This window comes from Streptomyces sp. CBMA29 (genome assembly GCF_014596445.1).
Lineage (GTDB): Bacteria > Actinomycetota > Actinomycetes > Streptomycetales > Streptomycetaceae > Actinacidiphila.
Genome location: NZ_MECL01000193.1, coordinates 1 through 57,671 on the forward strand (window position 1 = coordinate 1; position 57,671 = coordinate 57,671).

Consider the following 57,671-nt stretch of genomic DNA (forward strand, 5'->3'; position numbering starts at 1 on the left):
GATCCGCGGCGGCTCGGCGCCGGGCGCCTGCCCGGTGGGCCGGGGCCACGCCGGAGCGGGTTCCGGGGCGGGCTGCGCGGCAGGCGCGGGAACGGGCGCCGACGTACCGAAGTCGGCGTGCGGCGCCCCCGGGTCCTCATCGAGGAACATTGGCCCGGACTCGTCCATCGCCGGGGCGGGCTGTGGGGAAGAAGAAGGGGACGGGGACGGAACCGGCGCCTCACCCGCGGCGGGCGCGGGCCGGCTCGTACCCGGCACCCAGGTGGAGCCGTTCCAGTAACGGATGTAGTTCGGGACCGAGGGGTCAGGGTAGTAGCCCGGGGCCGGGGACGCGGAGGAGGAACCGGAGGAGCCAGAAGTGGGAGCGCTCATGGTTCACGGAATCCGTATCTGCTCGGTCTGGGGGGTTTGTGACGTCCACATCTACCAGACGCGCGGGCCCGGCGTGACCGCCGTTCCCCGCGCCGCCCGGCATCGGAGGGCGTACTTGTCTTTACCCGTACGCGCCCCCTCGTGCCCGTGCTTCAGGAAATTTGAACCGAATCCCGTGAACCCGCGTAATGGTTGGAGTGGTACGCGCTCTCTCCTGGTGCAGGCCCCGGCGCAGCACCCGCTGCGCGTCACCGAAGACACCGCGGAACACGCGGAACGCGAACTGGGGCTGCCGCGCCGAGGAAAGGATGTCGAGTCGATGCACACCGTGGTGGAACGCGAACTGGAAATGCAGCTAGTGCTGTCGCCGGAGCGGAGCATCCCCGTACCCGCCAGGCTGGCCTATCGCACAGATGATCCCTTTGCCGTGCACATCACTTTCCACGTGGGCTCCGACACCCCCGTGAACTGGACCTTCGCCCGCGAGCTGATCGTGGAGGGGGTGTTCAGGCCGTGCGGTCACGGCGACGTACGGATCTGGCCGACGAAGGTCAACGGCCGCAGTGTGATCTGTCTGGCCCTCAGCTCCCCCGACGGCAACGCGCTGCTGGAGGCGCCCTCGTCGCCGGTCGCGGCCTGGCTGGAGCGGACCCTGCGGGTGGTGCCGCCGGGCACCGAGCACGAGCAGCTCGGCATGGACGACGGCCTCAGCCGGTTGCTCGCCCCGACCACGCGGGACGAGCTGTGGCTGAGCGATCCGTGGTCGGGGAAGGACGAGACGCCGGACGCGGGGGCGTGAGGGCCGGGCACGCCCGTCTCGGCCGTCTCGGCCCTCAGAACAGCTTGCCCGGATTCAGCAGCCCGAGCGGGTCGAAGACGGCCTTCACGCCGCGCTGCAACTCGACGCCGGTGGGCCCGAGTTCGCGGGCCAGCCAGTCCTTCTTGAGCAGGCCGACGCCGTGCTCGCCGGTGATGGTGCCGCCGAGCACGAGACCGAGCGCCATGATCTCGTCGAAGGACTCGCGGGCCCGCCGGGTCTCGTCGGGGTCGTGCGCGTCGAAGCAGACCACGGGGTGGGTGTTGCCGTCGCCCGCGTGCGCGCACACCCCGATCGTCAGGCCGAACTTGGCCGAGACGTCCGCGACGCCGTCCAGCATCTCACCGAGCTTCGCGCGCGGTACGCACACGTCGTCGATCATCATGGCCGTCGAGATCGTCTCCAGCGCCGTCAGCGACAGGCGGCGCGCCTGGAGCAGCATCTCGGACTCGGCGCTGTCCTCCGCGGGCACCACGTCGGTGGCGCCCGCCGCCGTGCACAGCTCGCCGACCGCGGCGAGGTCGGCGGCCGGGTCGGCGGTGTCGAAGGCGGCGAGCAGCATCGCCTCCGTGGTCTCGGGCAGGCCCATGTTCGCCATCGCGTTGACCGCGCGGACGGTCGTGCCGTCCATCAGCTCCAGCAGCGACGGCACATGGCCGCTCTCCATGATCGAGCAGACGGCGGCGCAGGCCGCGGCGGCCGAAGGGAATTCGGCGACCATGGCGAGCTGGCGCGGCGGCGCGGGCCGCAGCGCGAGGACCGCCTTCACGACGATGCCGAGGGTGCCCTCGGAGCCGACGAAGAGCCGCGTCAGGTCGTATCCCGCCACTCCCTTGGCGGTGCGCCGCCCGGTGGTCAGCAGCCGCCCGTCGGCCAGCACCACGTCGAGGCCGAGGACGTATTCGGCCGTGACCCCGTACTTCACGCAGCACAGGCCGCCCGCGCCGGTGCCGATGTTGCCGCCGATCGTGCACTGTTCCCAACTCGACGGGTCCGGCGGGTAGGACAGGCCGTGCTCGCCGACCGCCCTGGACAGCACGGCGTTGACGACGCCCGGCTCGACCACGGCGATCCGGTCGACCGTGTCGATCTCCAGGATGCGGTCCATCTTCACCAGCGAGAGCACGATGCAGCCGTCCATCGCGTTGGCGCCGCCGGACAGCCCGGTCCGCGCCCCCTGCGGTACGACCGGCGCCCGGTGCGCGGTCGCGGTCCGCATGACGTGCTGCACGTCCTCGGTGCTGCGGGCCAGCACGACCGCCGCCGGGGCGCCGACGGCGGAGAAGCTCGCCATGTCCTGGGAGTAGGCCGCGACGACGTCGGGGTCGGTCAGTACCGCCTCCGGCGGCAGGCCGCCGCGCAGTGCGGTGATCAGTTCATCGTGCATGTGTTCACCCTGACAGGCCGGGGTCCCGCCCTCAAGGGCGGGGCCCCGCAAGATCACAGGTTGAGATCACCGGGTGGGATCAGAGGTTGCCGCGCAGTTCCTGCTCCCGCTCGATCGCCTCGAACAGCGCCTTGAAGTTGCCCTTGCCGAAGCCCATGGAGCCGTGGCGCTCGATCATCTCGAAGAAGACGGTCGGGCGGTCCTGGACCGGCTTGGTGAAGATCTGGAGCAGGTAGCCGTCCTCGTCGCGGTCCACGAGGAGCTTGAGTTCGCGCAGCGTCTCGACGGGGACGCGGGTCTCGCCCGCCCATTCGCCAAGGGTGTCGTAGTACGAGTCGGGGGTGTCGAGGAATTCGACGCCGGCGGCGCGCATGGCGCGCACGGAGGCGACGATGTCGTTGGTGGCCAGCGCGATGTGCTGGACGCCGGGGCCGCCGTAGAACTCCAGGTACTCGTCGATCTGGGACTTCTTCTTGGCGACGGCCGGCTCGTTGAGCGGGAACTTCACCTTGAGGGTGCCGTCGGCCACGACCTTGGACATCAGCGCCGAGTACTCGGTGGCGATGTCGTCGCCGACGAATTCCTTCATGTTGGTGAAGCCCATGACCCGGTTGTAGAAGGCCACCCACTCGTTCATCCGGCCGAGTTCGACATTGCCGACGCAGTGGTCGATGGCCTGGAAGAAGCGCCGCTCCGGGGGCTCGACGACCGGCCCGGCGGCGACGAAGCCGGGCATGTAGGGGCCGTCGTAGCCGGTGCGGTCGACCAGGGTGTGCCGGGTCTGGCCGTACGTGGCGATGGCGGCGAGCACGACGGTGCCGTGGTCGTCCTTCAGCTCGTACGGCTCGGTGAGGCCGGTGGCGCCGTGCTCGACGGCGTACGCGTACGCGGCGCGCGCGTCCGGGACCTCCAGGGCGAGGTCGACGACGCCGTCGCCGTGGGCGGCGACGTGGTCGGCCAGGAAGCGGCCGTTGTCGGTGGCGGCCTTGATGACGGAGGTGAACACGAAGCGCGCGCCGCCCGACTCCAGGACGTAGGAGGCGGTCTCGCGGCTGCCGTTCTCGGGTCCCGAGTAGGCGACGCGGCGCATGCCGAAAGCGGTGGAGTAGTAGTGCGCGGCCTGTTTGGCGTTGCCCACGGCGAAGACGACGGCGTCCATGCCCTTTACCGGGAAAGCATCCTGGGTCTCAGTCATGACAAAAGCCTCCCGCCGCTTGTCAGGGTGCGCAATAGTTCCGGATTTGAGTGGACAGTCTGCACAGCGGAAGCGAGGATCGACGGGTCAATCTGTGCAGCATGACCACGGAAGGCGGCGGGGTGTGGGGATCGACGCGCTGGACGGGCGGCTGATCACGCTGCTGGACCGGGAGCCGCGGATCGGCGTCCTGGAGGCGTCCCGGCGGCTGGGGGTGGCGCGCGGCACGGTGCAGGCGCGGCTCGACCGGCTGAGGGCCAATGGGGTGATCCGCGGTTTCGGCCCGCAGGTGGACCCGGCGGCGCTCGGCTATCCGGTGACGGCGTTCGCCACCCTGGAGATCAAACAGGGCCAAGGGGCCGACGTACGGGCGCACTTGACCACCGTGCCGGAGGTGCTGGAACTGCACACCACGACCGGTCAGGGCGACATGCTCTGCCGTCTGGTGGCGCGTTCCAACGCCGATCTCCAGCGGGTGATCGACCGGGTTGTCGGCTTTGATGGGATCGTCCGGGCCGCCACGGCCATCGTCATGGAGAACCCGGTCCCGCTGCGGATCATCCCGCTGGTGGAGCAGGCGGCGCGCGACACGTAGACGCGCCACGCGGTCGAAGGAGACGGGGAGGTGGCGGCGCGGTGAGTTTCTGGCAGTACCTCTCCAACCGGCACCAGCAACTGCTCACCGACGCGTTCCAGCACGCCAGCGCCGTGTTCCAGTGCATGGTGCTCGCCACCGTGATCGGCGTCCTGATCGGTGTCCTGACCTACCGCAGCGACTGGGCGGGCAATCTCGCGGTCACCTCGACCGCGACCATCCTCACCATCCCGTCGCTGGCCCTGATCGGTCTGCTGATCCCGGTCCTGGGCCTCGGCGTGCCGCCGACGGTGACCGCGCTGACCCTGTACGGGCTGCTGCCGGTCGTCCGCAACTCCATCGTCGGGCTGCGGGGCGTGGACCCGGCGCTGGTGGACGCGGCCAAGGGCATCGGCATGTCACGGGTGTCCCGGCTGCTGCGGGTGGAGCTGCCGCTGGCCTGGCCGCCGATCCTGACCGGTATCCGGGTCGCCACCCAGATGCTGATGGGTATCGCGGCGGTGGCCGCGTACGCCTCGGGGCCGGGCCTGGGCAACGAGATCTTCCGCGGCATCGCGTCGCTGGGCAGCGCCAACGCGCTCAACGAGGTGCTGTCCGGCACGCTCGGCATCATCGTCCTCGCGCTGCTCTTCGACGCCGCGTACGTGGGGCTCGGCCGTCTGACCATTCCGAGGGGGATCCGTGTCTGAGCAGTGGTCACCGCATGACCAGGAGCAGGGCCAGGAGCAGGGCCGGGAGCAGGGCCGGGAGCAGGAGCAGGGCCGGGACCGGCCGGCGCCCACCGGGGTGGCGGGCGCCACCATCGAGCTGGAGAACCTGACCAAGCGCTATCCGGGCAGCCAGGACCCGGCCGTGGACAGCGTCAGCATGGAGATCAAGGCCGGTGAGACGGTGATCTTCGTGGGACCTTCGGGCTGCGGCAAGTCCACCACGCTGAAGATGATCAACCGGCTGATCGAGCCGTCGTCCGGGCGGATCAGGATCAACGACGAGGACGTCACCGCGATCGACCCGGTCAAGCTGCGCCGCAAGGTCGGGTACGCGATCCAGTCGTCCGGCCTCTTCCCGCACATGACGGTCGCGGAGAACATCGCGCTGGTGCCGAAGATGGTCGGCTGGAGCAAGTCGCGGGTCAAGGACCGGGTCGAGGAGATGCTCGACCTGGTGGGCCTGGACCCGCGGGAGTTCCACGGCCGCTACCCGCGCCAGCTCTCCGGCGGACAGCAGCAACGCGTGGGCGTCGCGCGGGCGTTGGCGGCCGACCCGCCGGTGCTGCTGATGGACGAGCCGTTCGGCGCGGTCGACCCGATCACCCGCGACCACCTCCAGGACGAACTGATCAGGCTCCAGCACGAGTTGCACAAGACGATCGTCTTCGTCACCCACGACTTCGACGAGGCGATCAAGCTCGGCGACCGGATCGCGGTGCTGCGCGATCACTCGCACATCGCCCAGTTCGACACGCCGGAGGCCATTCTCACCAATCCGGCCGACGACTTCGTGTCCGGTTTCGTCGGCGCCGGCGCGGCGCTCAAGCGGCTCAACCTCACCCGCGTGCGCGATGTCGGCATCGCCGAATTCCCCGCGGTGGGCGTCGACGAGCCGTTGCAGTCGATCTTCGAACGGCTGCGCACCAGCCAGCACAACGAACTGCTGCTGCTCGACCGGCGGCGGCGCCCGTACAAGTGGCTGCGGCGCGGCGATCTGATGCGCGCCAAGGGGTCGTTGGCGCGGGCGGGCACGATCGTGCACGACACGGTGACCCGGGACGCGACGCTGCGGGACGCGCTGGAGGCGGTGCTGACCGACAGCGGCGGGCGGGTGGCGGTGACCGGGCGGCGCGGCGAGTTCGTGGGCGTGGTCGACATGGAGACGCTGATGAATTCGGTGCAGGAGATGCTGGAGGCCGACCGGCTCACCGCGATGGAGCACCAGCACGAACTGGCGGAGTCGCTGGCCGGGCAGGGGCACGAGGAGGAGCGGGCACGCGCCGAGCAGGAGGGCGCGGCGGGCGCGGAGCCGGCGTCATGAGCCCGGACAGGCCGGACCGCGCGACGGGGGCGAGCCGCGCCGACGGCGACCGGTCCCACCCGTCGGGCCGGGACACCCGCGACGCCGGGGAGCGCCGTCCGCCCGGCGAGCACGAGGTGCGCGGCCTCGCCTTCCGCGACGACGACGGCGGCGAGGAACACGCGGAGCGCGAGGAGCACGAGAGCGGTCCCGCGCCCGCCGCGACCAAACCGAAGCCCAAACTGACCTGGCAGAAGCTGGTGTTCACCCCGGCGGTGCTGGCCGCCGTGCTGCTCGCCACGTATCTGTGGATCACCAACATCCACCTGGACGCGATCGAGCACAATTCGCTCGACGACGGCAATGTGCAGCTCCGGCTCTGGCAGCACGTGAAGCTGACCGCGATCTCCACCTTCTGGGTGCTGGTGATCGCGATCCCGGTCGGCATCGCGCTGACCCGGCGGCGGCTGCGCAGGGTCGCGCCGTTCGTGACCGCGCTGGCCAACATCGGCCAGGCCACCCCGGCGATCGGCCTGCTGGCGCTGCTGGTGATCTGGCTGGGCATCGGCGCCCGCACCGCGATCATCGGCATCGTGGCGTACGCGGTGCTGCCGGTGCTCTCCAACACCGTCGCGGGGCTCAAGGCCATCGACCCGACGCTGGTGGAGGCCGCGCGCGGCATCGGCATGTCGGCGCCCGGCGTGCTCGCCAAGGTCGAGCTGCCGCTCGCCGTACCGCTGATCCTCGCGGGCGTGCGGACCGCGCTGGTGCTCAACGTCGGCACCGCCACGCTGGCCACCTTCGGCGGGGGCGGCGGCCTCGGCGACCTGATCACCTCCGGCATCGTCAACCAGCGGATGCCGGTGCTGATCCTCGGCTCTGTCCTGACGGTGGTGCTCGCCCTGTTCGTGGACTGGCTGGCCTCGGTCGCCGAGCAGTTGATGCGGCCCCGCGGCCTGGAGGTGACGGCATGAGGCGGCGCGGCGGCCGTACGGTGGCGGCCGGACGTACGGCGTCGGTCGCTCGTACGGGGCTCGTGGCGCTCTGCGGTGCCGCGCTGCTGGCGTCCTGCGGGCTGACCAGCGGCAGCCCGCTGGTGGACAACGTCAAACCGGGCTCGATCGGGCAGGGCGAACCCCTCAAGGGCGCCCATCTGGTGATCACGTCCAAGAACTTCAGCGAGAACATCATCCTGGGCGAGATGATCGGCCTCGCCTTCAAGGCGGCGGGCGCGAGCGTGCTGGACCGGACGAACATCACCGGCTCGATCGGCGCCCGCGAGGCGGTCAAGTCCGGTCAGGCGGACGCGATGTACGAGTACACCGGCACCGCCTGGATCACGTATCTGGGGCACACGGAACCGATCAAGAACCCGCGCGCGCAGTGGCAGGCCGTGCACGACGCGGACCTGAAGAACGGCCTCACCTGGCTGCCGCCGTCCACGCTGAACAACACGTACTCGCTCGCCGTCAGCCAGCGCAACAACGCGAAGTACCACCTCAAGACGCTCTCCGACGTGGCCGCGCTGGCGAAGAAGGACCCCAAGGCCGTGACGCTGTGCGTGGAGAACGAGTTCGCCTCCCGGCAGGACGGGCTGCCCGGCATGATGAAGGCGTACGGCATGGACATCCCCAGCTCGCGCATCCAGAAGATGGACGCGGGGATCATCTACACCCAGGTGAACAAGAGCGGTTCCTGCCTGCTGGGCGAGGTGTACACCACCGACGGCCGCATCCAGTCGATGCACCTGACCGTCATGGCGGACGACAAGCACTTCTTCCCCAACTACAACGCGGCGCCGGTCATCTACAGCAAGGCGTTCAAGAAGTACCCGGCCATCGCGGGGCTCCTCGACCCGATCAGCGCCAAGCTGGACACGGCGGTCGCGCAGAAGCTCAACGCCCAGGTGGACGTGGACGGGCAGGACCCGCACGACGTGGCGAAGAAATGGCTGATCGCGGAGGGCTTCATCAAGAACGGGTGAGGGGCCCTGCGGGGCTCCCCCGGTACAGCTGGGGCTCCGGCTCACGAGTGGATGCAAAGCTGTTTTGCAAAAGAGCGTTGCAAAGGTGCTTTGCACGCGCTTAGGGTGGTGTCCATGACGGACAAGAAGGACGCGGTGCCGATCGGCCCGATCTCGGACGAGGATCTGCTGACCCTCGACGCCAGGTCGCTGCGCGGCCTCGCCCACCCGCTGCGGATGCGGCTGCTGGCCGCGCTGCGCGACCGCGGCCCCGCCACGGCCTCCCAACTCGCCGACCGGCTCGGCGAGTCCAGCGGCGCGACCAGCTACCACCTGCGCCAGCTCGCCTCGTTCGGCCTGGTCGAGGACGATCCAGGGCGCGGCACCGCGCGCGAGCGCTGGTGGAAGGCGGTGCACCGGGGCCAACGCTTCGACAGCATCGGGGAGTTCGTCCGGCACCCCGACCCCGAGGTGCGCGCCGCGATGAGCACCTTCCTCGTCGAGCACGCCACCAGCAGCGCCGAGCAGGTGGCGACCTGGATGAGCACGATGCACACCTGGCCGAAGGTCTGGCAGGAGGCGTGGGACTCCAGCCGCTTCACGCTGCGCCTCACGCCGCAGGACGCGGTGGAGCTGAGCGAGCGGGTGCACGCGCTCGTGGAGTCCTTCCGCGAGCGGGAGACGGACGGGCCGGAGGGTGAGCGGGTCCGGGTGCAGTTCCACGAGTTCCCGATCGCGTCCGACTGACCCCGCTCCCCCGTACCGCGCGCGCCGACACCGCGGCCGCAGCCGTATCGGTATCCGTATCCGTATCCGTACCGGCTCCGTGAATCCGTCGCTGCGTAGCTCCGTAACTGCGTAGCTCCGTCACTCCGTCACTCCGTCACTCCGTCTCAACGCCCAATCGTCACGGGGGAATTCGCCATGCCCGCACGCACCGCGATACCGCACGTCCACCAACGGCCCGACGGGTCGGGACCGGCCCGCGACCGGCGCCCGCTGGGGGTGCTGCTGGCCGCCAACGTGGTCTCGATCGCCGGGAACATGCTCACCGTCGTCGCCGTCCCGTGGTTCGTGCTGGAGACCACCGGGAGCCCGGCGCGGGCCGGTCTGGTCGCCTTCGCGGCCACCTTGCCTGTGGTCCTCGCCGCGATCCTGGGCGGCCCGCTGATCGACCGGCTCGGCTACGCGGTCACCAGCGTCGTGTCGGACGCGGTGTGCGCGGTGGCCATGGCGGCCGTACCGCTGCTGCATCTGACCGTCGGGCTGCGCTACTGGGAACTGCTCGCGCTCGTCGGCGTCAGCGGCCTGTTCCACGCACCCGGCGAGACCGCCCGCGAGGTGCTGATGCCCCGGCTCGCCGAACGCGCCGACACCACCGTGGCGCGGGCGTCGAGCGCGTACGAGGGCGCGTCGCGCGGCGCCCGTATGCTCGGCGCCCCGCTGGCGGGCGTGCTCATCTCGGTGCTGGGCGCCACCAATACGCTGCTGGTCGACGCGGTGACCTTCGCGGTGTCCGCGGTGCTGATCGGGATCGGGGTACGGGACCGGACGCCGACGCCGTCCGAGGGGTCCGTTGCCGAGGGGTCCGGCGGCTACCGGGCCGAACTGCGCGAGGGATTCGCCTACTTGGTGGCCGCGCGGCTGCTGTTCGCCATCGTGCTCATGGTGATGGTGACCAACGCGCTCGACCAGGCGTGGTCGGCGGTCCTGCTGCCGGTCAACGCCCGCGAGCACCTGGGCGGCTCGGTGAGCATCGGCCTGGTCGCCGGGACCTTCGGCGGCGGCGCGCTGATCGGCTCACTGACGTACGGCGTCGTCGGCCACCGGTTGCCGCAGCGCGGCCTCTACATCGGCGCGTTCCTCGTCTGCGGCTTCCCCCGGACGGCCGTCGCCGCCTTCGTGCCCGGTCTGACCCCGCTCCTGGTCACCTGCGCGGTGTGCGGGCTGGCCGCCGGTGTCCTCAACCCGATGATCGGGACCGAGATGGTCCGCCTGGTCCCCGAGCGGCTGCGCAGCCGCGTCTTCGGCGCCGTCACCTCCGGCGTCCTGGTCGCCGTCCCGCTGGGCGGCCTACTCGGCGGCTTCCTCGTCCAGTACGCGGGCCTGCGGACGGCCATGGCCACCGTCAGCGCCGTCTATCTGCTCACCACGCTGAGCCCGCTCGCCCTGCCCGCCTTCCGGCACTGGACCGACGAACCCGCCGACACGCCCTAGCAGGTCGGCAGCTTTCCGCCCTTGTCCAGGGCGGCCAGGGCCGCCAGCGCGCCGTCCAGGTCGTTGACCGGGACCAGCCGGAGCCCGTCGGGCAGCTCCGCCTTGGCGTCGGAGCACTCGCCGCGCGGTACGAGGAAGACGGTCGCGCCGTCGCGGCGCGCGGCCTGCTCCTTCAGCGGCACCCCGCCGACCGCGCCGACCTTGCCCGAGGCGTCGATGGTCCCGGTGCCCGCGATGGTCCGGCCGCCGGTGAGGTCGCCGCCGTGGCCGTCGCCGTTGATCTTGTCGATGATGCCGAGTGCGAAGAGCAGCCCGGCGCTGGGGCCGCCGACGTCGGCGAGCTGGAGGTCGACCTTCACCTTGGACGGTGAGAGCCCGAGGTGCGTGAGCGCGGCCGTCGTCGCCGCGTCCTGCGAGTCGGTCATCTCCTTGCGGTTCGCCTTCTCGATCTCCTTCACCGAGCCGCCGCTGGGATAGACCGAGTCGCGCGGCATCGCCGCCTGGTCTTTCTTGAACCACGCCTTCAGCACGTCGGTGACGTGCACCGACGCGTCCGGTGACGTCGCCTGGATCGTCACCATCCGCAGTTGCCCGCTCGTCTTGCGCACCGGTGTCCCGCTCACCGTGATCACCTGCGTCCCCTGGTCCGCCCCCAGCACGTTCGCCGTCAGCCCCGGCTCCACGATCGAGATCGGGAGCGGGGCCAGGGCCGCGACGGCCAGCAGCCCGGCCGTGACTGCTCCGCAGACGGCCAGAGTCACGGTCCGCCGGGAGACGCTGCTTCTACGCATGCCGCCGACCCTATTTCACGCCCCTCGGCCATGCGGCCACGCCCCCGCACGACCAGTCCCCCCTCAGAGGCGCGAGAACCCGCCCGACCAGCCCCCACCGGCCCGGTGGTAACCCGCAGAACCGTCGTAGCCGAGCACGCAGGCTCCGCACACACCCAAGACCAGCACCCCGCCAGGGGCGCGGGGAACCGCGCGACCAGCCCCCACCTGCCCGGTGGCCCGAAAACAACCGAACCGCCCCACCCCGACCAGCGGTGACCCACAGAAACACCCCGGCCAAGCACGCAGGCCCCCGCGCCCCCGAAAAGACCGGCCCGCCGCCCCCGGCGAAGGAACCCCTCAGGGGCGGCGGGCCCCAAGAAAACGCGTGGCAGGCACGCCGGCGAAGGAACCGCCCCAGGGCCGCGCCCGTGAAGATGCGTGGCCGGCGCCACCGGCGAAGGACCCGGCACGGGCCCGGGGGCCTGGCGGGGGCGCCCTTGTGGGGAGGCTCAGCGCCGTAGCGTAAGGCGTCCTAGCGCAAGGCGTCGGCGACCTCCGTGGCGGCCTCCACGACGCGCGCGCCAACCCTCTCGGGGACCGAGTCGGCGAGCATGACGACGCCGACGCTCCCCTCGATGCCGGGGACGCCCAGGAGGGGCGCGGCGGCCCCGCTGGCGCCGGCCTCCAGCTCGCCGTGGGTGAGGACGTACCGGACCGGCTCGGTGGCGGTGACGGTGTGGGCGGCGGGCGGCCCCTCGGCGGGCCGGCTGCCCAGGGACTCCTCGTCGACGAAGCGCTCCCAGCGCGACCCGTCGGGCGTCGGCTGCATGCCACGCCCGGCGAGGATGGCGCGCCCGGCGGCCCCGCGGTCCAGCGGGTGCCGGAAGCCGGTGCGATAGGCCACGTGGTAGTCGGTCCAGGTCGGCTCCACGACGGCGACGGCGAGCGCCTCGCTGCCGTCGACGAGGGTCAGGTGGGCGGTCGCCCCGATCTCCTCGGCGAGCGAGCGCAACGCGGGCAGTGCGGCCTCGCGCAGCAGCGGGTGCACCTGGTGGGCCAGACCGAGCACGCCCAGTCCGACGCGCGCCCGGCCGCCGAGGTCACGGCGGACCAGCGAATGCTGCTCCAGCGTGGCCAGCAAGCGGTAGACCACCGTCCGGTTCACACCGAGTTTGGCGGCCAGCTCGGTCACCGTCAGGCCGTGGTCGGTGTCGGCGAGCAGCTTGAGAACCCGCAGGCCCCGGTCAAGCGTTTGAGACGTCTCCGCGGTCACGACGCCCCCTCCTCGTAGGCGGCGGCCATCTCCACGGCGGTAACGCACTGCCGGTCCCGCGGCAGTGCGCGGAGAGGCCGCCGGTAGTCGTCATACCGGCTGCGCTCCGCGGCTGCACTGCCACGGCGCGTGCGTGACCGGCACCGTAGCGAGCGGGTACCGCTCAGCGGAAGGGGTCGTCCACAATCCGGGCGCTTGCTTGACCCGACCTTGGAGATCCACCCTCTACAATACGGCCGACATCATCGCATTCGGGTCGCCCACTCCTGCACCTTCTTGATCCGCTCGCCGAGCTGCCCCGCCGTCGCCTCGGCGCTCGGCGGCCCGCCGCACGCGCGGCGCAATTCGGTGTGAATCACCCCGTGCGGCTTACCGCTCTGATGGTTGTACGCGGCCACGAGCGTGTTCAACTGCTTGCGCAGTTCGAGCAGTTGGCGGTGGGTGACGATCGGGCGCCGCTCGGCGGGGAGTTCGAGCAGATCGGCCTCTTCGTCCGGCTTCTTCCGGCTGTGGGCGATCTGCCGGGCCTGCCGCTTCTGGAGCAGTATCTGGACCTGGTCCGGTTCGAGGAGGCCGGGGATGCCGAGGTAGTCCTGCTCCTCCTCGCTGCCCGGATGCGCCTGCATGCCGAACTCGGCCCCGTCGTACAGCACCCGGTCGAAGACCGCGTCGGACTCCAGCGCCTCGAAGGGCAGCATGTCCTCCTCGGTGTCCTCGTCCTCGGCCTTCTCCGCGTCCGCGAGGAGCTTGTCCTCCTCCGCGAAGGGGTCCGCCCCCTCCTCGTCACCTCGCTTCTTTGGATTGTCGAGCACGTGGTCGCGCTCGACCTCCATCTCGTTGGCGAATTCCAGCAGCATCGGGATGGTCGGTACGAACACCGACGCCGTCTCGCCGCGCCGCCGCGACCGTACGAAACGGCCCACGGCCTGCGCGAAGAACAGCGGCGTCGAGATCGTCGTGGCGTACACGCCGACCGCGAGGCGGGGGACGTCGACGCCCTCCGACACCATCCGGACCGCGACCATCCAGCGGTCCTCGGACTCGCCGAACTTCTCGATCCGCTTGGAGGAGCCGGGGTCGTCGGAGAGCACGACGGTCGGCTTGTGCCCGGAGATCTCCTTGAGGATCTTGGCGTACGCGCGGGCCGACTCCTGGTCGGTGGCGATCACCAGGCCGCCCGCGTCCGGGATGCCCTTGCGGACCTCGGTCAGCCGCTGGTCCGCGGCCTTCAGCACGTTCGGGATCCAGTCGCCGGTCGGCGCGAGCGCGGTCCGCCACGCCTGCCCGATCGCGTCCCTCGTCATCGGCTCGCCCAGCCGCGCCGCGATCTCGTCGCCCGCCTTGGTGCGCCAGCGCATGTTGCCGCTGTAGCTGAGGAAGATCACCGGGCGGACGACGCCGTCGTTGAGCGCGTTGCCGTACCCGTACGTGTAGTCGGCGGCGCTGCGGCGGATGCCGTCGTTGCCCTCCTCGTACACCACGAACGGAATCGGATTCGTGTCCGACCTGAACGGCGTCCCGGTCAGCGCCAGCCGCCGCGTCGCCGGGTCGAACGCCTCCAGGCACGCCTCGCCCCACGACTTGCTGTCGCCCGCGTGGTGGATCTCGTCCAGGATCACCAGCGTCTTGCGCTGCTCGCAGCGGTTGCGGTGCAGCATCGGCCGCACCCCGACGCCCGCGTACGTCACCGCGACGCCGTGGTACTCCTTGCCGACGGGGCCCGCGCTGTACTCCGGGTCCAGCTTGATCCCTATCCGCGCCGCCGCGTCCGCCCACTGCGTCTTCAGGTGCTCGGTGGGCGCCACCACCGTGATCTGCTGCACCAGGTGGTTGTGGAGCAGATACGACGCCAGCGACAGCGCGAAGGTGGTCTTCCCCGCGCCGGGTGTCGCCACCGCGAGGAAGTCCCGCGGCTGCTTGGCGACATACGCGTCGATGGCCCCCTGCTGCCAGGCCCGAAGCTTGTTCGCCGTCCCCCAGGGCGCGCGCCCGGGGAAGGCGGGAGACAGGTGGTGCGGGTGCGATGCGGCGGTGGTAGTCACGGTCTCCGTTGAGGTTCGTCTCGCGGCGGGTCGATAACGGGGCGGCGGCCGATCTGCGGCGGGCCGGCGGGTCGGCGGGTCGGTACGAAAACCGCCTCAGCCTACCGGCCGCGGGCCGCCGTTCCCGGGTTGACGCCGCCGCGCCGGGACGGGTGCGACTCAGGTCACAGTCCGCCCGGTGCCGCGGGGTCCGCCTGCGGTCGTACGGCGTCCGGTGTGGCGTCCCGTACGCCGTCGTGCGGGGTTCGCGGCTCCCCGCCAGGCCCTTCGCCGAGCCTGCACAGGACGTCCGCGTGCCGCGCGGCAACGGACTTCCCGACCTCGCCCATTCGCGCGTTTCTGTCCCCCAGCCAGGCCAGAACCGCCTCGCGCGCGAGCTCTTCCGGAGATGTACCGAGCCCGTGGGCGAGGCTGGTCAAGGCGCGCAGCTCCACCGCGGTGAGGTCGATCGTCAGTTGAGGCACCCCGTCAGCGTAACGATCACGCGCTGCCCGCTCCGACCTTTTTCGGGCGCAGCCGGCCCGCCACCACCGCGCCCACCAGGGCCAAGGCGGCGGCCGGGAGGAAGACGGCGGCGAAGGCGGCGGGGTGGGACGTGGCGGCGGCCGTATGGGTGCCCGCGTCGGCCGCGGCGCCGACGGTGCCGCCGCCCAGCGCCGCGAAGACGGTGCCGGCGGCGGCGACCAGGAGGACGTTGGACAGGGCATCGGAGACCTGGAGGGCGGCGGAGTTGGCGCCGGCCTCCGCGGGGGCGGACTGCTCCAGCATCAGGACGCTGAGGGTGGAGATGACCAGGCCCATGCCGAGGCCGCCCGCGCACCAGGCGACGGCCACGATCCAGACCGGTACGGACTGGACGAGGGCGAGGGAGGCGCCGCAGATGGCGGCGGCGGACAGCACCATGCCGCACTGCGCGAGGCGTTCGCGGATCGGGGCCAGACGCGGGCGGGCCTGGACGTACGAGCCGAGCGCCCACGTGAGCCCCGCGCCCGCCAGCGACAGGCCCGCCATGGTGGCGGACAGGCCGCGCTGGGTGACCAGCATCAGCGGGATGAAGCTCTCGGCGGCGATGAAGGTGCCCGCCGCGATCCCGCGCATCAGGATAACCGTGGGCAGCCCGCGCACCGCGCGGAAGGTGCCGGGCGGCAGCAGCCGCAGCGCGGACGGTACGAGCAGCACGATGCCCGCGACGGCCGGTATCACCGAGAGCGGACTGATGTCCTGGCCCGCGTACTGCAACAGCGCCGCGCCCGTCGCGAGCGCCACCGCGTACCAGATCCGCCGCCCGTCACGTACGGGCGGCGCGACCGGCTCGGGGGCCTCGGGCAGCGTCCCGGGGGCCGGGTCAGGGGCGTGCGCGGCCCGCCGCAGGGGCGGGAGCATGACGGCGAGCGGCAGCGCCACCAGGACCGGGATGGCCAGGAACACCCAGCGCCAGCCGAGTTGTTCCGTGACCGTCCCCGACACCAGCGGCCCGACGATCGAGGGCACCACCCACGAGGCCGCGAAGGCCGCCATCACCGAGGGCCGCAGCCGTTCCGGATACGCCCGGCCGACCACCACGTACAGCGCGACGATCACCAGCCCGCCGCCGAGCCCCTGCACGGCCCGGCCGAGCACGAACGGCCACATCGACTGCGCGGTCCCGCTGATCACCAGCCCCGCCGCGAAGCCGCCGATGCCCGCCGCCAGCGGCGGCAGCGGCCCCGACCGGTCGCACCACTGCCCGCTGACCACCATCGCGAGCAGCGACGTCGTGAAATACCCCGAGAACGCGAACGCGTACAGTCCGAGACCGTCCAGCTCCCGCGCCGCGATCGGCATCGCCGTCCCCACCGCGGTCGCCTCGAACGCGATCATCAGCACCACCGACACGATGCCCAGGGTCAGCGCGCGGTACGACCGCCCCATCACGCCTTCCAGGGCGTCCGGGGCGGTCTCGGGGTCGATTCCAGAAAGCCGCTGGTCACGGCGAGTGTCGGAGGCAGTCACCAGCCAAGAGTAAGGGGCATCAGCCCCTTTCACCCCTGCCCTGCGACCGCCTTTCCCTCCGCCTTTCGCCCTACGCCCCGCCCCCGTCCCGCCCCCGTCCCACCCCCGTTCCCGCCCCCGTTCCCGCCCCGGCCCGCACCCCGTTCGTGAACGCCGTATGGCAGTCCCGTTGCACCCCCTCCCCCACCCTTGACCCACCCCCGCCCCACCCGCGAAGGTCGAACCACACCGCACACACACCTGGCCGTGTGCCCGAGTGGTTGAGGGACTCGCCTGCAAAGCGAGTTACGCCGGTTCGATTCCGGTCACGGCCTCCATGTAGACGCCTGACCTGCACGTTCTAGGTCAGACAAGCTCTCTCCATCGGTGATGGCACCCACCGAAACTGGGCTAGGCAAGTCGCTTGGACTCCTTGGACTTGCTTAGGCCCTGACACCAGGGAGCCTCCCGTGCCAGCCAGGAAGACACCTCTCCGCAGTGCCGTCAGAGCCACTGAGAGCCAGACAGAGCAGACGACCACAGCCGTACCCGCACCTCTCAGGGTCGTACAGGGACAGTCAGGCTCAGACCTCCGTACAGCGATGCTGGATGAACTGGACCTGCACCTCAGCACGACCAACAACCGGTATGGCAGGCCGTACCAGCGGAAGACCATCAACGCCTACCGGTTCGCTGGTGTGGCTCTCCATAACTGGATGACGGAGACCTCTATAGAAGGGGGCTTCACGGCCGTAAGTACGGCCGATCTGAACCGCTTCTTCCGGTGGCACTACCAGACTCACGACCTGCCCAAGAGCCAAGACGGCAAGGGTGGATACACCGGAGGAACGAACACCCTGCAACGCAACCTCCGTCCCCTCTTCCGGTACCTGGCAGAGGAGTACGACCAGTCGAACCCGTACGACAGTCCCAAGCTCCACCGGTACGCCACTCCCCCTCTGGGCAAACCCAAGACCCTCAGTGCCGAGTTCGTTGAGGACGTGCTCAAGGTGACCGGCAACGGTTCCTCGAAGGTGCGCGACTTCGAGACTGTCAGGGATCACGCGATGATCCGGGTTCTTACGGAGGGACTGAGAGCCGAGGAACTTTTGAATCTCCGTGTCCAGGATCTAGACCTGACCAATCACACGGCACTCGTTGTGCCGCTCAAGGGCAACAGGAATAGTGCGGACGGCAGGACCATTCCTCTGCAGCCCAAGACGGTGAAGGCCCTGACACGGTATCTCAGAGTGCGTTCCACTCATGCTCTATCTGAGTCGAGCGGTTGGCTGTGGCTGGGCACACGGTCACGCAAGGAGATGCGGTACATGGGTCTCTACCGGATGGTGAAGAAGAGGGCGGAAGAAGCTGGGTACGAACCTGCCGCCGTGACCCCTCACTCTTTCTGCCACACGTGGGCAGATGACCTCATGACAGCAGGGGTCTCCGGGGAGAACATTATGGCCATTCGAGGGTGGAAGAGTCCGAGCATGCTCCGTAGATACGGGGCTGACATGGCTTCCGCACGTGCCGTGAATGCCGTTCAGCGACTCGGCGACAGGTACTAGCTCTCATCCGGAGAGGGGCCTCTATTGAGGCCCCTACTCCTTCAAGGCGATGAGCCAAGAAGCACAACCCGTGAGGCACCTTGAGGGGAAACTGATTTGATAAAATGGGGCATCGTGCTATTCTTAGAGGTGAGGAAGTGTGCCCAAAAGTAAGGGGCATGCTTCCTCTTCTCATGTGGTGTTGTGTTCCGGTAATGCTCGGCACTAGCTGAGCTAGCCAAGCAGTCTCGAACTGGTTCGAGACTCACAGTAGTGCCTCGGTCGCCCTGCTCAGTAGGGGGGATCGGGGCACTACTCATTTGCAGACAGGACGTACAACACCACCCACCCCGTTCTGGGGGATTTCTTTAACCACAGCACGTACCACATCAAGGAGTATTGAGATGGCCCGACGCCACTACGCAAAGACCGACACCGGCTATCGCTGCGTCTCTTGCCGACAGGAGTTCGCCGAGAAGGAAGATCTAGGCAGGCACTACACGCTACTAGGGAAGTGCATCAGTCCTGTCGTCCTAGGACTCACTATCGATCTCAACGTGAACCACCGCTATTGGACTAAGGCAGCGTGAGACATGGCTCTACACACCAGTCAGGCACTAGCGCCAGGCATGGGCTATATGACTCCCTAAGGGTCTCTCGCGGCACGGCCTAACAACTATATAGACCTACGGCACGCAGGCTTTGAGGCAGGCTCTCAGAGCCTTTTCTCATATCTGTCTGCCGGTAGGGATGCAACACCGATTATGGGCAGGGTGCTCGTCGGCCCCGCTCATCCCTGTAAGCGAGCACAACACCATGAATGCAGGAGTTCTCAATGAAGCACTGAACAAGTGCGTAGCCCTATCCGATGACGGTATTCAGTGTGGACAGGTCGGCAGTAGCAGGACAGGGATTCCATTCCCCATGCCTCTCTGCGAACGACATGGAGCCATGCGCTACACGTACGACACAAAGAGATACCGCAACAAACTCATGCAAAGGATCGAGGAAGCTGGATCTTTCACACACGTCCCCGGTTTCACTTACGTGGCTGAGCTACCCGATGGATTGCTGAAGATTGGATCTAGTGGAAACAGAGTTGGCAACCACGGTAAGCCAACCTTATCCAACCGATGGAAGGCTATCTCTGGGGAGTTCAAGCTGAGCCACCCAGAGAACTACATGATTCGACCTATCGCAGTTCTAGATGGAGGAATCTCCCAAGAAGCACTACTCCATGAGAAGTGGGCGGACCTGAGAATCGATGACAAGTACGGAGAGAGGTTCAAGCCGGACCCCGAACTAATCTCTTGGGCTAAAGATCAAGGTTACACGCCCAATGCAGCCGATGCCATCAACGATTACAGGGGTTGGCACACGTTACAGACCGGAAAGATTGAAAAGAAAAAACGAGAGGACCAGTTGTGGCTACCAGGATTAGCGGGACCGAGCTAAGGAACGAGATGGCGGATGTCCTGAGGAAGGTGACGCAAGCTGACGAAGTAATAGAGATCACTAGGTACGGGAAGACCGAAGCCTACGTGATCTCTTCCAGCAGGTATGAGCGTCTGACCCGGAACCTTTTCACCAACGACTAACGCCAGTGCTTAAAGCTACCGTACCAAAGGAATATCGATATGAAGAACGCGTGTGCAGGACCGGCGTGCACTAAGGACGCATGGAGTAAGGATCTCTGCTCCACTCACTATCAGCAGCAGCGTAGGGGCAAGGAACTGAGCCCGGTTGTGAAACAGCGGAACCGGTGGGAGAACGGGGAGAAGATTTGCCCTGCCTGTGGAGACAAGAAAATTGAGACCGAATACGGCAACCTACCTAATGGCCGCAGGCAGTCTCATTGTCTTGAGTGCGAACGACACAGGGACGCTGATAGGCGTGCATCGAAGAAGAGGCAGGATCTAGCAACACAGCTTCGCCTGTTTGGAATCAGGTACAGCAGGTACAGCGAGGATGGAGTAACTGTCGTCACGATTGCCGAGAGGGATAGGGAGCTAGCAGAGACCCGAGGCATTCAGCTTCCCTGATATCCACTCTTCGACTCAGAACTAACAATCACACATGAGATATAGGGGCCGCTATAGCGGCCCTCTCTCATACCCAGACAAGGAGAAGAAACATGAGCAACACCTTCGGCATCAAGCGACTAGCCGACGTAACACCATCAAGTGAGACTCCATTCCTCATTGAAGGACTGATCCACCGAACCGCAACCATGATCTATGGACGTCCTAAGGCCGGTAAGTCGTTCGTCGCCCTGTCCGCAGCAATGGCGCTCGGAGAGGGAACACCATGGCTAGGCAGGAAGGTCGAAGCTAGGAACACGCTTCTATGGGCCCTCGATCCAGGACAGGAAGACGAGACCTGGCAACGATTCAATACAGCCAATGGAGCTAAGGACTCTCGACTCTTCATCACCGACGTGAGGCCGGAAGACACTGACGACTGGTGGGAAGAGTTCTCCGATGTACTTGTGTCGTCTGGCGTGGAAGTCCTGATCGTTGACAACCTGTCCGCCCTACTAGGACGCGGTAGCTATAACAACGATGCAGATGTGAGGCCAGCACTCGGACGGCTACAGGCTCTCCTAGACGAGGGTATTGCCATCGTGCTTGTTCATCACTCTGGCAAGTTCAATGAGGAGACCGGCTCACAGAAGAGCCCCATGGGTTCCACTGCTATTGAGGCATGGGGAAGGCAGTTCATTCAAGTGACCGACGACCAAGAGCTCAGGGTTCTCAGGGTCTACGGAAACAACACTCCCGAGAGGGAACTAGGCGTTGCCCTGGACTTCACAGGAGAGGGAGACGACGGAGCATTCGTCACGTTGATTGGCGAGGAAGAGACGGTAGCAACGTCGGCCGAGCATGACGAACTGGTGAGCAGGGCTAAGGCCCGTTGGGACAACCGCAAGGACAGGCAGAAGAAGCAAGGACGTTCTCCACAGCAGAAGGGGAGTAAGCCACAAGAGAACACGCCTCAGCAGGCACCACGACCACACGGGATTCCGGAGCGCATCAAGGATGCCCTTAAGGACAGGCCAGAGGGTATGAACTGGTCTCAGCTCAAGAACTGTGTCCAGGGGGCAGCACAGGCCAAGTCTGATGCAGCCAAGAGGATGGTAGAGAAGGGAGAGCTGACCCTAGAGAAGCGAGGCAACCAGTCCATCTACTGCCTGGCTAGCTGACCGTTCTCCGGAACTGTTCCTGTTCTTCTGTTCCCCCCTTGCATATATAGAACGGAAGAACAGAACACTTCCGCTCTCTATCTGCTACCCCCGAATGAAGACTCTCTCGCAGTGACGGCAGGGACCTCCCGCTAGGGCGGGTCCCTCCTGCCTTGAGACCGGAGGAAAAAGAAGGGAGGGGCAGTCTCAGGTCTGCGAAGAAGCACGGCGGGCTAGTGCAATTGGTACAGGGGCCTACGGCCCGACGTACTACTAGCACGGTCAGCGCCAGGGTCTAGGTGCTCAACCAGTCTTCACGAGCGGGCCTTGTAAGGCCCGCTACCTAGACAGAGAGAAGTAGACCAGCCTTGTTCCCCTCCGATGATCGGTCGCTTAAGCGACCGATTTCAGCATTCCAACACTTTTAGGAGCACACTTACATGAACATCACCGCAGAACTGAAATCCGTTACTCGCACTCGGAAGGTTCTTAACTCTATGCTCTGGCTCATCGTTGCTGGAGCAGTCTTCTATTCACTGATGACCAGCACTCCCCTTGTCTCGGCCCACTCCCAATGGCCGTGGTCCGGATGGGTTCTAGGGTTACTTACTGACGCTGCATTCATCCTGACTATCTCTGCTGATGCGGTCCTATCTAGGCACGGGATGAACGGAGGAGGGTGGGCAGTTACCTTCCGATGGGTTACGGGCCTAGCTTCCCTGTTCCTGAACACTTGGGACTCTGTAGCTAGCCGGGATTGGGTTGGGGTAGCCATCCACTCCATTGCTCCGTCTGTCCTTGTGTGTGCCGCCGAGGTAGCGCCAAGCTACCGAAGGAGGTTCAGGGACCTTGAACTAGAACTATCAGATTCACAGGTTCGAGGTTCAGAGCCGGTGGTTCAGAGTTCCAAGGTTCACCCTGGCGCAGGTTCACACGTTCCAACTGATCTGACAGGTTCAAAGGTTCAGTCGGCTCGTGGTTCTAGTTCACAGGCTCAGGCTGGTTCACCTCTGAGTTCAGGTTCACTGGTTCAGGTTCAGACTGGTTCTTCCTCCGGTGAAAGTTCAGGTTCAAACGGCGAGGTAATCCGAGCCGGGTTCATGAACAAGAGGAGTGCCAGTGAAGTAGCTCGGGAGATCAACGTCAGCGCTTCTTACGTCTCTAGGAAGTACAAGGAATTGCGAGAGGGGCTAGCTCTCACTGCATGAGAAAGGGGCTGCCTTATGGCAGCCCTACTCTCAGCACGATACAAACAGCGTGCGCTAGTACAACTCGCTCAGTGCCGCTTCCGGACCTTCTGGGTTCCCATCGCTCTTGATGCGTGCAACGTAGTAGCCAGTCTCAACGGCTAGCGCCAAACTGTCGGTGTACTCGTTCTTCGCAGATGCGATATAGGAGATGATCCCGTTATTCACAATGGGATGCGTCTGCCCCTTGCGGTGCCACTTCGGCTCACGAATCTCCAGTTGTGCAATAGTCCAGCCAACCACAGCCTCAAACAGCATGTTCTTACCTGCCGCTATACCGATAGGATCTGGCGCCTTAGTCAATCTTTCGAGAAGCAGCAGGACGTAAGGCGATGTCTCATCTACTGCAACCTGTGACAGCCCCGGACTCTGTTCAAGCAATTGCTGTGCCGTAGAACCTAGGTTCATTGCTTGTTGCCACTCCTTGCTTTTGAGATTACGTGCCCATGCGGCAAGGAACATCCGGTTACGCTTCATCTGAGGTCGAACGACCGGCGTATAGGGGGTCTCTGATTCGGTCGATCTTCTGCGGCTGAACAGGCCCATGTTCCCTCTCCTGCGACGTGTGAACGCACGGAGTATGGCAGGCAGCTCACGGGTAGGGGCCCAGTTTCCCGTTCCTGCAACTACCAGTCCTTGACGGGCTGCACATGCAGCCCGGAGCATCGAACCGGACACCAACGGAGAGGGGAAGCTGATGCAGGTCACCATGCTCGCCAAGACGTGCGACAAGAAGGACTGCCCCACGCTGTACGCAACAGACAGGGGAACGCTGCTGGTTCAGGGCTACACCGGAGATGAGCACGGGCTCACGGTGCCCCAAGGTGAGGGAGTCGTTGAGATCCCTGTCGAGCTGTTGAAGAAAGCCATTGCCGATGGGGTCATCTAAGACGCTCGGGGATCTCTTCGACACCTTCGAGCATGAGGCGTTCAGACTTGAGACCCTGGACGACTACAGCAAGTCCGGGAGCGTAGACGCCTACCAATCGTTTCTGGCAGGCGAAGCTCAGCCGGACGACTACAACGCCGACTGGGTGAAAGAGGTTCGGGAGGCAACAGCCGCCGGTAAGCGGATCTACCGGGTACATGTGCTGAGCCGTCCTCTGACTCCTTATCTCCGGTTCGAGCTCGGCTGGGGCTACCGGAAGAACATGACCGGAGGAGAAGAGTTCTTCATCCTGGACACCACGGAGCAAGCCAACCCCCTCATAGGAGTTGATGACTTCTGGTTGTTCGACAGTGAAGACGTGGCCGCTATGAGCTACGACACCGAGGGCAAGTTCCTGGGTTCTGACGTTCTTCCTCCGGTCAGGACAGCAGAGTTCATCAGGTACAGAGACACGGCTCTCGCTATAGCGGAGCCGTTCATTGAGTGGTGGGAGCGGCACGGAGAAGAGTGAGGAAGACCGAGCTTGGTGAAGCGCTGCGGGAGCTACGGAAGGCATCTGGTAAAGAGGCCAAGACCGTTGCCCGCAGTGCTGTCATGTCTGCAAGCAAGCTCAGCAAGATTGAGACGGGCAAGCTAGCTCCGAGTGTCGTGGACGTAGAGAGCATCCTCACTGCCGTTGGTGTCTCCGAGGAAGTCAAAGCGGAGTACATGGAGGCAGCTCGTGCTGCCTCTACTGAGGTAATGGCTTGGCGTCTGCTAGCTCGCATGGGCTATCACAAAGGACAACAGCAGGCTCAAGCTCTCGAAGCTCAGATGTCTCTGCTCCGACTTTTTCAGCCTGCTCTGATTCCTGGGCTTCTCCAGACTCCCGAGTACATCAGGGCTGTGATTGCAAGGCATGGGCTGACAGAAGACTCCCAAGCTCGGACCATGGCTGCGCGACTCGAACGGCAGAAGGTTCTCTATGACAGCAGTAAGCAGCTCCGGTTCATCATCACTGAGTCTGTCCTCCGTTGGAGGATTACCTCCTCGCCCATCATGGCCGGACAGATAGATAGACTGATCTCCCTATCTCGGTTGCCTAACATAGACGTTCGCATCGTTGCTCAGTCGGCACCGCAGAACGACTTTCCTTCTCACTCCTTTGTGATCAGAGATGACAGGCTTGTAACTGTCGAGACCGTTCATGCTGAGGTAGTTGTTACGGACCCTCGGGACGTCAAGGAGTACGCAGACAAGTTCGAAGGATTCTCCTTGGTTTCAGTTTCCGGAGATGAGATGCGGGTCATGCTGGGAGCCATCAGGGATGAGTTCTTGCGCGAACAGGAAACTGGCTAAGCGCTGCATCTGTGCACCCTGACAATCAATGCATGGAAAGTGAAGAGACAGGCCCCGCACTGACCATCACCGTGTATCGGATCGACCCTGAGACCGGAGAGAAGGTTGTCATCAGACCTCGGCGTCTGGTCAAGTCAACCGGTCCCCTTGTGTGCTCGACGTTCCCACCGTGCTCCTGCCCCAAGTGCTTAAAGGAACGAAGGTAGACTGAATGGGCATGCTCAACGCATGCCCTCATGCAATAACCGGGGGAAAGTAGATGCTAGTCAGGCTTAGGTGTCGGTTCTTCCGGATTTTCGCTGAGGAGTGCTTCATATGCCCATGATATTACCGACGGGTAACTAGCCCCACCCCCTGCCCTCAACGCCCCCGCACTCGCTGTGACTACGGCAGAACCATGAGTGTAGATATTTATGGTGGAATTTTTTGGGGACTCAGAGCTACAGCTACTGCCGGATTTAATAACCCTGGGGTACAAATGTCCGGGTTGGCTTCTGCTGGTGTGAGGGCCGGGCTTCATTCTCTCCTCGGTATCCGTGAGTCGTCGTTGACTTGCTCGGAGGAAAGCAGCAGGCAGGGTGACTTTGCTCTGTGTAGTGAATAGAGACGGCTCTCTTGATTGATAGGCATTGAGTACCGAGAGGGAATGTCCCTGCCTCCCCTTCGTCTACCCGTGTATGTGGGCTTGTGTGGAGACGGCAGGGCAGGGCTGGACACGGAGACCAGGGACCACCTGAGAGGGGCACGCAGAGGGTCAGAGGGCTTCTGTGCCCAGGGGCTATGGCCCTGCTCAGTCGAGTGTCAGGAGTCCTCAACGGATGCCCTGCTAGCGCTAGGCAAGTCGCCTCATCACCTCCGATCCACTTGACCTGTGCTGTCGTGCCTGGTCAACTGAGGTTCCGCCACATCGCTTGTGAGAGCTACCTGCAAAGCGAGTTACGCCGGTTCGATTCCGGTCACGGCCTCCAACGCCTTTGACCAGGCAAATCAAAAGGGCGGCGCCCGATGAGGGTGCCGCCCCCTTGGGTCGTCCGTCTCCATTGCCGTCTCAGTCCCGGACCCACCGAACGTCTCAGCCTCTCGGCCACGTCTGCCGGTCGTCAGCTCGCGAGTGCTTCGCCGAGCCTGGCGTGGGCGGCGCCGGGAAGCACTTGGTGCAAGGTCTCGGCGCGGGCTCGGACGAGGCCGTCGCGGTACGCCTCGGGGAGCCGTTCCCAGATGGCGACCGCCTTGTCGGCTGCCGCGGTCGGGTCGCCGTCGGTGTGGGCGCAGATGGCCGCGTCCATCTCCAGCAGGGCGCGGGTCATGACGGACGGCGAGCGGGTGAGGGCGAGCGCGGCCTCCTGCTCGGCGTACGCCTCGCGGGTGCGGCCGAGGAGCGTGAACGCCTGGGAGAGGTGAACGTGGTGCTTCTGAAGGGGGTAGCCGAACCAGGTGTCGGCGGCCTGGGTGCCGTCCAGGTGCTCGGCGATGAGGCGGGCGTCGGCGACCGAGCGGAGAGCGCCCCGTTGGTCTCCGATCGCGGCGAGCGCGCGGGCGTTGACGGCCGCCGCGAGGGCGGCAGCGGCGGACGGGTTCGGCCCGGCTTCGGCTCGGGCACGACCCGCGAGGTCGGCGGCGGCCTTCGGGGCACCGTAGTTGAGGGGGACCATCGCGTGCCGTGCCAGCGCCCAGGCGAGCATCTGCCGGTCGCCGGACTCGCGGGCTGCCTGCTCGGCGGTGGTGAACCAGCCGTGGGAGTCGCGCTGATCGCTGCGGTCGTGCTGGATGATCGCCACAAGCCCGGTGATGCCAGCGGCCGTTCGGGCAAGGTCGGCTCGCGCGGCAGCCGCGTGCGGACGGCTGAGGACATCGCGCAGCAGGTCGAGGTCGTCGCGCATCTGCGTCAGGACGACGGTGGGAGGACGGCCGCGGTAACCGCCGCGGTGCCGCCCGAAGGCACCGTCGAGGTAGGCGAGGTCGCCAGCATCGGAGCCGGTCAGCGCCGCGTTGATGCCCTGGCGCGCTTCCGCGATGCCGGGCAGAGCCACCGCACCCGTTGCCGCCGCTGCTGCCGCCCCAAGGAACTGCCGTCGGTCCACCTCCGTGCCCTCCTCTCCCCCCCCCTCACCACTATCCGGGCGGTTCTGACGTCTGCGCCACTGCTTACTCGCCGCGACCGCCCGGACGATCTTCTCCACCGGCAGGCCGTACACCTCGCCCAGCAGCGGGTGCCAGGCGGGGACGGGTAAACGACGTTCGGTTTCCCAGCGTCAGCACCAAGAGCGGTATCACCGTGACCGGTTACCTGCCCTCCTGGGCCGCCGAAGATCCCAGCAGAACGGACATCCTTCCCGAGAGGCTCTCCACCGAACTGATCGACCTGACGCACTGGAGCCCCTTCGATGGGCAGCCGATAAGCATCCACAACCCTGCGTACGCGAACGACGACGGCCGGGCCGGCGAGGCTGAGGCCAGCCTCTTGAGCGGCAGCATCACTTGCTACCCCTACAGCGAAGACGTAGAGGAACGGGTCCCGTCCGCCAATGTCCGCGTTGTCGACGACCTCTGGATCAACAACCTCACACCCGACGACATCGTCGCCCTCGCCGTCAAACTCCGCGCCCAAGCCGACTATTTCGAGAACGACGTCGCTCCCGCTCTCCAACGTGCCCGAAGCGACTGGGAATCCCACCAACACTTCCGCGTGCGCAATCACGAGCAATCCGCGATGAGTTGAAACGCTGCCCTTCCTAGCGTTGTGAGTGAAGGACGGATCCATCCGTGGAGAGGTCCCCGGAACACTACGCGCACGGCGTCTCGCGTAGCGGACAGCGGATAACGCAGCAATCGAGCAAAGGAGGTGTGCCGTGGAGAAGACTCTGCGAGGAATTCGTGCCGGTGGAGAGGGAGACGGGCAGCCGGGGACACCGTGGACGCCGCCGCAGGAGCCGCCGAATCCGGAGGGGTCCGCGCCGCCCGGGGACGGGACGCATCGGAAGTGACATCGATCGAACGGGGCGGGGACTGCTGGCGCACCGGCTCGGCGGCGAGAAGGTGACGACCGTCGAGGTGGACGCGGCCGTGGCGGCAGCGGCCCGGGAGTCGCTGCGAAGGGCGGGGCTCGGCCCGACGGTGGTGACGGGGGACGGATACGGCGGGCACCTGCCGGGCGCGCCGTACGACCGGGTCATCGCCACGTGCGGGATGCGCGAGATCCCGTACGCCTGGGTCGAGCAGACGGCACCCGGCGGGATCGTCGTGGCGCCGTGGGGGACGCGTTACGGGAACGGTGACGCCGTGGCACGGCTGGTCGTCGAGGACGGGGTGGCGTCGGGGCGGTTCACACGGCTGGTCAGGAGGGCCGCCGTACGGCACGGCGATTACGTATCGCAGGAGGGCGCGGACGGCGCCGACGCGTCCACAACCACCGTCACCGAGGCGGAATTCCACACCGGGCGGTACACCCAGTACGGACCGCGTCGACTGTGGGACGAGGTGGAGGCCGCCTTTCGTTGGTGGACGGGCCGGGGAAAGCCGGGGGTCGAGCGCTTCGGGCTGACGGTCGACGCCGGCGGACAGTACGTGTGGCTGGACGATCCGGCCGCGTCCTGGGGGATCTGAGCGAAATCACTCTCGAAGCACGAAACAGGGAGGGGTCCCCGTTTCGTGTTACGGTCGGCGGGACGAGTAAACGGGGGGTGGTCCCCGTTTCTGCGATGTCGGGAGGCGCTCATGGGTACGCAACACCTCACTGTCCAACTCGCTGACCTGACCGACGACTTCACGGCGGATCCGTACTCCGCGTTCGCCGCGCTGCGGGTACGCGGGGCGGTGCACCATGTGCGGTTCCCGACCGGGGACGAGTCGTGGCTGGTGGTCGGGCACGAGGAGGTGCGGGCGGCGTTCGTCGACCCCAGGCTGCGCAATGACGTGCGGCACTCGGCGGACTTCGGGGACGACGGGCTGTACTCCGTGGGCCTCAACATGCTCCAGGTCGATCCGCCGGACCACACGCGGCTGCGGACCCTGGTGGCCCGCGAGTTCACCGCCCGCCGCGTCCAGGCGCTGCGCCCCCGCGTACGGGAGGCGGCCGGGGCGCTCCTGGACGACGTGGCCGCCGCGCGCCGCGCCGACCTCGTGGCCGCGTACGCGTATCCGCTGCCGCTCACCGTCATCTGCGAGCTGCTCGGCGTACCGGACATGGACCGGGCCGCGTTCCGGGAGTGGTCCACGAAGGTCGTCGCGCTCGACGAGCCGGAGGAGTCCGCCCGCGCCGCGCGGGAGATGGCCGCGTACCTCGCGGAGCTGGCGGAGGGCAAGCGGCGACTGCGGGACGCGGCGGAGAGCGATCTGCTGCACGCCCTGGTCCGCGACCACGACGGAGACGCCGACGACCGGCTCACCCCGGAGGAACTGCTCGGCATGGCCTTCCTGCTGCTCGTGGCGGGGCACGAGACCACCGTCAACCTCATCGCCAACGCCGTCCACCTGCTCCTCGGCAACCCCGGGCAGCTCGCCGCCCTGCACGCCGACCCGGAGTTGCTGGCGGGCGCGGTGGAGGAGACGCTCCGCTTCGAGTCCCCGGTGCCCGCGGGCACGTACCGCTACACCGCGGAGCCGGTCGAGCTGGGCGGCGCCCGGATACCGGCGGGCGCGCGCGTCGTGCTCTCCATCGCCGCCGCGAACCGCGACCCCGCGCGCTTCCCCGACCCCGACCGGTTCGACATCCACCGCGACGCGGCCTCGACCCGCGCCCACCTCGCCTTCGGCTACGGCCTGCACCACTGCCTGGGCGCCCCGCTGGCCCGGCTGGAGGCGAATCTGGCCCTGCGCGTCCTGCTGGACCGCTTCCCCGGCCTGGCCTTCGACGGCGACGGCGCGCCGCGGTGGCGCACCAGCCTCATGCGGAGCCTGCACGACCTGCCCGTGCGCTGGTAGCCACGGGCAGCTCGGTAGCATCCGTACCGGGGAGCACTCTCCGGTACGGATACGGATACGGATACGGGCGCGGGCGCGGATACGGGCGCGGGCGCGGATACGGGCACACCGGGGCAAGAGCCAAGGGGCAGGGGCCGGAGGAGGCACGATGGGCGGTGACGCGCCGACGGGGCGCCGCGACTCGCTGCGCAACCGGCGACTGCTGACGCGGACGGCCCGCGAGGTCTTCGCGGAACAGGGCCTGGACGCCCCGCTCGACGTCATCGCCCGGCGCGCGGGCGTGGGCAACGCGACCCTCTACCGCCACTTCCCGACCCGCGCCGCGCTCGTGGACGAGGTCTTCAGGGACGCGCTGTCCGGGACCATGGACGCCGGGGAGCGGGCGCGGGCCGCCGAGGACGCGTGGACGGGGCTGACGCGGTACCTGCACGCCGTGTTCGCGACGCTGGCCGCGGACCGCGGCACCAACGACCTCATGACCACGAGCCTGGAGGGCGTCGCCTCGCTGGAGGCCGTCCACGCCCACAACCACGCCACCGTCACCGACCTGCTGCGGCGCGGCCAGGCGCAGGGCACCGTACGCCCGGACCTCACCACCGAGGACGTGCTGCTCGCCCTCGCGGCGCTCGGCAGGGTCGTGCCCGCGCTGAACGCCGTCGCGCCGGACGCCTGGGCCCGGCCGCTCGCCCTGCTCCTCGACGGCTTCCGGGCCGTCCCGGCCGCGCCGGACCTGCCCGCGCCGCCCCCGCCCGCGCCGGACCTGCCCGCGCCGCCCCTGACCGCCGCCCAGCTCGGCGACGTGCTTCTCGGACTCGGGCCGCACCGGCACCGGCGCCGCTGACGGGGTGAACGGCCGAGCAGGCGGAAATACTGAGGAGGCCGCGGCGGTTGCCGCCGATATGGCGACTTTGGGACTGATCGGCAGCGGAAACATCGGCGGCACCCTGGCCCGGCTGGCGGTCGACAGCGGGCTCGATGTGGTGCTCAGCAACTCCCGGGGGCCGGAAACCCTCGCGGACCTCGTCGCGGAGCTCGGTTCGCGAGCCCGCGCGGGTACGGCGGCGGAGGCGGCCGACGCCGGGGACTGGGTGGTGGTGACGGTGCCGGTCAAGGCGTACCCGCGGATTCCGCGGGAGCCGCTGGCGGGCAAGACCGTGATCGACACCGGCAACTACTACCCGCAGCGCGACGGCGACATCCCCGAGCTGGTCGAGAAGGAGACCACCGACAGCGGCCTGCTCCAGGGGTATCTCGACGGGGCCCACGTGGTGAAGGCGTTCAACAACATCTTCTTCAAGCACCTGGCGGCGCTGCCGCGTCCGGCGGGAGCGGCGGACCGGAGCGCCCTGCCCATCGCCGGTGACGACGCCGGCGCGAAGGCGCACGCCGCTGAGCTGCTCGGCCTGCTCGGCTTCGACACCGTGGACGCCGGGCCGCTCGCCGAGGGCCGGCGCTTCCAGCCGGGCACGGCGGCGTACGGGCTGCCCTACGCCGACACGTCGGTGGCCGACTTCATGGCGGAGCCCCCGGCACCGGCCTCCGTCGCCGACATCGAGGCGGCTCTGGCGGCGGCGGAGAGCTGAAGCCGGGTCAGCCGGGCGCCGAAGCCGGGCGCCGGAGCCGGGCTGCCGTCCGCTCCGCTCCTGCCGCGATTGGCCCAGGATTTTGAGGCGGGAGTGGTACGAGGGCGCGGGGCGGTCAGGCCGTAGCGTCGTCGGTATGAGTGAGCGAGTGGATTACGCGAAGCACGCGCCGGACGCGTTCCGGGCGATGCTGGCGTTCAGCCAAGCGTCGGCGAAGGGGCTCGACCCGGTGGTCGCGGAGCTGGTGAAGATCAGGGCGTCGCAGATCAACCGGTGCGCGTTCTGCCTGGACATGCACGTCAAGGACGCGCGCAAGGCCGGGGAGAGCGACCAGCGGATCTTTCTGCTGAGCGCGTGGGAGGAGACCGAGGGGGTCTACTCGGACAAGGAGCGGGCGGCGCTCGCGCTGACGGAGGCGGTGACGCTGCTGACGGAGGGCTTCGTGCCGGACGAGGTGTACGCGCGGGCTGCCGGGCAGTTCGACGCGGACGAGTTGGCGCGGCTGGTGGCCGCGATCGTGGCGATCAACGCGTGGAACCGGTTCAACGTGACGTTCAGGACGCAGCCGGGGGCGACCGCGTGAGCGGGGCGAGTACGGCGGGCGCGGCGGCGCTGCTGGCGCTGCATCACGGGCGGTCCGTGGACGACCCGTTGGTGCTGCCGGGCCCCTGGGACGCGGCCAGCGCCCGCGTCTTCGCGGACGCGGGTTTCCCCGCGCTGGCGACGCCGAGCGCGGGCGTATCGGCCTCGCTGGGCTACGAGGACGGTGAGGCTCCGGCCGACGAGATGTTCGCCGCGATCCGGCGGATCACGCGGGCCGTGGACGTGCCCGTCTCGGCGGACGTCGAGGCCGGATACGGGCTGTCCGCCGAGGAGTTGGTCGAGCGGCTGCTGGGGGCCGGGGCCGTCGGCTGCAATCTGGAGGACTCCGAGCCGGGGGCCAGGGGGCTGGTCGAGCCCCAGCGGCAGGCGGACCGGCTCGCGGCCGTCCGCGCCGCCGCCGGGGACACCCTGGTCATCAACGCGCGCGTCGACACCTTCCTGCGCGGCGACCGCACCACCGGCGCCGCCGTCGAGCGCTGCCGCCTGTACGCCGCCGCCGGAGCCGACTGCGTCTACCCCATCCTCGCCCCGCCCGCCCTCCTCCCCGAGATCGCCTCCGGAGTCGGCACCCCCGTCAACGCCCTCTGCCGCCCCGGCGGCCCCTCCCCCCGCGAACTCGCCTTCATGGGCGCCACCCGCGTCACCTTCGGCGGCGGCCTCCAGCAACAAGCCCTGGAAGCCGTCCGCGAAATGGCGACCGGCATGCGCCTGTGACCCGCCGGGCGCGCGTCGCGTAAAGGCGCCGGGCCACGGTGTTCAGGGGCGCGGTGGACCGGCACGCTCAGCCGTGGCCGCGCCCCTGAAAAGCTCAACCCGCCCGGGAGAGGCCAGGACCTGTCCGGCGGATCACGAACGGCCCCTTCGGCCCCTGGCACGCACGCCGCGTTGCCGAAATACCCGAATAGCTCCGCTACGAGGCCATCCCGGCGCCTTGCGCTCGCACATACCAGGCACCGCCTGGACCGCCCATGATCCGCCGGACGGGCCCTAGTTCTGGGGCTTGACCACGGCGGCTTGGGGGCGGATGGGGAGGCGGGGGACGGGGCGGGCGGTGGCGGCGCGGACGGCGGCGGCCACCGCGGCGGGGGCGGTGACGACGGGGACGGCGGAGACGGCCTTGGCGCCGAAGGGGGCGAGGACGTCGCGCTCCTCGACCAGCCGGATGATGCGGACCGTGGGGGCGTCGAGGGCGGTCGGCAGGCAGTAGCCGGTGAGGCTGGGGCGTTTGACGATGCCCCGGGGCGCGCGGAGGTCCTCCATCAGGGCGAGGCCGACGCCCTGGGTGATCCCGGCCTCGATGCGGGCGGCGAGCTGGCGGGGGTTGAGGATGCGGCCGACGTCCTGGGCGACGGCCATCTCCACCACGCGCACGGCGCCCAGTTCGATGTCGACGTCGACCACGGCGCGAATCGCGCAGAAGGTGAGGCCGACGAAGGCGTCGCCCTGGCCGGTGTCGTCGAGACGGTCGGTCGGGTGCGGGCGGCACTGCGCGGTGGCCCACAGCTCCTTGCCGTCGAGAGTCTCGGCGACGGTGGTGGACAGGACGCCGTCGTACGAGGTGATCTTGCCGTCGGCGATGGACAGCAGCTCCACGGACATGCCGAACTTGGCGGCGAGCGGCTGGAGCAGCTGGGTGCGTACCATCTTGGCCGCGCGCTCGACGGCGCCGCCCGACACCCAGGTGTGGCGTCCGCGCGCGGAGGGTCCCGACGGCGGCTGGTCGGTGTCGGACGGCAGCACCTGGACGTCGTCGATGCCGAGGACTTCCTGGACGATCTGCCGGGCCAGCGTGGTGAATCCCTGGCCGGTCTCGACGGCGGCGCAGATGACGGTGGCACGGCCGTCGTGGACGCGTACGGTCGCGGTCGACACCTCGTCGGCGCCCTCGGCGCCGAGCACGTGGACCATGCCGAGCGCGTAGCCGACCCCGCGCCGTACCGCGCCCGGCTCGCCCGCGCCCGAGGTGCCGCCGGGCAGCAGCCACTGCGACTCGTCGTCGCCGTCGGGCAGCGGGGGCAGCTCGGCGTCGCGTACGGCCTTCAGCAGCTCGCCGACGGGCGCGGGGCAGGTGACGGTCTGGCCGGTGGGCAGCAGGTCGCCGGTGGCCAGGACGTTGCGCATCCGGATCTCGGCCGGTTCCAGGCCGACCTTCGCGGCGAGCTTGTCCATCTGGCCCTCGTACGCGGCGCAGACCTGGAGGGCGCCCTCGCCGCGTACGTGTCCTGACGGCGGGTTGTTGGTGCGTACGGCCCAGCCCTCGACGAAGACGTGCGGGACGACGTAGGGACCGGCCGCGAAGGCCACGGCGGCGGCGAGCGCGTCGGAGGAGGCGTCGGCGTACGCGCCCGCGTCGAGCAGGATCTGCGCCTCGACCTTGACCAGGCGGCCCTCGGCGTCGGCGTGGTGCCGGTAACGCAGCAGGGTGGGGTGGCGGTGGGCGTGGCCGAGGAAGGACTCCTCGCGGGTGGCCACGAATTTGACCGGGCAGCCGGTCTTGAGCGCGAGCAGGCCGAGCGGGAGCTGGACGCCGGAGTCCTCGCGGTCGCCCATCGCGCCGGGAACGCCGGTGACGACGACCTTGACGCGGTCGGGTTCGAGGCCGAAGCAGGCGGCGGCCAGGTCGCGGTCGGCGTGCGGGTCGGTGGAGGCGACGTACAGCTCGACGCCGCCGTCCGGGCGCGGGACGGCGAGTCCGGCCTCGGCGCCGATCGGGGCCGGGTCCTGGCGGCCGACCCGGTACAGGCCCTCCACGATGACGTCGCCGACCGCGTCGGGGTCGCCGAAGCGCAGCGGGATGTGCCGGATCAGATTGCCGTCGGGGTGCAGCGGCTCGGCGGCGAACGCCTTCTCGGGGTCGGTGACCGGCTCCAGCACCTCGTACTCGACGAGGATCGCGGCGGCGGCCAGCCGGGCGGTGTCGGGGTGGTCGGCGGCGACGGCGGCGATCGGCTCGCCGTGGTGCCGCACCAGGTCCTCGGCGAAGACCGGGCGGTCCGCGACCCGGCGGCCGTGCATCGCGTCGCCCGGCACGTCCTCGTGTGTGACGACGGCCCGCACGCCGGGCATCGCGACGGCCTCGCTGGTGTCGATCCGGGTGATCCGCGCGTGCGGGTACGGCGAGCGCAGCACGGCCGCCCACAGCAGCCCCTCGGCCCACAGATCCGCCGCGTACGGGTACGTGCCCTGCGCCTTCTGGAGCGCGTCGGCCGACGGCAGCGACACGCCGATCCCCCGTACCGCCCCCGAGCCCGCCAGGGTCTCCGCGACGGGCCCCGGTCCGTCGATGATGCCGGTCATGCGGCGCCTCCCGAGGGGCCGCCCTGGTGCGGGACGCGGGCGGTGGAGGAGGCCGCGGACGACGGGTTGTCGGGGTCGTCGGCGGCGGCCTCGCGGGCGGCGACGACCTGGTCGACGGCGTCGAGGACGCCGCGGTAGCCGGAGCAGCGGCAGAGGTTGCCGCACAGCGCCTGGCGGGTCTCCAGGTCGGTGGGTCTGTGGTTGCCCTCCAGCAGGTCGTGCACCGTCATCGCCATGCCGGGGATGCAGAAGCCGCACTGTACGGCGCCGGATTCGGCGAGCGCGCGCTGGACGTCGGAGGGGCGGCCGTCCACGCTCAGTCCTTCGACGGTACGGACCTCGCTGCCCGCCGCGGTGGCCGCGGGCACCAGGCAGGAGGCGACCAGACGGCCGTCGACCTGGACGGAGCAGGCCCCGCACTCGCCCTGTTCGCAGCCGTCCTTGGCGCCGGCGAGGCCGAGGCGTTCGCGCAGCACGTAGAGCAGGGACTCGCCGAGCCAGGCGTCGGTCACCGGGCGGTCGGCGCCGTTGACCCGCAGGACGTAGGAGGCGAGGGGGTGTTCGCTGTGGGTCTCCTCGACGGGTTCCGGCTCCGGCTCCGGCTCGGCCTCGTCGGCCGCGAGGTCGCCGTCCGCCGCCGCCTCCGCCGTGTCGGAGTCCGGGGCTGCGGCCGGTGCAGGGGCGTCGGGGGCGTCCGGGGCGAGGGCGTCCGGGAGCGGCCCGGCCAGGCGCAGTTCGTCCGGCGCATGTCCGTCCGGTACGAAGCCGTCCGGTACGCGGCCGTTCGCCACCAGCTCCTCGCCGCCGTCGAGCGCGGGCAAGCCCGGCAGTGCGGACAGGCCGTCCAGGCCGCCCGGCAGGGCGTCGAGGCCGCGGAGACCGTCGAGCGCGGACAGGCCGTCGACGCCGTCGAGCGCGCCGATCCCGGTGAGCGGGGTGAGGCCGTCCGACAGGCCCTCGGGGTCGTGCAGCGCGCCCGCGCTGCCGGGGCTCTCGGGGTCGCCGGGGGCGCGCGTCCTGGCCGCCGGGTCGCGGTCGGTGTCGTAGTCGACGTCGTGGCCGCTGTGGACGTTGCGGTCGTTGCGCGCGAACGCGCTGTCGGCGGTGGCCTGGTGTCCCGCGCCGGGCGGCGGGCCCTCCGGGTCGTCGACGGCCGCGGACCAGGCGGCCTGGGTGGGCGGCCAGGGCAGCCCCTCGTCAACTCCCGCGCCGAGGCCCGTGCCCAGACCCGTACCGGGGTCGATGCCGGTGCCGACACCGCTGAAGTCCCACTGGCCGGTGAGCTGGTCCTGCGGTGTCCCCTGCCCGGCCTGGGCCTGAGCGGCCGCCTGAGCCGCCGCCTGGGCCTGAGCGGCAGCCGCCGCGCCCTGCCCGAACATCCCCGCGGGGAAGGACTGCGTGGGCGCGGGTGACGGCGCCTGGTCCCACGGCGAGGCGAACGAGCCGACGGAGAACTCCCCCGAGTCGCCGTCCGCGTCATCTTTTATGACCGGGATCGACCACTGGGTGACCGGGTCGCCCTCACCGGTGACGGGCGGTCCCGCCGGGCCGTGCGCGCCGAGCGGGTCCTCGCCCGGCCGCGGCTCCGGCGGCAGTTGGGCCGCGAAGGAGACGTGCATGGTCTGGTCGGGGTCGTAGTCCCCGCCGCCGGGCACGGGCTGCCAGGTCCCCGACGTACCGGGCGACGTGCCGGACCCGCCGGACGTGCCCGACCTGTCGTCGGTGCCGGGCGCGCCCGGCTGCGGCTGGTCGGTCATGCCAGTGCCCTCCCGAGCGCTCGACGGGACAGTGCGGCCACGGTACGGCGTAGCTGGACGGCGGCGGGCGGCAGTTCGACACCTTCCTGGTCCGGGATGCACGCGGCGGCCACGTACTCACCGAAGGCCGTGCACGCCTCGGGGGCGAGATTGCGGTCGCCGTCCCAGTCGATGAGGCCCGCGACCCACTGCTCGGCCTCCAGGGGCCGCAGCGGCACCGGCGCGACCGCGCCCACCGAGCAGCGCACCTGGCGGCGCGCGGGGTCGACCACGAGCGCGACGGAGGCGACCGCGCGGCCAGGGCCGGTGCGCCCGGTGGCCTTGAGGAAGGTCTGCGGCGCGTGCAGCAGCGGAATCCTCACGAAGGCGAGGAGTTCGCCGGGGCGCAGCGGGTCCATGCCGGTGAGCAGGTGGCTGACCGGGAGTTCGCGGTCGCCCTCGGGTCCGGCGACGATGACGCTGGCCTCCAGCGCGGCGAGCACCGGGAGGGCGTCGCCGGTCGGGGCCGCGGTCGCGATGTTGCCGCCGAGGGTGCCCGCGTTGCGGATCTGCGGCGGTCCCGCGGAGCGGGCGGCGGCGGCGAGCGCGGGGATGAGGGCGGCGAAGTCCGGCCGCCCCATCCGCGCGTGGGTCAGTCCGGCGCCGAGCAGCGCCGCGCCGTCCGCGTACTGCCAGCCGCGGATCTCACTGATCCGGCCGAGGCCGACCAGCGCGTCCGGGCGCAGCAGCCCGGAGTTCACCGCCGCCATCAGGTCGGTGCCGCCTGCGACGGGCACGGCGCCGGGCATGGCGGCGAGCGCCTCCACCGCCTCGTCGAGCGAGGACGGCAGCGTCACGTTCTCCGCCGTCTGCCGTGCATACGTGCTCACGCAGCCTGCCCCTTCCCGGCCTTCCTCCGTCGCGCGGTAGCCGTACCGTACGTGCTCACAGCCTGGACGTGGCAACTCTGGCACATGTTCCACGGTGGTCAACGCGAGGGTCCACGAAGTACCGATCCGTCCGTCACGGGCGCGATCGTACGGCTCTGACGGAATCAACCGCTGTGCCGGAATTGCCATCCTTCGGGTGTGTTGCGACGGTACGCCAGTCCACCGTGCCAGCTCCGCCCGCGCCGGGTGCGGAAGTTGCGGAATCAGTCACACGATCGGGGGCGGACCGTCCTTGGGACGGCCGAGGACTCCGGGGCGGCGCTGCCACGGCAGCGGGCCGCCCGGCGGCCGGTACTCCACGCCCAGGGCGTCCAGGCGGGCGTAGTGGGTCCGCATCCGGGCCTCGAATTCCGGCCAGTCGCGCTCGTCGGCGGCGGGCAGGTCCGACCAGGCGACCTCGGCGAAGGCGGCGAGCCGCGGGAAGGCCATGTAGTCCAGCACCCTGACGGAGTCCATGACCTCGGTCCAGATGTTGGCCTGCGTGCCGATGACGTGCGCCGCCTCCTTCTCGGTGAGCTGCGGCGGAACCGGCTCGAAGCGGAAGACGTCCTCCAGGCCGCGGGCGTGCGCGATCGGCACCGGCTCCCCGGGGTCCTCCGACTGCCGCCAGTCCAGGTAGACATGGGTCTGGGGGCACATGACCACGTCGTGCCCCGCCTTGGCCGCCGCGATGCCGCCCGCGTATCCCTGCCACGACGACACGGCGGCGCCCTCGGCGAGGCCGCCCTCCAGGATCTCGTCCCAGCCGATCAGCCGCCGGCCGCGCTCGGTCAGCCAGTGGTCGAAGTGGCCGATCATCCAGCTCTGGAGCTCGTCCTCGTCCTCCAGGCCCAGCTCCTGCATCCGCTCCTGCGCCGAACGCGAGGCGCGCCACTGGTCCTTGGGACACTCGTCGCCGCCGACGTGGAAGAACTCGCCGGGGAACAGCTCCAACAGCTCGGCGAAGACGTTCTCGTAGAAGCGCAGGGTGCTCTCGGCGGGCGAGAGCACGTTGGGGTTGACGCCCCACGTGGTCAGCACCGGGAGGGCCGAGGCGTCGAGGACGTCGGTGTTGCCGAGCTCCGGATACGCGGCGATGGCCGCCTGCGAGTGGCCGGGGATGTCGACCTCGGGGACGACGGTGATGTGCCGCTCGGCGGCGTACGCGACGATCTCGCGGATGTCGTCCTGGGTGTAGTAGCCGCCGTGCGGGCGCTCGTCCCACAGCGGCGACTCGCGCAGCCCGACCTTCGTGCGCTCCCGCCACGCGCCGACCTCGGTCAGCTTCGGGTAGCGCTTGATCTCCACCCGCCAGCCCTGGTCGTCGGTGAGGTGGAAGTGCAGCACGTTCAGCTTGTGGGCGGCCATCAGGTCGAGGTACTTGAACACGACGTCCTTCGGCATGAAGTGCCGTGCCACGTCGAGCATGAAGCCGCGCCAGGCGAAGCGGGGGGCGTCCTGTATCCGGCAGGTCGGCACGCGCCACTCGCGCTCCCCCAGGGGCGCCCGGCGGAAGGCGTCGGCCCCCAGGAGCTGGCGCAGGGTCTGCGCGCCCCAGAAGACGCCGGCGGGGCTCCCGCCGAAGACGTGCACGCCGGAGTTGGGCGCCGCCATGATGCGGTAGCCCTCGGGGCCCAGGTCCCTGGCCACCTCCTCGTCCACCGCCAGCCGGATCACGTCCTTCCCTGACGGCTCCACCGGCGCCAGCGGCAGGCCCGTCGCCGCCGCGAGCACTCCGCGCAGCCAGCGCGCGGCGCCTTCGGCGCCGGGGCTCGCGGTGAGGGTCGTCTCGGGCCCGAGGACGAAGGCGTCGTCGGTGCCGTACGGGGTCTGATGGCGCGGGGCCGGAATGAGGTCCATGGGGGTCATCCTCACCCGAAATCTGCGATTGGCATAGACCAATCCCGCAGCTGGCCGGCTGAGGACGGTTCTCCGACTGCGGAAGCGTCGCGGCTGGTCGCGCAGTTCCCCGCGCCCCTGAAAAGACCGGCACACCGCCCACCGCAAACGTGCCCCCGCAGGGGCGCGGGTGAAGGCGGCGGGCACGGGCCCCGAAGGGGCGCGAGGAACTGCGCGACAAGCCCCCGCAGGGGCGCGGGTGAAGGCGGCGGGGGGAACGTACCCCCTTATCGGGACCCGCGGTCAGAAGGCGGCAGCCGCCCTCTCGCGTTGGGCGCGCACAGCCAGCAGGACGGTCAGGGTCACGCCGAGGAGCAGCCACGCCAAGTGGGCGACGGTGAGAGCCTGCCACGCGGAGTGGGGGACGTCGGGGGCGGAGGCCAGGGCGAGGGTGGCGCCCAGCAGCGCGAGCACGGCCGCGAGCTGCACACGCCCGTTCCAGCTCCGCAGGAACGCGCGTTCGGCGAAGGGCCCGCCGTACCACCAGCGGACGGCGAGGCCGACGACGACCACGGCGGCCAGACCGGCCGCGGTCACGGCGGAGACCGCCCACAGCGGCCACGGCGCGCGCTGCCGTTCCTTGTCGCAGGGCAGCACGGTGGTGACCAGCGGCACCAGCGGGAGTACGGCGACGGCGTTGATCTCCCGGACCCGCCGCAGCCAGGGATCGGCGGCCAGCTCCGTACGGACGGTGGCACGGATGCCCCGCAGCCGGGCGGGCAGCGGCGTACCGGAGCGGCGGCCGGCCACCGTCAGCAGGACCACGATCAGGACCAGGGCCGCCGCGGCCCCCGCGGCGGTGGCGATGATCTGCCAGACGTCACCGGTCGCGATCCGGAAGAGCTGGACGCCCACCAGGAGGGCGACGGCGATGATCCCGGCCAGTGCCCCGCCGCGCGGCGCGGTGAGCTGGCTGGGGTCGGCGCCGAGCATCAGCGCCCGCTCCACCGCGTTCTGGTGCTCGGCGCGGTGCCGTTTGGGCACCCGGCCGAGCAGCCCGCGCCCCGAGGTCAGGGAGCGGGCCAGCGCGACCTGGGCCTCGGCCTCCTGCGGGGCGAGCGCGACCGCGCGGCGGGCGGCGGCCACCGCGTCCGGCACCCGGCCGAGCCGCCGGTAGACGTCGGAGAGCAGCACCGACGGCTCCCAGCCGTCGGGGTCGGCGCCGGTGGCCCGCAGCGCGACGGTCAGCGCCGCGTGCGGCTCGTCCAGCGAGAGCAGCACGACCCCGGCCAGCACGAAGACGTCGGCCGCCTCCGCGGGCCCGGCCAGCGCCAGCGCCCAGTCGACCGACTCGCGGGCCTCGGGGCGCCGCTTCTCCTGCGCGAGGATCCAGGCGCGCAGCAGGTAGCCCGCACTGCCGTTGCGCTCCACGAAGGCATCGCTGACGAGGTCGTGCGCCTCGGCGAACCGGCTCTGCGCGACGAGCGAGTGCACCCGCTCGCCGTCGCTCGCGTCGTCGTCGCCGGGCGCGTCCGCCGCGCCGAACGCGCCGTCGTCACCCTGACCGCTGTCCACGTCCGCCCCTGTTTCCGCCGGCGAGGAGCGCGGACGTCAGCTCTTGCCGCCGCTGCCCTTGCCGGACTTGTCCTTGTCCCCGCCGCCCAGCGGCATGCCCTCGTAGATCTCCTTGCACATCGGGCAGACCGGGTACTTCTTCGGATCGCGTCCCGGGACCCAGACCTTGCCGCAGAGCGCGACGACGGGCGTGCCTTCCAGCGCGCTCGCCATGATCTTGTCCTTCTGGACATAGTGCGCGTAGCGCTCGTGGTCGCCGTCACCATGGGAGAGCTGCGGGGTCGGCTCGACCAGAGTGCCGGTGCCCGCCCCGCGCTCGGGCTCAAGAGTGCTCATAAGACTCAAGACTAGTTGAGAGACGGATCGTCGGGATACGTGGCCACCATGGCCAGCTCATTGCGCTGCCTGCGCAGCACCGAACGCCACAGCTGTTCGGGATCGGGCGAGGACACGTCGCCCGGCTCTGACTCGATCACGTACCAGGCGCCGTCGACCAGTTCCTTCTCCAGCTGGCCGGGCCCCCAGCCGGAGTATCCGGCGAAGATCCGCAGCGAACCCAGCTCGGCGGCGAGCAGTTCGGGCGGCGCCTCCAGGTCGACCAGGCCGATCGCGCCGTGCACCCGCCGCCAGCCCAGCGGGTCCGCGTCCTCGCCCTCGCGGACGTCGCCCGGCACCACGGCCAGGCCCAGCGCGGAGTCCAGCGAGACCGGGCCGCCCTGGAAGACCACCGGGGGCGCGCCCGCCAGCGGCGCCCAGGGCAGCAGGACGTCGCCGACGCCGACCGGCGTGGGCCGGTTCAGGACGACGCCGAGCGACCCCTCCGCGTCGTGGTCCAGGAGGAGCACCACGGCCCGGTCGAAGTTGGGGTCGGCGAGCGCCGGTGTGGCGACGAGCAGTCTTCCGGTGAGCGAGGACACCTCGGTCATGGGACACATGATCCCGCACAAACCCGCTGGGCGGAGCGGCAACCGCCACTCCCGGACATCCGCCGCCACAGCACTCCCGGACATCCGCCGGCACGGCGCGACACGCGGTACGGCGCACGGGCGGCGGACGGGGCAGCGGACGGTGTCCGGCCCGCCACGCACCGCGCTGTAGCGAAGTCATGACACGGGCCGAGGTTCACGGCAGCCGGGACGGGTCAGTAGGCGCATTACCATTTCTTCCTGCGCTCCGCGCGGCGAGCACCCCGGCCGCGCCCGGCCTCCCCCGTACGTGTCCCCCGTACCAACCGTTCCGAAGATCGCGAGATCCATGACCGACATCGCCGATGTACTGCTTGTTCATGGCGGAACCCCCCTCGTGGGCGAGATCCGTGTCCGCGGTGCGAAGAACCTCGTGCCCAAGGCCATGGTCGCCGCCCTGCTCGGCAGCGGACCGAGCAGACTCCGCAATGTCCCCGACATCCGTGACGTACGCGTCGTACGCGGGCTGCTCCAGCTCCACGGCGTGACGGTGCAGAGCGGCGAGGAACCGGGCGAGCTGGTCCTCGACCCGACGCGCGTCGAGAGCGCCAACGTGGCCGACATCGACGCCCACGCGGGCTCCTCCCGCATTCCGATCCTGTTCTGCGGCCCGCTGCTGCACCGGCTCGGCCACGCCTTCATCCCTGGCCTGGGCGGCTGCGACATCGGCGGCCGGCCGATCGACTTCCACTTCGACGTGCTGCGGCAGTTCGGCGCCACCATCGAGAAGCGCGCCGACGGCCAGTACCTGGAGGCGCCGCAGCGGCTGCGCGGCTGCAAGATCCGGCTGCCGTACCCGTCGGTCGGCTCGACCGAACAGGTGCTGCTCACCGCGGTGCTGGCCGAGGGCGTCACGGAGCTGTCCAACGCGGCAGTCGAGCCGGAGATCGAGGACCTGATCTGCGTCCTGCAGAAAATGGGCGCGATCATCTCGACGGACACCGACCGGACCATCCGGATCACCGGCGTCGACAAGCTCGGCGGCTACAACCACCGGGCGCTCCCCGACCGCCTCGAAGCCGCCTCCTGGGCGAGCGCGGCGCTGGCCACCGAGGGCAACATCTACGTCCGCGGCGCCCAGCAGCGGTCGATGATGACCTTCCTCAACACCTTCCGCCGGGTCGGCGGGGCCTTCGAGGTGGACGACGACGGCATCCGCTTCTGGCACCCGGGCGGCCCGCTCAACGCCATCGCGCTGGAGACCGACGTGCACCCCGGTTTCCAGACCGACTGGCAGCAGCCGCTGGTGGTGGCGCTCACCCAGGCGTCGGGGCTGTCCATCGTGCACGAGACGGTGTACGAGTCCCGGCTCGGCTTCACCTCCGCGCTCAACCAGATGGGCGCGCACATCCAGCTCTACCGCGAGTGCCTGGGCGGTTCCGCCTGCCGCTTCGGGCAGCGCAATTTCCTGCACTCCGCGGTCGTGTCGGGCCCGACCAAGCTCCAGGGCTCCGACCTGGTCATCCCCGACCTGCGCGGCGGCTTCTCGTACCTGATCGCGGCGCTGGCCGCGCAGGGCACCTCCCGTGTGCACGGCATCGACCTGATCAACCGGGGCTACGAGAACTTCCTCGCCAAGCTGGAGAGCCTGGGCGCCCACATCGAGCTGCCCCAGCCCGCGGGCGCGGTCGCTTCCTGAGCGATACGGCGAGCCGCATGCGAAAGGGCGGCTTCTCCCCCGGGGAGAAGCCGCCCTTTGGCGATGTGATTACTTGCCCTTGGCGGCTTCCTTGAGCTTGGAGCCCGCCGAAACCTTCACGCTGTAGCCCTCCGGGATGTCGATCGGCTCGCCGGTCTGCGGGTTACGCGCGGTGCGGGCCGCACGGAGGGTGCGCTCGAAGGTCAGGAAGCCGGGGATGGTGACCTTCTCGTCGCCCTTGGCCACGATCTCACCGACGGTCTCAGCGAACGCGGCCAGTACGGCGTCGGCGTCCTTGCGGGTCACCTCGGCGCGCTCGGACAGAGCGGCCACCAGCTCACTGCGGTTCATATCTGTACTCCCGTGTTCTTTCTGCCATGGGGGCGCGAGCTCGAAGCTGTTGCTGTGTGCCTCACTGCCCAGGTGTGCATCCTGCCCCCATATATGGGGGGAAAGCCAATCCACCGACCGCGCGAGTCGCACAAAAAACGATGCGATTGCACGGGGACGCCACGGGGATGACGGATTGTCGTCACATGGTCGACGCATCGAATCCGTTTGTCGGACGGATTGTCAGACCGCGCCCGGCGCGGTCGCCGCGGCGGCGACCGCCGGTCCCTGCGCCTTGGCCGCGTCGCGTACGGCGTCGGCGACCGCGCCCGCGACCTTGTCGTTGAAGACGCTGGGGACGATGTAGTTGGCGTTCAGCTCGCCCTCCCCCACCACGTCCGCCAGCGCGTGCGCGGCGGCCAGCATCATCTCGGTGTTCACGGTGCGGGACTGGGCGTCCAGCAGGCCGCGGAAGACACCGGGGAAGACCAGGACGTTGTTGATCTGGTTGGGGAAGTCGCTGCGCCCGGTGGCGACCACGGCGGCGGTCTCGCGGGCCACGCCCGGGTCCACCTCGGGGTCGGGGTTGGCGAGCGCGAAGACGATCGCGCCGTCCGCCATCCGCGCGACGTCCGTACCGTCCAGGACGTTGGGCGCGGAGACGCCGATGAAGACGTCGGCGCCGGTCACGGCCTCCTTCAGGGTGCCGCTGACGCCCTCGGGGTTGGTGTTGTCGGCGATCCAGCGCAGCGGCGAGTCGGGCGAGGCGTGCACCAGGTCGTCGCGGTCGCAGTGCACCACGCCGTGGATGTCGGCGACCACCGCGTGCTTCACTCCGGCGGCCAGCAGCAGCTTGAGGATGGCCGTACCGGCCGCGCCCGCGCCGGACATGACGACGCGTACGTCGCCGATCTGCTTGCCGACCACCCGCAGCGCGTTGGTGAGCGCGGCGAGCACCACGATGGCGGTGCCGTGCTGGTCGTCGTGGAAGACCGGGATGTCCAGCGCCTCGCGCAGCCGGGCCTCGATCTCGAAGCAGCGCGGCGCGGAGATGTCCTCCAGGTTGATGCCCGCGAAGCCGGGGGCGATGGCCTTGACGATCGCCACGATCTCGTCGGTGTCCTGGGTGTCGAGGCACAGCGGCCAGGCGTCGATGCCGGCGAAGCGCTTGAAGAGCGCCGCCTTGCCCTCCATGACCGGCAGCGCGGCCTTCGGCCCGATGTTGCCGAGGCCGAGGACGGCGGAGCCGTCGGTGACCACGGCCACGCTGTTGCGCTTGATGGTCAGGCGGCGGGCGTCCTCGGGGTTCTCCGCGATGGCCATGCAGACCCGGGCGACGCCGGGGGTGTAGATCATGGAGAGGTCGTCACGGTTGCGGATCGGGTGCTTGGACTGCATCTCGATCTTGCCGCCGAGGTGCATGAGGAACGTACGGTCGGAGACCTTGCTCACGGCGACGCCCTCGATGCCGCGGAGCTTGCCGACGATCTCGTCCGCGTGCGCGGTGGAGCTGGCGGCGACGGTGACGTCGATCCGGAGCATGTCGTGGCCCGACGCGGTGACGTCAAGGCCGGTGACCGACCCGCCCGAGGACTCCACCGCGGTGGTGAGCTGGCTGACCGCGGTCCCGCTGGCGGGGACCTCCAGCCGTACCGTGATCGAGTACGAGACGCTTGGCGCCGTTGCCATGACGGACCTTCTTCCGGTTCCTCTGCTGCTGCTCTGGTGCTGGTGGTGCTGCCCGTCGATCGTTGCACCTACCGACGGGTACGCGTAAACCCGTGCGGGGTGAAGATTGGAAGAATACTTCCGCGATGCGGGAGCGGCGCAACCGGGTGGACCGAAGAAGAGATTTTCGTCCGCCGGGAAGAGGTTCTCGGAGCCGTTTGTTAGCCTGAGTACGGCACCGGCTCGATCCAAGCCCCCGGGCCCAACCTTAGGCGCTTCGAGCGCCCACTTGCCGCGAGGCGAGCATGGCGGGCCGGTGTCGTGAACGTCACGTGGGCGCCCCCTTCGAAAGAAGGGGGCGCCCACGGCGCGTTCAGGGGCGCGCTCAAGAGCGCGTTCAGGGGCGCAGCAGGTCCGGCACTCCCTCGGCGTCTGGCAGGTCGCCCTCGGCGGCGAGGACCATCAGGCGTTGTGTCGCCCGCGTCAGGGCCACGTACAGCACCCTCAGCCCCGCGGGGGACTCCTCCGCGATCTCGGCGGGGGACACCACGAGCGTGGCGTCGTACTCCAGGCCCTTGGCCTCCAGGCTGCCCAGCGCCACGACGCGCTCGCCGAGCCCTTCGAGCCAACCGCGGGCCTGGGCGCGGCGGTTCATGGCGACGACGACGCCGACCGTGCCGTCGACCTCCTCCAACAGCCGCGCGGCGGACCGGCGTACGTCCGCGCCGAGGTCGTCGCCCGCGACCGCGTACTGCGGCAGGACGCCGGTGGAGCGCACGGCGCGCGGGGACTCCATGCCGGGCATGGCGAGCGCCAGCACGGTGGCGGCGACCTCCGCGATCTCGGCGGGGTTGCGGTAGTTGACGGTGAGGGTGAAGCGCCGCCGGGGCCGGGTGCCGAGCGCCTCGTCGCGCGCCCGCGCCGCCTCGTCCACGTCCGTCCAGGAACTCTGCGCCGGGTCGCCGACGATCGTCCAGGTGGCCGTACGGCCACGCCGCCCGACCATCCGCCACTGCATCGGCGTCAGGTCCTGCGCCTCGTCCACGATGACGTGCGCGTACTCGGTGCGCTCCTCGTCCAGGCGCTCGGCCCGGCTGCGGCGGCCCGCGTCGTGCCGGTCGGCGAAGGTCGTGACCTCGTCCAGGCCGGTGAGCTGGTCCAGCGGGTCGGTCTCGCGGCGCTTGGGGCGCGGCACCGGGCCGAGCAGCGTGTCGAGTTCGTCCAGCAGCGCCACGTCGTGCGCGGTGGCGCCGGTCCTGCGCAGCGAGCGCGCCACCCGGCGGACCTCCGGCGGGGACAGCACCCGGCGCGCCCAGCGGGCCAGCCGCTTCTCGTCGGCGAGCGCGGCCAGCACGGCGCGCGGCTGGAGCACCGGCCACCAGGCGTCGAGGAAGTCGGTGAAGTCCTGCTCGGTGCTGATGTCCTCGTCGAAGCCCTGGCGTTCCTCCGCGGCCAGTTCCGGATCGTCGAAGCGGCGGCCGGTCCTGCGCCACAGCGCGTCCAGCAGCAGGCGGCGGGCGCGCGGGCGCAGCAGATTGACGGGCGCGGTGCCGCCGAGCGTGTTGTGGCGGATGCCCGCCAGCTCCTGCTCCGACAGCTCCACGCGGCGGCCGAAGGCGACCACGCGCAGCGTCGCCGGGCGGCCCGGCGTCAGGTCGAGCGCGCCCCGGGCCGCGTTGCGCAGCACCTTCTGCATCCGCAGCGAGCCCTTGATCCTGGCCACCGCGGGCTCGTCGTACAGGTCGGCGGAGACCCCGTCGACCAGCGAGCCGACGGCGCGGATCGCGACCTGGCCCTCCTCGCCGAGCGAGGGCAGCACGCCCTCGGTGTACGACACCAGCAGCGGTGTCGGGCTGACGCACAGGATGCCGCCCGCGTACCGCCGCCGGTCCTGGTAGAGCAGATACGCGGCGCGGTGCAGGGCGACGGCGGTCTTGCCGGTGCCGGGGCCGCCGGTCACCTCGGTGACGGACGCGGCGGGCGCCCTGATCACCATGTCCTGCTCGGCCTGGATGCTCGCCACGATGTCCCGCATCGTGTGGCTGCGGGCCTGGCCGAGGGCCGCCATCAGGGCGCCGTCGCCGACGACCGGCAGCCCGGTGGTCAGCTCGGGGCGCAGCAGGTCGTCCTCGACGCCGAGCACCTTGCGGCCCTTGGAGCGGATCACCCGGCGGCGCACCACGCGCCCCGGCGCGACCGGGGTGGAGCGGTAGAAGGGCGCGGCGGCCGGGGCCCGCCAGTCGATGACCAGCGGCGCGTACTCGCTGTCCAGGACGCCGATCCGGCCGATGTGCAGGGTCTCGGCGATGGCGGCGGTCTTGTCCTCGCGGACGGCGTCGTCGGCGGGTTCGACGGAGGTGAAGGCGCCGTCGGCGCCCTTCTTGCCGTCCTTGCCCCGCAGCAGGTCGATCCGGCCGAAGAGGAAGTCCTCGAACTCGCTGTTCAGCCGGTTGAGGTGGACCCCCGCGCGGAAGACCTGCGCGTCGCGTTCGGCGAGCGCGCCCGGCGTGCCGACGTGGCCGCGCTGGGCGGCGTCCTTCATCAGGAACTCGGCCTCGTCGATCTTCTCTTCGAGGCGGTGGTACACCCGGTCCAGATGCGCCTGCTCGACGGCGATCTCCTGATCCCGGACCCCCAGGTGGGCTGTGGTCTGCGCGGCCACGCAGGACCCCCTTCTTCATTGCGTCATGCGCCGCCCACGTACGTGACGGGGCACGTGGGGCAGCCTGCAACCGTACGCGACCTGCGGGCTTCTGCACACTCCGCCGTGCGGTCGGGTCTGAGGCGCGGTCAGTTTTCCGGCCGGGCCGGGCAGCCCGGCGGTCAGCCCTGGGGCGAGGTGAGAGTCCCGCGCGTGGTGGTGCGACGGCGGTGCCGGGCGACGCGCTCGCGGTTTCCGCAGATCTCGCTGCTGCACCAGCGGCGGCGCCGGCCGCGGGAGGTGTCCAGGTAGACCAGCGAGCAGCTCTCGCCCTCGCAGCGGCGCAGCTGCGTACGGGCCAGCGGGTCGGTGAACAGCGCGACGGCGTCGCGGGCGACGGCCGCGAGCAGTCCCGCGGGTTCCGGGGGCGCGGCCAGCTCACGGATCAGGGCGCCGCCCTCGCCGGTGACCGCGCGCGGGGCGGGCGGGGCGGCCAGCGCCGTGGCGTTCAGCTCGGCGATGTCGGCGGCGGCGGGCCGCTCACCGGCGACCTCGGCGGTCACGACCCGGCAGACGACGTCGCGCAGGCCGCGGAATCCGCTCAGCCAGCCGTCGTCCACGGCGAGGTCGGGCCGCGCCGCCTCCCCGGGCGCGCGCGGCACCAGGCCGGTCCCGTACAGCCACGCGGCCAGCCGGTCGGGCGTGCCGAGCCGCTCCTCCTCGGGGCGGCCGGTGCGGGTGGCGACGAGATCGAGACACAGCCGGCCGGTGTCGAACCGTAGCGGGCTCGTTCCCCTCATGGTCAGCCGCCTTCCCGCCCGCCCGTCACCTTCCCCCCAGGGTGCCCGGCGGCCGTCGCGGGGTCTAGGGCGTGTCGTCAACGGCTGTTGCCTCGGTTTCCTCAGTTTCCTCAGCTACCCCGGTCCTCGGCGGCTTACGGCGCCGAGCCGTATTTGTCGTCCGCGTGCGGGTCGAGGGAGAGCCGGTAGCCGCGTTTGACGACGGTCTGGATCAGCTTGGGGGCGCCGAGGGCGGTACGGAGGCGGGCCATGGCGGTCTCGACGGCGTGTTCGTCGCGGCCGGAGCCGGGCAGGGCGCGCAGCAGGTCGCCGCGGGCGACGACCCAGCCGGGGCGGCGGGCCAGCGCCCGCAGCAGGGCCATGCCCGCGGGCGGCACCGGCCGCAGCGTCCCGTCCACGACGACGGCGTGCCCGCGGATCTCGACGTGGTGCCCGGCGACGGGCAACGGCCGTACGCGGCCGGGCAGTTCGCTGGCGATGAGCTGCACCAGCGGTCCGAGCCTGAAGCGTTCGGGGTGCCGGGTGGGCACGTCGTGGCCCTGGAGCGGCAGCGCGGTGACCGGGCCGACGCAGGCGGTCATGACGTCGTGGCGCAGCGCGGCGAGGAGTTCGTCGCGACGGCCGCGCTGCCGGGCCCGGTCGAGGAAGGAGGCGGCGGCCGGGGCGCTGGTGAAGCTCAGCGCGTCGACCGACCGGGACAGGACGGCGTCGAGCAACCGGTCGACGGGCCCGAGGTCTTCGGGCGGCATCCAGCGGTAGACCGGCACCGCCACGACGGTCGCCCCGGCCGCCCGCAGCGACTCGATGAAGCCGGGCAGCGGCTCGCCGTGCAGCTGGACGGCGATGGTGCGGCCCTCGACTCCCTGGTCCAGCAGGCGTTCCAGGACCTCGGCCATCGACTCGGAGGCCGGTGACCACGCCTCGCGCAGCCCGGCCGCGCGCACCGCGCCGCGCATCTTGGGCCCGCGGGCCAGGAGTTCGACCTCCCCGAGCCTGCGCAGCAGCGCCTCGCCCAGGCCCCAGCCGTCGGCGGCCTCGATCCAGCCGCGGAAGCCGATCGCCGTGGTGGCGACCACGATGTCGGGTGCGTCGGCGATGAGTCGCCTGGTGGTCTCCAGCAGTTCGGTGTCGTCGGGCAGCGGCACTATGCGCAGGACGGGCGCCCGCAGCACGACCGCGCCGCGCCGCTCCAGCAGCGCGGCCAGCTCGTCGGCTCTGCGGGCCGCCGTCACCCCGACGGTGAACCCGGCCAGGGGCGGCACACCGCCGCCCCGGCCCGGATCGCTGTTCCTGGTCGACTGCGCCTGCATGGCTCCCGCCCCGCTCTTGCTTGAGGTTGTGCTGGAGTTACGCGTGCCGGACGGCGGGCGGACCGTCCCTGATCCGCCGCCGCCCTCCCGGCCACCTCGCCGGAGCCGCATCGTCCCAAAACGGGGTGACGGGTTCGATTCGCCGGGATGAACCGGATGTTACGGACGCGTCCGCCGCTCACACCCGCGCGTGGACGGCGGCCCCGGCCGGCGCCGTCTGCCCGGCCCCGTCCGCCGCCCGCGCCGGGCGCCGCAGGTATACGGCCCACGTGAGGACGTAACAGAGCGCGTAGTAGGCGAGGAAGGAGACGAAGGCCGGGGTGCCGGTGGCGCGGCTCAGGAACGACTCGCGGAAGGCGAGGTTGATGCCGACGCCGCCGAGCGCGCCGACCGCGCCGATCAGCCCCATCGCGGCGCCCGACAGTCTGCGCCCGTGCGCGGCGGCCTCCTCGCCGGCCAGACCGCGGGCCTCGGCCTTGCGCTGGAAGATGCCCGGAATCATCTTGTACGTCGACCCGTTGCCGACGCCGGTGAGCACGAACAGCGCGATGAAGCCGACGAGGAACAGCGCCAGCGACTTCCGCTCCGAGGCGATGACGACGACACCGGTCGCGACGGCCATCGCGAGGAAGTTCCACAGCGTGATGCGGGCGCCGCCGTAGCGGTCGGCGAGCTTTCCGCCGACGGGGCGGATCAGCGAGCCGAGCAGCGGGCCGATGAAGGTGAGGTCGGCGGCCTGGAGCGGAGTGCGGCCGAACTGGTTCTGGAGCACAAGGCCGAAGGCGAAGCTGTAGCCGATGAACGAGCCGAACGTGCCGATGTAGAGGAACGACATGATCCAGGTGTGCGCGTCCCTGGCCGCGTCCAGCGCCGCGCCGGTGTCGTTCCGCACGGGCGCCAGATTGTCCATGTACAGCGCGCAGAGCGTGGCCGCGACCACGATCAGCGGGATGTAGACGGCGAGCACGACCCTCGGGTGGGCGGCGCCCGCGGTGCCGATCACCAGCAGCCCGACGAGCTGGATGGCGGGCACCCCGATGTTGCCGCCGCCCGCGTTGAGCCCCAGCGCCCAGCCCTTCTCCCGCAGCGGGTAGAAGGAGTTGATGTTCGTCATGGACGAGGCGAAGTTGCCGCCGCCGACGCCGGTCAGCGCCGCGACCGCCATCAGCGTGGTGTACGACACCCCGGGCTTCATCACGAACGCCGCCGTGACGGTCGGCACGAGCAGCAGCAGGGCGCTGACGATCGTCCAGTTCCGGCCGCCGAACCTCGCGACCGCGAAGGTGTACGGCACCCGCATGATCCCGCCGACCAGCGTCGGCATCGCCACCAGGAAGAACTTCCCCGCCGGGTCCACCCCGTACGCGGGACCCATGAACAGCACCATCACCGACCACAGGCTCCAGATGGAGAAGCCGATGTGCTCGGAGAGCACCGAGAAGACCAGATTGCGCCGGGCGACCCGCTTGCCCCCGCCCTCGTTCCAGAACCGCTCGTCCTCGGGGTCCCACTGCTCGATCCAGCGACTCATCACGCGCCTCCCAGGGTGGACTGTCGGGCCCGACCCTAGAAACGCCGCATTACCGCCCCGTGCCCCGAGGTGACGCGAGCGCAACCATGCACTCACCCGCGCCCGCACCCGGCTGTGAGCCGCGCCTGACGGCGGCCGGGGCCAAAGGCTCGTGTCAGAGCCAGCCGCGGCGGGCCGCCTGCCAGGCGAGCTGGGTGCGGGTGGTGGCGCCCGCCAGCTCCATCATGCTCTGCACGCGCCGCTGGAGGGTGCGGCGGCTGAGGTTCATCTGGGTGGCGATCGCCTTGTCCGCGACCCCCGCGACCATCAGCGACAGCAGCCGCCGGTCGGTGGAGGTCAGCGGGTCCGCGGGGCCGACGTCGGCGGCGCCGGTGACCGCGCCCGAGGCGTCGACGTGCAGCGGTATCGCGTCCTCCCAGTAGCGCTCGAAGAGCGCGATGAGCGCGTCGAGGAGGCTGCTGTCACGGACCAGCGCGGTGGACGGTTCCTCGGGGCTGCCGTGCGGGCCGCCGGGGACCAGCGGGAAGATCGCCACCGAGCGGTCGGCGACGGCCAGCCGCAACGGGAGGTGCGGGACGGCGCGGGCGATCTCGCCCTTCCGCACGGCCGCCGCGATGTTGCCGACGGCGCCCTCGTCGTCGAAGAAGTCCCGTTCGTAGAGCACCCGGTAGCGGACCCCGCGCTCCAGCGCGTCGAACTCGGCGGTGTTGCTGCCCGACGGCATCGCCACGTACTGCGCCTTGCAGAACCACAGCATCTCGTCGCGCGCGTCCGCCTGGATCTGCCGCAGCCGCTGGCGCAGCGCCTCCGCCCCGGTGATGACCTCGATCAGCAGCCCCGCGTCGCGGCGGCGCGCGGTGGCCCGGTAGCTCTCCAACAGGTCGGCCGCCGCCGAGTGCGCCAGGTCCAGGGCGTCGGCCCGGTGCTTGAGCTGCGGCAGCAGCGCCACGTCCGGCGGGTACGCCCGGTAGCGCGGCGGCCGGCCGTCGGAGGCGCTGGCCATGGCCTTGGCGACGAGGCCGGTCAGCGCCGACAGGGCGGTGTCCGGGCTCAGGCCCGAGTGCTCCGCGATCTCCCGCGCCGAGGCGCTGTCCATCGTCACCAGCAGCCGGTAAGCGGCCTCTTCGGCGTCGGTGATCCCGGCGGCCTCCAGGGCCATGGCACCCTCCTCGCGGGTACGGGGGCTGGGTGAGCAGCCACCGTACTACGAGCGGAGATCACGCCCGCGGCCCGGCGAAGCCCGTGCCGGGACCGCGCGCCGGGACCGCGCGCCGGGGCCACGCGCCGGGGCGAGCGGGCACCCCACTGGCCCGCTCGCCCCGGCTGTCGAGGTGGCGTCGGATCAGCGCCACCGGCTCAGGTACCCGTTCAGCCCCGCCACAGATACGCGCGGCGTACGGTCTGCCGCACCTGGTCGCCCGCGGCGTCGCGCGCGGTGACCCGCAGCGTCACGTATGCATCGCCCCTGGAATGGGCCGACTTGGTGAGCCGGGCGTCGAAGGTGTTGTGACCGCGGCCGTCGACCCGCGCGCTGGTCCAGGTCCGCCCGTCGTCGTACGACGCCTGGACCTCGACCTTCACGCCGGTCGGCACGGCCGCCCCGTCCTGGGCGCGGACGGTGAGGCCCACGGTGTGCGAACTCCCCTTGCGTACCGCGTTGAAGGCGTCGACCGGTACCGCGTAGTCGACCTGGAGCAGCGGCAGCAGAGTCGCTTGGGCGGTGGTGCCGGAGCGGAACCACCACGAGGTGCTGGTGTCGGTGGCGTAGCGCCACTCCGGGGAGACCCGTGAAGTCGCCACGTCCAGGCGGTAGTCGGCGGTGCCCGCGGGCACTTCGAGGTCGGCCCACGGGGAGTCGGCGGCGGCGATCTGCCGGCCGTCGCGGAAGAGCGTGGCCGTGGCGGAGTCGCCCTCGACGGGTGTGCCCTGCGGCGTCGTACCGGCCGCCGTGCCGAAGCCGCCGAAGTCGCCGCCGACCGCCGCGCGGGCCCAGTGTCCGGCGCCGGAGTCGGTGAACTCCGGTATGCGCAGGTCGAGTACGTCGCCGTTGCGCACGCTCGGGGTGCGGGTGCCGCGCGGGATCGAGGGCCGCACCACGGCCTGCTGCCACGCCTGGTCGGGCTGCTTGCCCGCCCGGTAGGTGGTGGTCGCGTCGATCATGCCCGCGAGCAGCGGCTGGTCGATGTCGAAGGTCGTCTCCTGGTTGACCCGGTGCATCCAGTAGGTGCCGTTGGCGCTGACGTACTCGGTACGGGTCACGCCGGTCGGCACGTTCCGCGTCGCCTCCCACGCGTAACTCTGGTATGGCCGCCACGCGAAGCGCTGCTCGCTCGCCCACGGGGCGCCGCCGTTCTCGGCGTACGTCGTGCGGATCACCGCGCTGTTGGCGGCGGTGACGGTGTGGACCACCTTCTGCGGGATCTGCTGCGTGGACGTCTGGAAGACGTCGTACAGATACGGGCTGACCGCCGTGCCGCCGAACCGCACGGTGACGGCCTTGACCGGCTTCTTCGCCAGCCTGGCCAGCAGCGCGTCCCCGGCCGCCTTCCCGACCCGTACGGTCGGCACGGCGTTGCGCTCGCCGGTCGGGTACCAGCGGGTCCAGCCGAAGTCGGAGAAGTGCACGATCATCAGTCCGCGCACGCCCGCCTTGGCCGCGGCTGCCGCCAACTCCCTTTCTCCCTCGCCGGATTCGTTGCGGACGACGGCGAGCTTGCCGCGCGCCCCGCTGAAGTCCGGTGCCTCCAGGGACCCCGCGTCGACAGCCGTCAGATTCACACCCTTGCTGTCGAAGAGCGGTGAGTACGAGGTGTAGTAGCTCTTCAGGTTCAGCCCCGTGCCCGGCGCCTGCGTGGTGAGCTGCGGCGCGGCGAGCTGCCAGCGGGAGGAGAACTCGAAGGCGCCGTCGGTGACCTTCGCGGTGGGGCTGACGTAGAGCTTGCTGAGGATGCCGGTGAAGAACTCCTCGCTCTCGGTGAGGCCCCTGCCCTCGATCTGACGGTACGTCTGGTAGTAGGGGATGCCGCTCTGTTCCGCGGGTTTCGGCGTACGGATCTCGACCTGCGTGGTCCTGCGGGCGTCCACGGTCACGGCCGTGTCCTTGGTGAGTTTCACCTCGGGCAGCACGACCAGCCGTTCCTCCATGCCGTCGTCGGTCATCTCCTGGAAGGAGGCGCGGACTTGGTACGTGCCCTCTTCGAGGCCGGAGGTGGAGGTGCCCTTGCTGTCGCCCGACGGGTACAGCAGACCGCTCGCGCCCCAGATGCTGAGAGTGGGATGGGCCGGAGCGCCGTGCGCGTCGTAGGCGGTGACGGTCAGGGTGTGCAGCGGGCCGTGGGCGACCAGGCCGAGCGTGGTGTGGACGACGGCCGCTTTCGCCCCCGCCGGGGTGGCGGTCAGATAGCCGTAGTAGGAGCCGTACGTCACCTTGGCCGGGTCGAGGGTGAGGACGACGCGGGCGGCGGCGTGGGCGGGGACGGTGACCTTCGTGGCGGCGGCGGAACCGTCGCCGATCCGTACCGCGCCCGCGTTCACCGCCCGGCCGCCCGACGTCCTGAGCGCCAGGCCCAGCGTCAAGGTGACCGGCGCGGCCGAGGTGTTGGTGTACGTGACCGGGTAGGCGGCCTTCGGGTCGGTCCCGTGGATGTCGCCGAGGAAGACGGTTCCGGTCGCGGTGAGCGTGCCGAGCGCGGCGGCCGACACGTCGATCCGGCCGCCGCCCTGGTCGGTCACGGCCTGCCCGTCCACGGTGTGCGCGGTGCTGACCAGCGCGTCCTTGAGCTGGCGCGCGGTCCAGTCGGGGTGCCGCTGCGCCAACAGGGCCGCGGCGCCCGCCACATGCGGGGTCGCCATCGACGTTCCCGACAGGCTGACGTAGTACGGGTCGACCGGGTCGCCGAGCGTCGTACCGCTCGCGCGGGCCGCCACGATGTCCACGCCGGGCGCGGTGACATCGGGCTTGACGGCGCCGTCGCCGTAACGCGGGCCGCGGCTGGAGAAGTTCGCCAGCGCGTCCTGGCCGTCGACCGCGCCGACGGTCAGCGCGTCGTCGGCGACGCCCGGGATGCCCACGGTCTGCTGCCCGTTCTGGCCGTTGTTGCCCGCCGCGACGACGAAGAGGGTGCCGCTGGCCTCGCTGATCTCGTTCAGCGCCAGGCTCATCGGGTCGGTGCCGTCGCTCTCGTCGTCGGCGCCCAGGCTCATGTTGACGACCTTGGCGCCCTGGTCGGCCGCCCACTGCATGCCCGCGATGACCTGCGAGTCGTATCCGTAGCCGTCGTCCCCGAGGACCTTGCCGACCAGCAGGTTCGCTGCTTTGGCGACGCCCTTGCGGGCACCGCCCGAGGCCGCTCCCGTACCGCCGACGATGGACGCCACGTGCGTACCGTGCCCGAAGTGGTCGCCGGTGCCGGTCGGGCTCCCGGTGAAGTCCTCGGCCTTCGCGACGCGGCCCTTGAGGTCGGGGTGGGTCTGGTCGACGCCGGTGTCCAGCACCGCGACCTTGACGCCCGCGCCCTCGTATCCCGCCTTCCACAGCGGCGGCGCGCCGATCTGGTCCATGCTGTCCGCCGCCGCCTTCACCCGGCCGTCGAGCCAGATCTTCGGCACGGCGGCGGCTTTCGCCGTGCCGGCGGGGGCGGGCGCCGCGACCTGGCGCCAGAAGTCGCCGAGCGCGGTGTCGGAGACGGTGAGGGAGTGGGCTCCGATGCTGCCCAGGTCACGGGTGGGGGCGCCGGGCGCGGCCAGCGCGGCCATCCCGCCCCCGACGATCAGCGGCAGCGTGGCACGGTGCTCCTCGTCGTACTGCTGACTCACCAGCCCCGTCACGTCGAACAGCCGCCGGTCAAGACGCCCCGACCGTACGAGGGGGTCGGCGTCCGACGGCAGCACGGTCAGCCGCCCGTCGGCGTCCGCGGTGTGGAAGACGATGCGCTCCCGTCCGGCGCCCGGCTCGACGGACGCGGTGTGCCGGCCGTCCGCGGTCGTCGCGACCCGCACCCGGTCGCCGGTGATCAGCCGTACGGTGGCGGTGGCGGTGGCCGCTGTTGAGGCCGCCGGTCCCTTCCCCACAACCGGCGCGGCGACTGCCACTCCTGCGGGTACGGCGGCGGAGACGGCCAGGATCAGCCCTGTCGACACGACCGCCGCGAAGCGGGTTCGTCTCATCGGTCCAGCCCCTTTCCATGCATGTGCACGCGATGCTGGAAAGAATCCGGTGGGGCCGCAGGGTGTGTCACCTGTTTCCGCTGGCACGGATGTGACGTGGCACAACGGCGCCACGCATGCGCCACACATCCGCCACGCACGGCGCCCCGGTGACGTCGGGGTGGCCGCCGGGCGTGCACCGGGCCGCGCCCCGGGGAATGCGCTGGCCCGCGCGACCGTTGATCCCGTACGATGGAAGCAGCCGCCGCCTTCGGGTGGTGCACCTTGAAAAATCAACATGGGGATGATCGGTTTCGACTGGGGATGTCGAAGCAGGGGAAGC

48 protein-coding genes, 1 tRNA gene and 1 other RNA gene (1 of these 50 running past the window's edge) are annotated in these 57,671 nt (G+C 70.0%); 25 read left to right on the forward strand and 25 right to left on the reverse strand.

From position 1 onward, the window contains the following. On the reverse strand, positions 1–372 hold a 372-nt coding region (locus tag BGM09_RS25475; protein ID WP_188284041.1), incomplete at its 3' end, for a DUF2510 domain-containing protein. A gap of 319 nt (positions 373–691) precedes the next feature. Between BGM09_RS25475 and BGM09_RS25480 the strand changes: the two genes are divergently transcribed. Beyond that, entirely contained in the window at positions 692–1,171 is a 480-nt protein-coding gene (locus BGM09_RS25480) for an SsgA family sporulation/cell division regulator (protein ID WP_188284090.1), read from the forward strand. A gap of 34 nt (positions 1,172–1,205) precedes the next feature. Here BGM09_RS25480 and BGM09_RS25485 read toward each other — a convergent pair whose 3' ends face one another. Both BGM09_RS25485 and hppD read right to left on the reverse strand, forming a co-directional pair. Beyond that, positions 1,206–2,576 (reverse strand): FAD-binding oxidoreductase, encoded by a 1,371-nt coding sequence (locus tag BGM09_RS25485; protein WP_188284042.1) that lies wholly within the window; start codon positions 2,574–2,576, stop codon positions 1,206–1,208. A 79-nt stretch (positions 2,577–2,655) separates the two neighbouring features. After that, the gene (hppD, locus tag BGM09_RS25490; RefSeq protein WP_188284043.1) at positions 2,656–3,771 is read right to left on the reverse strand and encodes a 4-hydroxyphenylpyruvate dioxygenase; all 1,116 of its coding nucleotides are present in this window, start codon (positions 3,769–3,771) and stop codon (positions 2,656–2,658) included. Positions 3,772–3,895: 124 nt separating this feature from the next. Here hppD and BGM09_RS25495 point away from each other — a divergent pair, with 124 nt between their 5' ends. From BGM09_RS25495 to BGM09_RS25525, 7 genes are all read left to right on the forward strand, one after another. Then, entirely contained in the window at positions 3,896–4,366 is a 471-nt protein-coding gene (locus BGM09_RS25495; protein ID WP_093716663.1) for an Lrp/AsnC family transcriptional regulator, read from the forward strand. A gap of 41 nt (positions 4,367–4,407) precedes the next feature. After that, a complete protein-coding gene (locus BGM09_RS25500) occupies positions 4,408–5,055 on the forward strand; it encodes an ABC transporter permease (RefSeq protein WP_188284044.1) in 648 nt (215 codons plus the stop codon). 97 nt (positions 5,056–5,152) lie between these two features. After that, positions 5,153–6,397, forward strand: a complete 1,245-nt coding sequence (locus BGM09_RS25505; protein ID WP_317452897.1) for a betaine/proline/choline family ABC transporter ATP-binding protein — start codon at positions 5,153–5,155, stop codon at positions 6,395–6,397. After that, positions 6,394–7,350 carry an ABC transporter permease gene (locus BGM09_RS25510; RefSeq protein WP_188284045.1) on the forward strand — a complete coding sequence of 319 codons (957 nt, stop codon included), beginning with the start codon at positions 6,394–6,396 and terminating at the stop codon, positions 7,348–7,350. Before BGM09_RS25505 ends, BGM09_RS25510 begins: the two co-directional genes overlap by 4 nt. Beyond that, positions 7,347–8,360 (forward strand): glycine betaine ABC transporter substrate-binding protein, encoded by a 1,014-nt coding sequence (locus BGM09_RS25515; protein WP_188284046.1) that lies wholly within the window; start codon positions 7,347–7,349, stop codon positions 8,358–8,360. Before BGM09_RS25510 ends, BGM09_RS25515 begins: the two co-directional genes overlap by 4 nt. Positions 8,361–8,474: 114 nt before the next feature. Further along, a complete protein-coding gene (locus tag BGM09_RS25520) occupies positions 8,475–9,086 on the forward strand; it encodes a winged helix-turn-helix domain-containing protein (RefSeq protein ID WP_188284047.1) in 612 nt (203 codons plus the stop codon). 177 nt (positions 9,087–9,263) lie between these two features. Beyond that, entirely contained in the window at positions 9,264–10,556 is a 1,293-nt protein-coding gene (locus BGM09_RS25525) for an MFS transporter (RefSeq protein WP_188284048.1), read from the forward strand. On the opposite strand, the gene BGM09_RS25530 is transcribed toward BGM09_RS25525, so the two are convergent. The 5 genes from BGM09_RS25530 to BGM09_RS25550 all read right to left on the reverse strand — a co-directional run bounded on the left by BGM09_RS25530 (position 10,553) and on the right by BGM09_RS25550 (position 16,555). Then, a complete protein-coding gene (locus BGM09_RS25530) occupies positions 10,553–11,347 on the reverse strand; it encodes a S16 family serine protease (protein WP_188284049.1) in 795 nt (264 codons plus the stop codon). The two genes, BGM09_RS25525 and BGM09_RS25530, sit on opposite strands and share 4 nt — an antisense overlap. Before the next feature lie 514 nt (positions 11,348–11,861). Next, positions 11,862–12,602, reverse strand: a complete 741-nt coding sequence (locus tag BGM09_RS25535; protein ID WP_188284050.1) for an IclR family transcriptional regulator — start codon at positions 12,600–12,602, stop codon at positions 11,862–11,864. 242 nt (positions 12,603–12,844) lie between these two features. Next, on the reverse strand, positions 12,845–14,644 hold the full coding sequence (locus tag BGM09_RS25540; protein ID WP_188284051.1) for a DEAD/DEAH box helicase: 1,800 nt from the start codon (positions 14,642–14,644) through the stop codon (positions 12,845–12,847). A gap of 164 nt (positions 14,645–14,808) precedes the next feature. After that, a complete protein-coding gene (locus BGM09_RS25545; RefSeq protein WP_188284052.1) occupies positions 14,809–15,108 on the reverse strand; it encodes a hypothetical protein in 300 nt (99 codons plus the stop codon). Between the two features lie 16 nt (positions 15,109–15,124). Next, positions 15,125–16,555 carry an MFS transporter gene (locus BGM09_RS25550; RefSeq protein WP_188284091.1) on the reverse strand — a complete coding sequence of 477 codons (1,431 nt, stop codon included), beginning with the start codon at positions 16,553–16,555 and terminating at the stop codon, positions 15,125–15,127. A 323-nt stretch (positions 16,556–16,878) separates the two neighbouring features. On the opposite strand from BGM09_RS25550, the gene BGM09_RS25555 reads away from it, so the two are divergent. The 5 genes from BGM09_RS25555 (at position 16,879) to BGM09_RS25575 (ending at position 21,364) form a co-directional block, all read left to right on the forward strand. Next, positions 16,879–16,953: transfer RNA gene (locus tag BGM09_RS25555), tRNA-Cys, on the forward strand. Between the two features lie 264 nt (positions 16,954–17,217). After that, entirely contained in the window at positions 17,218–18,183 is a 966-nt protein-coding gene (locus tag BGM09_RS25560; RefSeq protein ID WP_188284053.1) for a tyrosine-type recombinase/integrase, read from the forward strand. A 795-nt stretch (positions 18,184–18,978) separates the two neighbouring features. After that, complete coding sequence (locus BGM09_RS25565; RefSeq protein ID WP_188284054.1) at positions 18,979–19,617, forward strand: hypothetical protein; 639 nt, start codon at positions 18,979–18,981, stop codon at positions 19,615–19,617. Between the two features lie 8 nt (positions 19,618–19,625). Further along, complete coding sequence (locus tag BGM09_RS39220) at positions 19,626–19,760, forward strand: type II toxin-antitoxin system prevent-host-death family antitoxin (RefSeq protein WP_188284055.1); 135 nt, start codon at positions 19,626–19,628, stop codon at positions 19,758–19,760. 536 nt (positions 19,761–20,296) lie between these two features. After that, positions 20,297–21,364, forward strand: a complete 1,068-nt coding sequence (locus tag BGM09_RS25575) for an AAA family ATPase (protein ID WP_188284056.1) — start codon at positions 20,297–20,299, stop codon at positions 21,362–21,364. Positions 21,365–22,605: 1,241 nt separating this feature from the next. On the opposite strand, the gene BGM09_RS25580 is transcribed toward BGM09_RS25575, so the two are convergent. Continuing rightward, complete coding sequence (locus tag BGM09_RS25580; protein WP_188284057.1) at positions 22,606–23,136, reverse strand: hypothetical protein; 531 nt, start codon at positions 23,134–23,136, stop codon at positions 22,606–22,608. A 151-nt stretch (positions 23,137–23,287) separates the two neighbouring features. Here BGM09_RS25580 and BGM09_RS25585 point away from each other — a divergent pair, with 151 nt between their 5' ends. Genes BGM09_RS25585 through BGM09_RS25595 form a run of 3 tightly spaced genes read left to right on the forward strand, consistent with a single transcriptional unit; the run spans position 23,288 to position 24,817 of the window. After that, on the forward strand, positions 23,288–23,479 hold the full coding sequence (locus tag BGM09_RS25585) for a hypothetical protein (protein WP_188284058.1): 192 nt from the start codon (positions 23,288–23,290) through the stop codon (positions 23,477–23,479). Further along, a complete protein-coding gene (locus BGM09_RS25590; RefSeq protein ID WP_188284059.1) occupies positions 23,466–23,990 on the forward strand; it encodes a DUF6879 family protein in 525 nt (174 codons plus the stop codon). The genes BGM09_RS25585 and BGM09_RS25590 overlap by 14 nt, the downstream gene beginning before the upstream one ends. Continuing rightward, positions 23,987–24,817, forward strand: coding sequence for a helix-turn-helix domain-containing protein (locus BGM09_RS25595; RefSeq protein ID WP_188284060.1), 831 nt, complete (start codon positions 23,987–23,989; stop codon positions 24,815–24,817). Before BGM09_RS25590 ends, BGM09_RS25595 begins: the two co-directional genes overlap by 4 nt. 1,100 nt (positions 24,818–25,917) lie before the next feature. Here the strand turns inward: BGM09_RS25595 and BGM09_RS25600 are convergent. After that, positions 25,918–26,898, reverse strand: coding sequence for a twin-arginine translocation signal domain-containing protein (locus BGM09_RS25600; RefSeq protein ID WP_317452893.1), 981 nt, complete (start codon positions 26,896–26,898; stop codon positions 25,918–25,920). A gap of 194 nt (positions 26,899–27,092) precedes the next feature. Between BGM09_RS25600 and BGM09_RS25605 the strand changes: the two genes are divergently transcribed. The 7 genes from BGM09_RS25605 to BGM09_RS25635 all read left to right on the forward strand — a co-directional run bounded on the left by BGM09_RS25605 (position 27,093) and on the right by BGM09_RS25635 (position 32,637). Then, positions 27,093–27,536, forward strand: a complete 444-nt coding sequence (locus BGM09_RS25605; RefSeq protein ID WP_188284061.1) for a DUF6907 domain-containing protein — start codon at positions 27,093–27,095, stop codon at positions 27,534–27,536. 317 nt (positions 27,537–27,853) lie between these two features. Then, a complete protein-coding gene (locus BGM09_RS25610; protein ID WP_317452894.1) occupies positions 27,854–28,420 on the forward strand; it encodes a hypothetical protein in 567 nt (188 codons plus the stop codon). A gap of 111 nt (positions 28,421–28,531) precedes the next feature. After that, positions 28,532–29,737, forward strand: coding sequence for a cytochrome P450 family protein (locus BGM09_RS25615; protein ID WP_188284062.1), 1,206 nt, complete (start codon positions 28,532–28,534; stop codon positions 29,735–29,737). A 148-nt stretch (positions 29,738–29,885) separates the two neighbouring features. Further along, complete coding sequence (locus BGM09_RS25620) at positions 29,886–30,578, forward strand: TetR/AcrR family transcriptional regulator (RefSeq protein ID WP_188284063.1); 693 nt, start codon at positions 29,886–29,888, stop codon at positions 30,576–30,578. Between the two features lie 58 nt (positions 30,579–30,636). Further along, positions 30,637–31,320, forward strand: a complete 684-nt coding sequence (locus BGM09_RS25625) for an NADPH-dependent F420 reductase (protein WP_188284064.1) — start codon at positions 30,637–30,639, stop codon at positions 31,318–31,320. 136 nt (positions 31,321–31,456) lie between these two features. Next, complete coding sequence (locus BGM09_RS25630) at positions 31,457–31,903, forward strand: carboxymuconolactone decarboxylase family protein (RefSeq protein ID WP_188284065.1); 447 nt, start codon at positions 31,457–31,459, stop codon at positions 31,901–31,903. Next, positions 31,900–32,637, forward strand: a complete 738-nt coding sequence (locus BGM09_RS25635) for an isocitrate lyase/phosphoenolpyruvate mutase family protein (protein WP_188284066.1) — start codon at positions 31,900–31,902, stop codon at positions 32,635–32,637. The genes BGM09_RS25630 and BGM09_RS25635 overlap by 4 nt, the downstream gene beginning before the upstream one ends. 273 nt (positions 32,638–32,910) lie before the next feature. On the opposite strand, the gene BGM09_RS25640 is transcribed toward BGM09_RS25635, so the two are convergent. From BGM09_RS25640 to BGM09_RS25670, 7 genes are all read right to left on the reverse strand, one after another. Beyond that, positions 32,911–35,220: a xanthine dehydrogenase family protein molybdopterin-binding subunit gene (locus tag BGM09_RS25640; protein WP_188284067.1), complete on the reverse strand. Its 2,310-nt coding sequence runs from the start codon at positions 35,218–35,220 to the stop codon at positions 32,911–32,913. After that, the gene (locus BGM09_RS38005; RefSeq protein ID WP_223187589.1) at positions 35,217–36,977 is read right to left on the reverse strand and encodes a (2Fe-2S)-binding protein; all 1,761 of its coding nucleotides are present in this window, start codon (positions 36,975–36,977) and stop codon (positions 35,217–35,219) included. Before BGM09_RS38005 ends, BGM09_RS25640 begins: the two co-directional genes overlap by 4 nt. After that, positions 36,974–37,846 carry an FAD binding domain-containing protein gene (locus BGM09_RS25650; protein ID WP_317452895.1) on the reverse strand — a complete coding sequence of 291 codons (873 nt, stop codon included), beginning with the start codon at positions 37,844–37,846 and terminating at the stop codon, positions 36,974–36,976. Before BGM09_RS25650 ends, BGM09_RS38005 begins: the two co-directional genes overlap by 4 nt. A gap of 267 nt (positions 37,847–38,113) precedes the next feature. Then, positions 38,114–39,745, reverse strand: coding sequence for a beta-N-acetylhexosaminidase (locus tag BGM09_RS25655; RefSeq protein ID WP_188284069.1), 1,632 nt, complete (start codon positions 39,743–39,745; stop codon positions 38,114–38,116). Between the two features lie 282 nt (positions 39,746–40,027). Continuing rightward, entirely contained in the window at positions 40,028–41,299 is a 1,272-nt protein-coding gene (locus BGM09_RS25660; protein WP_188284070.1) for a hypothetical protein, read from the reverse strand. Positions 41,300–41,335: 36 nt separating this feature from the next. Continuing rightward, the gene (locus tag BGM09_RS25665; protein WP_093716639.1) at positions 41,336–41,635 is read right to left on the reverse strand and encodes a DUF3039 domain-containing protein; all 300 of its coding nucleotides are present in this window, start codon (positions 41,633–41,635) and stop codon (positions 41,336–41,338) included. 11 nt (positions 41,636–41,646) lie between these two features. Further along, positions 41,647–42,225, reverse strand: coding sequence for a YqgE/AlgH family protein (locus tag BGM09_RS25670; protein WP_188284071.1), 579 nt, complete (start codon positions 42,223–42,225; stop codon positions 41,647–41,649). 328 nt (positions 42,226–42,553) lie between these two features. Between BGM09_RS25670 and murA the strand changes: the two genes are divergently transcribed. Continuing rightward, positions 42,554–43,903: a UDP-N-acetylglucosamine 1-carboxyvinyltransferase gene (gene murA / locus BGM09_RS25675; RefSeq protein WP_188284072.1), complete on the forward strand. Its 1,350-nt coding sequence runs from the start codon at positions 42,554–42,556 to the stop codon at positions 43,901–43,903. A 69-nt stretch (positions 43,904–43,972) separates the two neighbouring features. On the opposite strand, the gene BGM09_RS25680 is transcribed toward murA, so the two are convergent. The 8 genes from BGM09_RS25680 to BGM09_RS25715 all read right to left on the reverse strand — a co-directional run bounded on the left by BGM09_RS25680 (position 43,973) and on the right by BGM09_RS25715 (position 57,349). After that, entirely contained in the window at positions 43,973–44,254 is a 282-nt protein-coding gene (locus BGM09_RS25680) for an HU family DNA-binding protein (protein WP_188284073.1), read from the reverse strand. 222 nt (positions 44,255–44,476) lie between these two features. Continuing rightward, positions 44,477–45,922: an NAD-dependent malic enzyme gene (locus BGM09_RS25685; protein ID WP_188284074.1), complete on the reverse strand. Its 1,446-nt coding sequence runs from the start codon at positions 45,920–45,922 to the stop codon at positions 44,477–44,479. 376 nt (positions 45,923–46,298) lie between these two features. Then, complete coding sequence (locus tag BGM09_RS25690) at positions 46,299–48,563, reverse strand: HelD family protein (protein WP_188284075.1); 2,265 nt, start codon at positions 48,561–48,563, stop codon at positions 46,299–46,301. Positions 48,564–48,724: 161 nt separating this feature from the next. Continuing rightward, positions 48,725–49,342, reverse strand: coding sequence for a CGNR zinc finger domain-containing protein (locus BGM09_RS25695; protein ID WP_188284076.1), 618 nt, complete (start codon positions 49,340–49,342; stop codon positions 48,725–48,727). A gap of 134 nt (positions 49,343–49,476) precedes the next feature. Then, complete coding sequence (locus tag BGM09_RS25700) at positions 49,477–50,652, reverse strand: uroporphyrinogen-III synthase (RefSeq protein ID WP_188284077.1); 1,176 nt, start codon at positions 50,650–50,652, stop codon at positions 49,477–49,479. Between the two features lie 178 nt (positions 50,653–50,830). After that, the gene (locus BGM09_RS25705; protein WP_188284078.1) at positions 50,831–52,183 is read right to left on the reverse strand and encodes a nitrate/nitrite transporter; all 1,353 of its coding nucleotides are present in this window, start codon (positions 52,181–52,183) and stop codon (positions 50,831–50,833) included. 154 nt (positions 52,184–52,337) lie between these two features. Then, a complete protein-coding gene (locus BGM09_RS25710) occupies positions 52,338–53,342 on the reverse strand; it encodes a helix-turn-helix transcriptional regulator (RefSeq protein WP_188284079.1) in 1,005 nt (334 codons plus the stop codon). A 209-nt stretch (positions 53,343–53,551) separates the two neighbouring features. Continuing rightward, positions 53,552–57,349 carry a S8 family peptidase gene (locus BGM09_RS25715; RefSeq protein WP_188284080.1) on the reverse strand — a complete coding sequence of 1,266 codons (3,798 nt, stop codon included), beginning with the start codon at positions 57,347–57,349 and terminating at the stop codon, positions 53,552–53,554. 279 nt (positions 57,350–57,628) lie between these two features. On the opposite strand from BGM09_RS25715, the gene ssrA reads away from it, so the two are divergent. After that, positions 57,629–57,671, forward strand: a transfer-messenger RNA (tmRNA) gene (gene ssrA, locus BGM09_RS25720) (it continues 345 nt past the right edge of the window).

Excerpts from the sequence above, each read along its gene's own strand:
- BGM09_RS25480 (WP_188284090.1), top strand. The coding sequence starts at position 692 with ATGCACACCGTGGTGGAACGCGAACTGGAAATGCAGCTAGTGCTGTCG.
- BGM09_RS25485 (WP_188284042.1), bottom strand. The coding sequence starts at position 2,576 with ATGCACGATGAACTGATCACCGCACTGCGCGGCGGCCTGCCGCCGGAG.
- hppD (WP_188284043.1), bottom strand. The coding sequence starts at position 3,771 with ATGACTGAGACCCAGGATGCTTTCCCGGTAAAGGGCATGGACGCCGTC.
- BGM09_RS25510 (WP_188284045.1), top strand. The coding sequence starts at position 6,394 with ATGAGCCCGGACAGGCCGGACCGCGCGACGGGGGCGAGCCGCGCCGAC.
- BGM09_RS25515 (WP_188284046.1), top strand. The coding sequence starts at position 7,347 with ATGAGGCGGCGCGGCGGCCGTACGGTGGCGGCCGGACGTACGGCGTCG.
- BGM09_RS25520 (WP_188284047.1), top strand. The coding sequence starts at position 8,475 with ATGACGGACAAGAAGGACGCGGTGCCGATCGGCCCGATCTCGGACGAG.
- BGM09_RS25525 (WP_188284048.1), top strand. The coding sequence starts at position 9,264 with ATGCCCGCACGCACCGCGATACCGCACGTCCACCAACGGCCCGACGGG.
- BGM09_RS25530 (WP_188284049.1), bottom strand. The coding sequence starts at position 11,347 with ATGCGTAGAAGCAGCGTCTCCCGGCGGACCGTGACTCTGGCCGTCTGC.
- BGM09_RS25550 (WP_188284091.1), bottom strand. The coding sequence starts at position 16,555 with ATGGGGCGGTCGTACCGCGCGCTGACCCTGGGCATCGTGTCGGTGGTG.
- BGM09_RS25560 (WP_188284053.1), top strand. The coding sequence starts at position 17,218 with ATGCTGGATGAACTGGACCTGCACCTCAGCACGACCAACAACCGGTAT.
- BGM09_RS25565 (WP_188284054.1), top strand. The coding sequence starts at position 18,979 with ATGAATGCAGGAGTTCTCAATGAAGCACTGAACAAGTGCGTAGCCCTA.
- BGM09_RS39220 (WP_188284055.1), top strand. The coding sequence starts at position 19,626 with ATGGCGGATGTCCTGAGGAAGGTGACGCAAGCTGACGAAGTAATAGAG.
- BGM09_RS25575 (WP_188284056.1), top strand. The coding sequence starts at position 20,297 with ATGAGCAACACCTTCGGCATCAAGCGACTAGCCGACGTAACACCATCA.
- BGM09_RS25580 (WP_188284057.1), bottom strand. The coding sequence starts at position 23,136 with ATGGGCCTGTTCAGCCGCAGAAGATCGACCGAATCAGAGACCCCCTAT.
- BGM09_RS25585 (WP_188284058.1), top strand. The coding sequence starts at position 23,288 with ATGCAGGTCACCATGCTCGCCAAGACGTGCGACAAGAAGGACTGCCCC.
- BGM09_RS25590 (WP_188284059.1), top strand. The coding sequence starts at position 23,466 with ATGGGGTCATCTAAGACGCTCGGGGATCTCTTCGACACCTTCGAGCAT.
- BGM09_RS25615 (WP_188284062.1), top strand. The coding sequence starts at position 28,532 with ATGGGTACGCAACACCTCACTGTCCAACTCGCTGACCTGACCGACGAC.
- BGM09_RS25620 (WP_188284063.1), top strand. The coding sequence starts at position 29,886 with ATGGGCGGTGACGCGCCGACGGGGCGCCGCGACTCGCTGCGCAACCGG.
- BGM09_RS25625 (WP_188284064.1), top strand. The coding sequence starts at position 30,637 with ATGGCGACTTTGGGACTGATCGGCAGCGGAAACATCGGCGGCACCCTG.
- BGM09_RS25630 (WP_188284065.1), top strand. The coding sequence starts at position 31,457 with ATGAGTGAGCGAGTGGATTACGCGAAGCACGCGCCGGACGCGTTCCGG.
- BGM09_RS25640 (WP_188284067.1), bottom strand. The coding sequence starts at position 35,220 with ATGACCGGCATCATCGACGGACCGGGGCCCGTCGCGGAGACCCTGGCG.
- BGM09_RS38005 (WP_223187589.1), bottom strand. The coding sequence starts at position 36,977 with ATGACCGACCAGCCGCAGCCGGGCGCGCCCGGCACCGACGACAGGTCG.
- BGM09_RS25655 (WP_188284069.1), bottom strand. The coding sequence starts at position 39,745 with ATGGACCTCATTCCGGCCCCGCGCCATCAGACCCCGTACGGCACCGAC.
- BGM09_RS25665 (WP_093716639.1), bottom strand. The coding sequence starts at position 41,635 with ATGAGCACTCTTGAGCCCGAGCGCGGGGCGGGCACCGGCACTCTGGTC.
- BGM09_RS25670 (WP_188284071.1), bottom strand. The coding sequence starts at position 42,225 with ATGACCGAGGTGTCCTCGCTCACCGGAAGACTGCTCGTCGCCACACCG.
- murA (WP_188284072.1), top strand. The coding sequence starts at position 42,554 with ATGACCGACATCGCCGATGTACTGCTTGTTCATGGCGGAACCCCCCTC.
- BGM09_RS25680 (WP_188284073.1), bottom strand. The coding sequence starts at position 44,254 with ATGAACCGCAGTGAGCTGGTGGCCGCTCTGTCCGAGCGCGCCGAGGTG.
- BGM09_RS25685 (WP_188284074.1), bottom strand. The coding sequence starts at position 45,922 with ATGGCAACGGCGCCAAGCGTCTCGTACTCGATCACGGTACGGCTGGAG.
- BGM09_RS25695 (WP_188284076.1), bottom strand. The coding sequence starts at position 49,342 with ATGAGGGGAACGAGCCCGCTACGGTTCGACACCGGCCGGCTGTGTCTC.
- BGM09_RS25700 (WP_188284077.1), bottom strand. The coding sequence starts at position 50,652 with ATGCAGGCGCAGTCGACCAGGAACAGCGATCCGGGCCGGGGCGGCGGT.
- BGM09_RS25705 (WP_188284078.1), bottom strand. The coding sequence starts at position 52,183 with ATGAGTCGCTGGATCGAGCAGTGGGACCCCGAGGACGAGCGGTTCTGG.
- BGM09_RS25710 (WP_188284079.1), bottom strand. The coding sequence starts at position 53,342 with ATGGCCCTGGAGGCCGCCGGGATCACCGACGCCGAAGAGGCCGCTTAC.
- BGM09_RS25715 (WP_188284080.1), bottom strand. The coding sequence starts at position 57,349 with ATGAGACGAACCCGCTTCGCGGCGGTCGTGTCGACAGGGCTGATCCTG.